Below are 42,269 nucleotides of genomic sequence, written 5' to 3'. Positions count from 1 at the left end.
TTAAGAATTAAGAATTAAGAATTAAGAATTAAGAATTAAGAATTAAGAATTAAGAATTAAGAATTAAGAATTAAGAATTAAGAAAAATAAAATTTTTGGAATTGGGTTTTTCATAATTTACCTGTTTTATTACTAAACTTATAAACAATAAACTCATAAACTTATCACCTCATAAACTCATAATCTCATTTACGCAATATTAGACATAGAAACCACTGGTGGCAAGTATAATGAAGAAGGTATAACCGAAATTGCTGTTTATAAATATGATGGCCATAAAGTGGTCGATCAGTTTATCAGTCTTATAAACCCAGAGCGGGATATTCAGCCCTTTGTGGTAAACCTTACCGGAATCAATAATAACATGTTGCGCAACGCCCCAAAATTTTATGAGGTGGCCAAACGCATTGTTGAAATTACCGAAGATTGTATTTTAGTGGCCCACAATGCTCAATTTGATTACCGGATTTTATGTACAGAATTCGGTCGTTTGGGGTTTGAATTTGTTCGTCCATCGCTTTGTACGGTCGAACTTGCCAAGGATTTAATTCCGGGACAAGAATCTTACAGTTTAGGGAAATTGGTACGCTCGCTTGGTATTCCTGTTGCCGACAGACATCGTGCTTCTGGTGATGCTTTGGCAACCGTGAAATTGTTCCAAATGCTATTGGACAAAGATACTGGCAAAAGCATCATCCAACAATCTATCAGGCTCAATCCAAAACTTCAATTGGAACCCAGGCATCTGGATATTATTGCCGACCTACCCTCGGTAACTGGCGTTTACTACATCCACAAAGCTGATGGCGATATCATTTATATTGGAAAAAGCAAAAACATCAAACAGCGCATCAATCAGCACTTCACAAGTACCAATCATAAATCAAAAAAAATACAGGCACAAGTTACGGCCGTAACTTATGAAGAAACCGGCAGCGAATTGGTAGCGCTTTTAAAGGAAAGCGAAGAAATAAAACGTATAAAACCTGTTTTTAACCGTGCGCTTAGGCGCACCACATTTACACACGCTCTGTATAGTTTTATTGACGCCAACAACTATATAAATTTAAAAATTGATGTGGCAGACGGACGTAAAAAACCCATAACTACGTTTAGCAACAGACAAAGCGGGAAAAGTTTTATTACAAAAGCTGTTGAGGATTACAGGTTATGCCAAAAATTAACGGGATTGTACAAAACAAAAACCAGTTGTTTTAATTACGACATTAAAACCTGCGATGGTGCTTGCATTGAAAAAGAAGCTATCGACACTTACAATAAACGCGTAGAAACCCTTATAGAAAAGTATAGCTATTCCAATAAAAACATGGTTATTATCGACCAAGGACGCGCTATTGATGAACGCAGTGCCATTTTAATAGAAAATGGGGTTTTTAAAGGCCTGGGCTTTTTTAATTTAAACTATCAAATCAATAATCTCGAGGTATTGGAATCAATTATAACCCCCATGCAAAACAATAGAGATACCCAACATATTATTCAAAGTCATATAAGAAGAAATAAACGGGTTAAAGTGATCACTTTTAATTAAAAATTATAAAGCTTAATTTTTAGTACTTTTGAAAGTATGCAAAAACAACAAATCACCAACTGGAAAACAAAACTTCATGACATTATTTATGAGGCAGACACCCCGGCTGGAAAATTGTTTGATGTTGTTTTATTAATTACCATTATAGCCAGTATCGTTCTGGTTATGTTAGAGAGCATAAAAAGTATTGATGCCAAATACCATAATATTCTTAATATTTCAGAATGGATCATAACCATTTTATTCAGTTTGGAATACATTGCTCGCATTATTAGCGTTAAAAAACCCATCCGTTATATTTTTAGTTTTTACGGCATTATCGATTTGCTGTCCACCATCCCAAAATATATTTCGCTTTTATTGGGTGGCATACATGCGCTTGCTGCCTTGCGCGCACTTCGTTTATTGCGTATTTTCAGGATATTGAAACTAGCCCGTTATTTAGGGGCTTCCAATATGTTATTGTCTGCCCTAAAGGCTAGTCGTGCCAAAATTTTGGTGTTTTTATTTGCAGTGCTCATTCTATCCATAATTTTTGGGACACTTATGTATTTAATAGAAGGGGAACCAAGTGGTTTTACAAGCATTCCCATTAGTGTATATTGGTGTATTGTAACCCTTACTACGGTTGGTTTTGGAGACATTGCCCCCGTTACTCCCATTGGTCAATTCATTGCAGCAGTTATCATGATTTTGGGTTACGGCATCATCGCCGTACCAACCGGCATTGTATCGGCAGAATATACGGCCCAAAACAAACCCGGAACACCCGCAAAAAAGGACATCGTTCATCTAAATACACAATCGTGTCCAAATTGTTCTGCTTCAAAACATAAGGATAACGCCGAATTTTGCTATAAATGTGGACACCACTTACACAATGCCTAAATACCTTGTTTCCATAATTGGGCCTACCGCCATCGGTAAAACAGCTTTAAGCATTATGCTGGCCAATTATTTTAAAACAGAAATAATTTCGGCGGACTCCAGACAGTTTTTTAAGGAAATGAGCATTGGTACCGCAGCGCCTTCCAAAGAGGAATTGGCTGCTGCCAAACACCACTTTATCCATCATAAATCCATTCACGACCATTATAGTGTCGGTGCTTTTGAAAAAGATGCCCTTTACTGTTTGGAAAACCTTTTTAAAATACACGATGTTGTCATCATGGTTGGTGGTTCCGGATTGTATGTGGATGCCGTAATATATGGCTTGGACGATTTTCCCGAAGTAGATGCCGATATCCGACAAACTTTAAATACCCAATTAGAAACAAACGGACTCCCCTTTCTTCAAAACCAACTTAAAGAATTGGATGCAGTAGCTTATAACACTATTGCCATTGATAATCCGCATCGCGTTATACGTGCTTTGGAAATTTGTATGGGAACGGGCCAACCGTATTCGTCATTTTTAAATAAGAAAAACATACACCGCAACTTTAAAACCATTTCAATAGGTTTAACTGCCGAAAGGGAAACCATATACCATCGCATCAACCAAAGAGTTGATATGATGATGCAACAAGGCTTGTTGGATGAAGTTAAAAACCTATTCACTTTTAAAGATTTGAATGCCTTAAATACAGTTGGTTATAAAGAACTGTTTAATTATTTAGAAGGTATATGGACGCTTGATTTTGCCATTTCAGAAATTAAAAAAAATTCCAGACGCTTTGCAAAAAGACAACTGACGTGGTTTAAAAAAAATGAAGATACTTTGTGGTTTGATTATTCAACGCATGCTGAAATTATTATTGAAGCTTGTGAAGCCCAAATAAATATCAATTAATACCATAAAAAATATTTTTTTTACCTAATAAAACAAAACTAAAGAATTGTACGTTTGCACTTTAATAATTGTTACTTTTTAAAGTATCTTTATAACCAAATAAATTTTTTATTCATGAACACTTTTTTAAAACGCATTTTAATACTTTTAAGCATCATAGCATTAAGCTTATTTTTATATTCCATTTTTGTTGAAAATATATTTGAAAAACGATTAAGCCCCAAGGACACTGTTGAATTTAAACTCAATGATTTAAAAATGAAAGTGTTTTACAACCGTCCCTACAAAAAAGGAAGGGAAATTTTTGGAGCTTTAGTGCCTTTCAATGAGGTTTGGAGAACGGGTGCCAATGAAGCAACCACTTTTGAAACCAACCAACCGCTTGCTGTTAATGGTACTTCATTACCTGCTGGAAAATACACGTTGTGGACCGTACCAAGAGATACCATGTGGACCGTTATCTTTAACTCAAAACAGTATTCCTGGGGGGTTAATTCTGAAATGAAACCCATGTGGGATCCCAATTACGATGTGGTGGATATTGAAGTCCCTGTAAAAAAACTGCATGCTCCCGTAGAGCAGTTTACCATAGCTTTTGATAATTCTACAGATAGTTTGGCACTTACCATGGCTTGGGACCATGTAAAGATTGCGGTGCCGCTTAATAGATAAGATTTCTGTTAAAAAAACACTTTTCTATTCAGCTTCAATTTAAACAACCTGCGTTTAAACATTTTTTTTAACTTATTTAAAAACCAATTTTATATGTGGAATAGAATTTTTCCAAATCGTTTTAAACTACTTAAAGCGTTCATTCTTATTTTTGTTTCACTTTCTTTTCTATTAAGATGCATTTTTTTATATAAAAGCATTTATGAAACCGACAACTCCCTTTTTACATTGATCAGTACTTTTGCTATAGGGTTGTTTTTTGATATTGGTACGGTCTCTTTTTTTGCAATACCATATATTATTTATTTAGTGGTCATCCCGAAAAAACTTTACGGCACCATTTTCGACCGTGTGGTTACCCATGTAGCATTCGCTCTTGGGCTTCTCATATTTTTATTTTCGTTTTTTGCCGAAATTACCTTTTGGATGGAATTTCACCGTCGTTTTAATTTTATAGCGGTAGATTATTTAATTTATACTTATGAAGTTGTTAAAAACATTAATGAATCTTACCCAATACCATGGTTGCTTGGAGCCATTTTAACGGTTCTTTTTATTTTAATATTCATTACGCACAAAGCTAAAGCGTTTCATTACACCTTTAAAAACCAAACAACCTTTAAAGAAAAACTTTTACCTGCTGCTTTAATAATAGGTATTGCCTTCATATTTGCAGCATTTGTAAATAATGAAAAAGCAGAGCAATTTGAAAACAGATACAACAATGAAATTGCGAAAACAGGCATTTATTCATTTTTTGCGGCTTTTAGAAACAACGAACTTTCCTATACCGATTTTTATAAAACCTTGAGTGAAGAACAGGTTTTCAGTATTTTAAAAAAAGACTATAAATCGCCAAAAGTGACATTTGTTAATCCAAAAGAAAAATCAATTTTAAGAACCGTAAAAAATTCTGACAGCTTAAAACTTCCTCAGCGCCCCAATATCATCCTTATATGTGTTGAAAGCTTAAGCAGTCGGTTTTTAAACTCTTTTGGCAGTGATCTAAACATTACCCCTACTTTGGATTCTTTGGCCAACGAAAGTTTGTTTTTTACCAACATTTATGCCACTGGCACCAGAACCGTAAGAGGCATGGAGGCCATAACCCTGTCCATTCCTCCCACCCCCGGACGCAGTATTGTAAAACGGGAGAACAATGGCGGCTTATTCACTATTGGAGAGGTTTTTAGGGAACAGGGTTATGAAAGAAACTTTTTTTATGGTGGAGACGGTTATTTTGATAATATGAACACTTATTTTGGAGGTAATGGGTTTAATATTGTTGATAGAGGAAGAGGTTTCTTGTTGGATACCAGCATAAAAACAAAACGCACCAATATTGATGATGATGAGGTTACCTTTGAAAATGCTTGGGGTGTTTGTGATGAAGATATTTACAATAAGGTCATAAAAGAAGCGGATAAAGCACAACTTACAGGAACCCCTTTTTTTAATTTTATAATGACCACTTCCAACCACCGCCCCTATACCTACCCTAAAGGAAAAATTGATATTCCATCTGGGACCAGTAGAGAAGGCGGTATTAAATACACCGATTATGCCATCGCAAACTTTTTAAAACAAGCCAAAACAAAACCATGGTACAACAATACTTTATTTGTAATTATGGCAGACCATTGTGCCAGTAGTGCTGGCAGGTGGGCGCTTGATGTGGAAAATTACCATATACCCGCCTTAATTTTCAATGCTGGAATCAAGCCCGAAAAGGTGCATCAGTTTTGCTCGCAAATAGATGTATTCCCAACCATTTTCGATTTGTTGAACTGGGATTATACCACCAACTTATTTGGTAAAAATATTTTAGATATGAAACCTGAAGATGAGCGTGCCTTTATTGGAAATTACCGAAAATTGGGCTTATTGAAATCAGACTCCTTAATGGTACTAAGCGACCAACATAAATCAGATTTCTATAAATGGGAGAGAACAGATAACAGCTTGAAAGAGATACCGGAAAATGCTACGTTTTTAAACAAGACCATTTCTTATTATCAGGCAGCAGATTATCTGTATCGCAATAAGGGTCTTAAAATAAAAAAATAGCTATTGACTCATATTCATTTCATTGTAAATCCCATTGCCGGAAAAGGTAACAACAACATCGGCCTAGATCTTCTGGAAGCATACTTTGATACGAATCTTTATAACATCGTTATAAAAACCGCAGACTATAAAAAACATGCCATTAAACTTACCCAAGAATCCATAAGTGAAAGAGCCGCTATTATTGTAGCGTGTGGTGGCGATGGCACCATTAACGAGGTGGCATCCTGTTTGGTACATACGTCCGTTACACTGGGCATTATCCCCCTTGGTTCCGGAAACGGTTTAGCGTCCCATTTAAATATTCCAAAAAACATTGATAAAGCATTACAACTAATTAAACTGCAACTCACCAAACAAATAGACGTTGGGCTGTTAAACAAAGACTATTTTTTTAGCAATACAGGAATTGGATTTGATGCACAGGTTATAAAAAATTACGAAGCATCCCATGGAAGGACCCTTACCAGCTATATTAAGGCCGCTTTAAAATCGTTAAAAAAATCTGATAAATTAATTGACGTTGAAACTAAATTAAAGGGGCACATTATAAACCACAGGCCTTTTTTAATTTTTATTTCAAACTCAAACGAACTTGGTTATAAGGTAAGTTTAACACCAAAAGCGTCGTTGGAAGATGGTATGTTGGATATTTTGATTGTATCGAAACTTAGCGTTATAAAAATTATTGTATTCATGCTGCTCATGGCCTTGAAACGTCATCATATATTAAAGGAAGTGAGCACCTACCAAACCGAGAACATTAAAATAACCCAAAAAAACAGGCCGTTGTTTCAAATACAAATTGATGGGGAATTCAAAATGATAAAAAGCAGAACCATCGAAATTACCGTGTTGGAAAAAGCTTTAAACGTTATCGCTTAAAACGTTAATTGGCAACAAATCTTCCTATAAGATATTGGGCAAATTTATAAAAAACAACACCCGATATCGCACCAAAAATCAATCCGAAAATTACATCTATCGGATAATGTACGCCCACATAAATTCTGCTATATCCCACCATGGCGCTCCAAAGCACTAAAATAAGTAGCAAGTTTTTATAATAAGGGCGCAACAATAGGCCCACAAAAACAGCTGCTGTCATGGAGTTGGACGAATGCCCCGAAAAGAAACCATACTTGCCACAACGCACCGCAATAAAGCGCATGTGGTCTATCAAGGCAGCTTCGCCACAAGGTCGTGGCCTTTCAAAAAAACGCTTAAAAGCATTCGCCATTTGATCTGTAAAAGCAATCATTAAAGCCGTTAACACCATAATGACCAATAAAGCCTTAATTCCAAACTTCCTATATAGCAAAAACAACAAAATAGCATAAAGTGGCACAAAAGTAATTTCGTGCGTTACTGCCAACCAAAAATTATCCCAGGTTGGCGAGCCTAAATTGTTCAGAAATAAAAATAACTGGGTGTCGTATTCTAAAAGATGTTCTATCATTTCAATTTTATTGGGCGTTACTCTCGTACCTCAAATCAGGCTCTACGCTATATTTTTTTTTTTGCTTTTAATAGCAAAAAAGATGCCGCTTCAAATGCAACGCATTCACGATTTCATTAATATAAAATTAATATCGATGAGTAATCCTTAACGCAGCTACTCTTCATATTTCAATATTTCATTATCATAAAACTCGGTAGCAAGCTTGATCATATTTTCAGTTTCCGCTACCAATTCCTTTTCATCTTCATCGTCAAAATCTTCAAACCATTCCAGGTCATCATCTTCAAGATTGATAATAAATCTAGGAAACTCCGTATGGATCACATAAATAGCATTGGGAAATTCGGTATTGTCGCCGAGGATAAATTTTGGTAGTGCCATTGTTATTGGTTATTGGTTATTGGTTATTGGTTATTGGACAAAATTAACTTTTTTGTTAGATAATTAAACCTAATATATAATAAAACTGCGGCTGTTGTTAAACCAGCAAGCAACCCTAACCAAATGCCAAAACTTCCATAAACATCTTCTTTCCCAAAAAACCAACTTACGGGAAACCCAATGAGCCAATACGAAATAAATGTGATAATGGTTGGTATTTTCACATCTTGCAAACCTCTCAAGGCACCTAAAACAACCACTTGCATACTATCGCTTATCTGAAAAATGGCGGCTGCAATCAATAACTTGGATGCAATACCGACCACTTCGGTATTATCCATTAAATTCTTGGCATCATCAAAATCCACATACAGCTTTGGTAATTGGTTATGAAATGCAAAAAAGATAATGGCAAAACACAATGCTAAAATAATGCCCAGTAAAAATATTGAAAAGGCAATACGGCGCAGCTCCACATAATTTTTTAAGCCCTTTTGATTGCCAACCCTAATCATAGCTGTTACGCTTAACCCAATGGCTACCATAAACGTCATCGAACTTAAATTCAGTGCTATTTGATTGGCCGCTTGCGGATTCTTGCCTAACAATCCACTCAACCAAATGGCAGCCGTAAAAATACCGACCTCAAAAAACATTTGCATGGCACTGGGCGAGCCCAAATTCAGGATTCTTTTAAGCATCAAAGTATCCAAAACAAAAAACTTGATGTTGGTTACAAACGCTTTTGATTTTTCATTTCTTTTAAGCAAAAACCACATGTACCATACCATAATCACTCTTGAAATGAGGGTTCCGTAAGCTGCTCCAACAATGCCCAATTCCGGGAAACCAAATTTTCCAAATATTAGTAAATAGTTAAAAACAACGTTAATAATATTTGCTACAACGGTTGCATACATGGGGTATCGCGTCATGGACAATCCGTCGCTAAACTGCTTAAACCCTTGAAATATAATTAAAGGAATTAATGAAATGGCTACCAAATCCAAATACGGAATGGCCAGCTCAACCACTTCTATGGGTTGCTTCATTAAATACATCAATGGTTTAGCAAAAAATACCAGTAGAAAAAGCAATACTCCCAAAACGGTACATAAAAAAAGCCCATGTTTGTAAGTGGATTTGCCTCTTTCAAAGTTATTTTCAGCATCCGCTTCTGCAATCAAAGGTGTTATGGCGGTTGAAAAACCGATACCCAAAGACATGGCAATAAACATAAAACTATTGCCCAACGACACGGCAGCAAGTTCGGCGGTCCCCAATTGCCCAACCATAATATTATCGACAAAGCCTACAAACGTATGCCCCAACATGCCCAACATGACTGGAGCTGCCAATTGCCAATTATATTTAAACTCTTTGGTATAATCTTTTAATTGCATCGCGCAAAAGTAAGATTTAGGTTTAGTATAAACGAATTTAAAAAAACTCTTTTTGACCCTTAGCTATTAACATTTGTTAATAATTTAAGATAGCTTTCTTAAAATTGGATGTTTTTTTAGCGTAAATTTGTGTGCCTTTAAAATCTACACAACATAGAAACATTTAGCTTTCATTTTATAGGGATTTAAAATTTTTAAGCTAATAGTTTCAATATTAAGGAGGAAATAATTTCCTCCTTCTTTTTATTCCTATGATAATTGATTTTTAGTAGATGCGCGTTATAAATGATTAAGTGTTCTTTTCGCTTCTTCAAATTCCTGCATCATATCCTCGACAATTTTTGACACAGGTTTTATATCATGAATCAAACCTGCTATTTGTCCTATTTCCAGTTCGCCTTCCTCCAAATTGCCTTCAAACATGCCTTTTTTTGCCCGTGCCCTCCCTAACAGTGTTTTAAGTTCCTCAGCACTTGGTGCTTTTTTATAAAGTTCTTGAAGGTCGTTGTAGAATTTATTTTTTATCAAGCGAACCGGTGCCAACTCTTTAAGTGTTAATTGGGTGTCGCCTTCTTTCGCATTAACAACTAATTGCTTAAAAGCATCGTGTGCCGAACTTTCCTCGCTGGCAACAAACCGACTGCCCAATTGCACGCCATCGGCCCCTAAAATCATGGTTGCCAACATCGCTTTTCCCGTAGCGATTCCTCCAGCTGCTATCAGCGGAATATGAATCTGTTCCTTTACCATAGGAATAAGCGTTAAGGTGGTGGTTTCATCACGCCCATTATGGCCTCCCGCCTCAAATCCTTCGGCAACCACCGCATCAACGCCAGCTTCTTGCGCTTTTAAGGCAAACTTTACGCTGCTAACCACATGCACCACGGTAATACCGCGTTCTTTTAACCAATGTGTCCACGTTTTTGGATCGCCTGCGGAAGTGAATACAATCTTAACGCCTTCTTCAACAATAATATCCATAATTTCCTGAAGGTTTGGATATAGCATGGGCACATTGACCCCAAAGGGTTTATCCGTTGCTTTTTTACATTTTTGAATGTGTTTACGCAGAACTTCTGGATACATGGAGCCCGCGCCAATTAAACCCAAAATTCCCGAATTGCTAGCTGCCGAAGCTAATCGCCAACCACTGTTCCAAACCATTCCTGCTTGTACCATGGGGTATTTAATGTTGAATAATTGTGTAATCCTATTATTGGACATTTATTGTTTGATGAGTTTAATGGTTTTTAATTGATTGGAAGATTGGATTTTAACGATATACATCCCGTTGGAAAGCGATGCTATATGGATACTTGGTGTTGAATTTGTTACCATTGTTTGGATAACCAGCTTGCCAAGAACATCAAAAACATACAGTTCAATAGCATTTTGGGAACCTAAGATAAAAAAGATATCACTAGATGCTGGATTTGGATATATTTTAAGTCCAAGATCATTTTCCAATAATTCAACCAAATCCAAACCATTATTAAGGGCCGTTTCTAAATTAGGAATCCCATAGCCCAAAAAGTAATCCGGCGTATTAAATTGTGAAGCCGATTTGCGAACCAATTGCATGATTTGTTCATTATTTAAAGAGGGTAAGGCTTGCCACAAACAAACCACACCTCCAGCCATAATAGGCGAACTAAAGCTGGTGCCATTGGCGGTTGTAATAATATCGTTTTCGGTGATAACAAAACTTGCCTCACCTTGCGCCACCACGTCTGGTTTTTGGGTTGGTTGTATATTGCTTCCTAGCGAACTAAAAGACGCATACGTACCATCTGATTTTACCGCTCCAATACTTAAAACACCCGCAGCATCGGCAGGAGCTCCAACAATAACCCAACCATCATTACCTGAATTTCCAGCAGAATTTACCAATAACATCCCTTTTTCAAAAGCGATGTTGGTGCCTTTGGTAATAAAAGCGGTATTGCCATTCATATCGGCATTGGTGTAGCTATATTTAGGATTATCATAAGTAGTATAGCCCAAAGACGTGTTTATCACATCAACCCCTAAACTATCGGCACGTTCGGCAGCTTCAACCCAATAACTTTCCTCAACAGGATTCTCATTGAGGTCATCTTCCGTTATAAATAAATAATAAGAAGCATCAGGAGCCGTACCCACATATTGATTCTCAACATAACCAGCCATGGTACTTAGCACCAACGTTCCGTGACTACTTGTAGTATTTACAGATACCTCGCTATTTCTGTTTACAAAATTATAACCCCCTTTTAAATTTCCTGCATTGCGCAATCGCTGAAAGGCAGCCATAGTATTTACCTTCGGAAAACCTGCATCCAAAACAGCAACTGTCATGCCTGTACCGGTATAGTTTGCCAAATGCAATTTTTCGCCCTTAAACATTTTAATTTGGTTAGCTGCACTTCCATAATTAAAATTGACTAGGGCATTCGTGAACTTAGATTGCTTTTTTTCTTGAACTTTTTTTGAAGTATTTAAACTTTTATCTGCAAAATCTATACGATTTATAAAAGGAAACGTGGTCTTTAAATTTTTGATATCGGTTTCACTACCTCGCACATGCACCGCATTAAACCATTTTGATTTTGCCTTAACCGTAATTCCGACCGTATTTTTAAGTTGTGTGATGTAAGCTTCGTTCACAGGAACATCGCGTGAATCAATAATAACTCCATGTGCGTTTTTCCTGTTGATGGCTTTTTGGGTTAGTATTGAAATAGGATTTGAAATGGAAGAAGCCACATTCTGTTTATCAGTTAAATACACCCACGCATCTTGTTGTGCAAATAGGTTTGACTGACAATACAGCACTATAAATAACAGTAGGCATTTTTTCATTGGGAAACGATTTAAGTACTTGCAATTTAAGAAATTACTCCCGAACCAACTAATTCGTCGTTTAAGTACCATGCTACAAATTGCCCTTCGGTAATTGCAGATTGAAATGCCTCAAATTCTACGTACAAACCACTATCCACTTTGTGCAAAATGGCTTTTTGAAGTGGTTGGCGGTATCTTATTCTAGCCATCACGGACATGGTTTCGTCCAATTTAAGAGCTAAATCTTCCCGAACCCAATGCAATTCTTCGTTAGTAACAAACAAAGCTTTTTTAAATAAACCCGGATGTTCTTTACCTTGACCTGTATAAATCACATTTTCTTCAACATCGGTATCAATAACGAACAAAGGCTCTAAAGTACCACCCACAGCCAATCCTTTACGCTGCCCTTTTGTAAAATAATGAGCGCCTTGATGCTTTCCGACTATTTTTCCGTCATTAACATGATAATCAATTTTACGCGATAAATATTTTAGCTTGTCTTCTTCTGAAATGAATTCTTTTTGGGTTTCACTAAAAATTTCTTGTTCTTTTGGAATTTCAACTATCACCCCTTCTTTAGGTTTTAGTTGCTGTTGAAGAAAATCGGGCAACTTCACTTTCCCTATAAAACAAAGTCCTTGCGAATCTTTCTTTTGGGCAGTAACCAAATCTTGTTGCATAGCTATTTCACGCACTTGCGGTTTGGTCAACTCCCCAATTGGGAACAACGATTTAGCCAATTGTTCTTGCGATAATTGGCATAAAAAATAGGATTGGTCTTTATTATCATCAACACCCATCAATAATTGATAGATGTTTTTTCCATCTTTTTGGATGGTGCCCTTTCTGCAATAATGACCCGTTGCTACATAATCAGCGCCCAATTCCAATGCCATATCCATAAATACATCAAACTTAATCTCCCTGTTACAAAGCACATCGGGGTTTGGTGTTCTGCCTTTTTCATATTCATGGAACATATAATCTACAATGCGCTCTTTATATTGTTCGCTTAAATCCACCGTTTGAAATGGGATCCCCAATTTTTCTGCGACCAACATGGCATCATTGCTATCATCCAACCAAGGGCATTCGTTGGAAATAGTTACCGAATCGTCATGCCAGTTTTTCATAAACAAGCCAATAACCTCATACCCTTGCTGCTTTAATAAATAAGCTGCAACGCTAGAGTCCACACCACCTGAAAGGCCTATAACAACTCGTTTCATTTCCATCAATTTTGAATGCAAAGATATAAATTTATAACCACCTTAATCAGGGATTTAAGGAATGTTAACATACTTCTCAAAAAATATTGTTTAATTATTTTAACAAAACTTTAAACATTTTACAACGTATTTTGTTTAATAATTATATATATTTGTTAAACAAAAAAACTTTTTATATATGAAAACTTCAAACTTATTAAACAAATTAGTATTCCTTTTCGTAGGATTGGCGTTAATAACATCATGCAAAGACGATGACAACAACACCATGACCCCAGAAACCATTTCTGAAATAGCAGCAGCTACGCCAGATTTAAGTAATTTGGTGGCTGCTTTACAACGTGCCAATTTGGTAGCAACTTTAGATGCACCAGGAACTTACACCGTTTTTGCCCCAACCAATGCTGCATTTAGCGCATTTTTGACAGCGAATAACTTTGCAACGCTTAACGATGTTCCAGTAAATGTGTTGACACAAGTGTTGTTAAACCACGTTATAGCCGAAGAATTACCTGCCGCAAGTTTAACTACGGGGTATAAAAACACGTTGGCAACTTATGCTGCTACCAATTTGAACCTTAGTATGTTCGTAAATACTACTGATGGCGTTAAATTAAACGGCGTATCGAACGTAGTAACTCCAAATATTGAAGCAACCAACGGTATCATCCATGTGGTAGACGCGGTTATTGGCATCCCAACAGTGGTGACTTTTGCAACCGCTGACCCTAATTTTTCAACCTTGGTAAGTGCTTTAACGACCTTAACACCTGCAACGGATTTTGTAACCATATTATCAAATACTTCAAAAGCCTATACGGTTTTTGCGCCTACAAATGCTGCATTTACTGCTTTAGGTACGCCTCCTGCAGAACCCGTATTGACCAAAGTTCTGTTACATCATGTGGTAGAAGGCAATATACAATCGGGAGGTTTAACACCAAACGGTACAACTACCGCACCAAGTTTAGAAGGTGACAATTTAATGATTACATTACCGGGAACGGGAGGAAATATTGCGAATATGACTGACGGTTCAGGAAACTCAAATATTGGAATAATTGCTGTAAACATTCAAGCCGGAAATGGAGTAATGCATGCCATAAACAAAGTGGCTATCCCCAATACAGAGAATTGATTTTTTGTTTAGTTGTTTTTTATAGGCAGTGATTGATAGCTTTATCCCTAAAGATTGTCTATGAAAAAGAAGGCTCCTTAAGCAATTAAGGAGTTTTTTTTATGTATTTAGGTACATAGGTAAAATCTTTTTCTTCAGTAAGTTTTCCGTTTTCATAGTACTTCCAAACGCCGTCTTTTTTTCCATTTTTATACGACCCTTCCGCAACCAATTCACCTTTTGGAGTGTAATATTTTGAAGGGCCGTGCAATTCACCATTCACATAGATAACATCGCTTAACACCACATTTTTATCTGAATATACTACAGAAGCCCCATCCAACTTTCCGTTTTTATAGAACTGTTTTTCAGCTATTTGTCCGTTAGGATAATACACTAAACGTTCACCATTCAAAACGCCCGCATCATTATAATGCTCCAAAGTGAGTAGCTTATCGTTGGTTTTCTGATAGTATTTCCATGCGCCAATATATTTCTTGCCATCCATCTGGCCTTCGCTTATAATTTTTCCTGTGGAAGCAAAAAACTTTACGTACGCCTTATTATTGGCTTCGTTGAATTCTTTGGTAGCCGTCAGTACCGCTTTTTTCTTGATGTTCTTATAGAATTTAAAAACACCCATTTCTTTTCCATGCAGAAACTCACCTTCGTACCTTAAAACATTGGTGCCATCAAAATTTTTTTTCCAGATGCCATGGTTCTTTCCGTTTGTATCCAATTGATTGATTTCTTGTGAAGAAACTAATATGGCAATAAATAAAAATAAGATGGTGTACGTTGTTTTCATGTGTTTATATTTATTGTTTTTTTATCGGTCACATGGTTCTTCCATATAATCATTCGCTTGGGTATCGAGAGTTCGTTATGGAAGTTTCATAGAAAATGATTTTAACAATGATTTCTTTTAATTTCTGAATACCCTATTAACGAAACTATGGGTTTCAAATTGTGTGTAACAAAAATACCCAGAGTAACATGTTTAAATAAAACGGTTTTATATAACTTTTAATAATAAACTTAATTAGTCTGGTTTTTTTGCTTTGTGCAGCGCTGTGTTTTTTTTTTGTGTAACTCGGTGCAACAGCTATACACAAAGATGCACAAAATATTACACGAAGTTTCACGAAGCCCCTTGACTTTTTATAAAAGCCTTTGCAATAAAAAAGCTGCCAGTTAAGGCAGCTTATAAATTATTTTTTCTTTTTTTGTTGCAATTGCTTTTGTTGTTCTGCCTGCTCCATCATTTCTGCCATTTTCTTTTGGAATCGGTTTTCCTTTTTAGGCTTCTTTTTATTCTCTTGAATTTGGGCATGGATTTTATCTTCATCAAGAATATAATTTTTGATCACCAAAATGATTCCTATACTGATTAAGTTTGAAATAAAGTAATACAAACTCAACCCAGAAGCGTAATTATTAAAGAAAAACAACATCAGGATGGGGGAAAAGTACATCATGTACTTCATCATTTTAGACATATCCGGCATCCCTTCTTGCGTTGGTTGCGATGCCATTTGATCGCCCGTGGTTAAACGCATATAGAAGAAAATGGCAATGGAAGCCAATATAGGAAACAAACTCACATGGTCGCCATAAAACGGAATTTTCCATCCTGGAGGAAAATGATAAATGGTATCATACGATGACAAATCCTTTACCCAAAGAAAACTTTTTTGACGTAAATCGAACGCCGATGGGAAAAACTGAAACAAGGCATAAAACACGGGCAGCTGCACCAATGCTGGCAAACAACCTGCCATGGGGCTAGCGCCTGCTTTGTTTTGTAGTGCCAATGTTTCTTGCTGCGCTTTCATTTTATTGTCTTTATGCTTTGCGCGGATGGCATCCAACTCCGGTTTTAGAATTTTCATTTTCGCTTGCGACAAAAACTGCTTGTACTGCACGAACGACATCAATAACTTGATCAAAATAGTCATGACGATGATGGCAATTCCGTAAGGTAAAAACGTGCCTAAAAAAGCAAATAGCGGAATAAAAAGATATCTGTTTATCCACCCAAAAATACCCCAACCCAATGGCACAATTTCATCTAAATTCCTATCGTATTTATTCAATATTTTATAATCACTTGGACCATAATACCAATCCATCGATTTATTGATTTCTCCACCGGCAAGTTCCAAAGGCAATTTTGCGGAAAACGCTTTGGTGTAAACCGTATCAATATCTTCGTTCTGCACTAAGTTTTCAGACTGAAAAGCCCCTATTTTAAAAGGCGCGTCTGCCAATAAGATAGATGTAAAAAAGTGTTGTTTAAAGGCCACATAAGTAACATCTTCGCCAGTATCTTCTGCCAATTTACGTTGCCCTAAATAGTCGTCTTTTCCTCCTTCGTATTCAAAAACCAACTCGGTATATCTGTTTTCATAAGAAATACTCTTAGCATTGCGATAAGTTTTTAAGTTCCAATCCAAATCAATAGGTTGTGAACTGTTGATAACATCTTTCAACCCTTGCGAACGAATGGAAAAACCCATCATATAGTCCCCATCTTTCAATTCGTATCGGTATTCCAAAAACTGAGTGTCCGATACTTTTAGTTTCATTGAAACTATGGTGTTGTTCCCGTTTTTGGTTACCGTGGGTTCAAAATATAAATCCTTGGTATTTAAAATTCGGCTGTCGGTAGTTGCAAAATTTATATTAAAAGACGCATTGTTATCTTTAATGATATATATGGGCCTATCTTTAAAATCGGTGTATTTTTTAAGTTTTACTTCTGAAAGATACCCCCCCTTATTGTTGAATTTTAAAGCCAGCAAATCGCTTTCCACCAGGGTTTCTTCTTTTGAGGCGTTGGCCGCAGAATAAGCAAAAGCACCTAGTTTATTCTTTAAATTTACCAATTGAAGTGAATCGGCAACAGAACCGGCAGCAAAATCATCCGCTGTGGTAACTTTAATTTGTTCTTGCGCTTTGGTTTTGCTCTCTTTTTCAACCTGTTCTTGCTTCGCTTTTTCTTTAGCTTTCAATTCTTCTGGCGTGGGTTGATTTTGCCAAAGCATATACATTAATATTCCAAAAATAAGCACAAAACCTATAATCGAATTAATGTCCAATTTTTTTTCTTCCATGTATTCTCTAAGTTTTAGACTTGACAGCCCCGATATCTATCGGGATTAAAACCTGTCAGGTCTTTTGTCAAGTTATTCTTTATAGCCAAAAAGCTATCCAATTTTAATTTTGTGCCATCTTGACACTTGTTTTCTTTTTTTTGAAATTTAAAGCTGCCTTTACAAATGCCACAAACAAGGGGTGTGGGTTGGCAACCGTACTCTTATATTCTGGGTGGTATTGCACGCCAATAAACCACGGATGCGTTGGTATTTCTATAATTTCAACCAAACCAGTCTCTGGGTTCAAGCCTGTTGCTACCATACCGGCAGCTTCCATTTGGGCTTTGTATTTACCATTAAATTCGTAACGGTGTCTGTGACGCTCTTTAATGCTTTCGGTTTTATAAATATCACGAACCCCACTTCCTAATTTTAAATCGCAGTCCCAAGCCCCCAAACGCATCGTTCCACCTTTATCGGTAATGGTTTTTTGGTCTTGCATTAAATCGATAACAGGATTTTTGGTTTTAGGATTCATTTCGGTAGAATCGGCATCAGGAATACCCAATACATTCCTGGAAAATTCAATTACCGCCATTTGCATGCCCAAACAGATACCAAAAAATGGCACATTGTTTTCGCGTACATATTTTACCGCGTCAATTTTGCCTTCAATACCGCGCTCCCCAAAGCCGGGTGCCACTAAAACACCATCCAAATGTGCTAATTTTAATTTGATGTTATCCGTGCTCAAATATTCTGAATGTACCGATTCTACATTTACTTTTACCTCATTTTCCGCACCTGCATGAATAAAGGCTTCCAAAATGGATTTATAGGAATCTTGCAACTCTACATATTTACCAATCAACCCAATGGTAATTTCAGATTTTGGATTTTTATGGCGCTTTAAAAATTCGTTCCACCTTGTAATGTCCGGGGTCGAACTATTAAGTCCTAATTTTTTCAACACGACTTTATCCAAACCTTCTTCCAACATCATGTTAGGCACATCGTAAATGGTTGATGCATCAATAGATTGAATAACGGCTTCTTCACGAACATTGCAAAACAAGGCCAGTTTTCGGCGTAAATCATAAGGTAGATCGTGTTCCGTTCTACACACCAAAATGTCTGCTTGCACCCCGCTTTCCATTAAAGTTTTTACACTGTGCTGGGTGGGCTTTGTTTTTAATTCGCCCGCAGCAGATAGATAAGGCACTAAAGTTAAATGGATAACAATACCGTTATTCTCGCCTAAATCCCAACGTAATTGACGCACCGCTTCAATATATGGCAACGATTCTATATCGCCCACAGTGCCTCCAATTTCGGTAATGACAATATCGTAATCGCCCGATTTCCCTAATATTTGGACACGTTCCTTTATCTCATCGGTAATATGTGGAACCACTTGCACCGTTTTGCCCAAAAACTCGCCACGACGCTCTTTTTGTATCACACTTTGGTAAATTCTGCCCGTGGTAACGTTATTGGCTTGACTTGTGGGAACGTTTAAGAAACGCTCGTAATGACCTAGATCCAAGTCGGTTTCAGCGCCATCTTCGGTTACATAGCACTCGCCATGTTCGTATGGATTCAACGTTCCTGGATCTACGTTAATGTATGGATCTAATTTTTGAATGGTTACCCGATACCCTTGGGCCTGAAGTAATTTAGCAAGCGATGCCGCAATAATGCCCTTTCCTAGTGATGATGTAACCCCACCGGTTACAAAAATGTATTTTGCTGTAGTTGTCATGTTGCGCTTATAAACGCAGGCAAATTTACAACATTTAAATAGTTATTTTGGGATTGTTTTTTAGATATTTAAAAGGGAGTTGTTAACAATGGTTTTGGGTTAGAAAACTGGGGTGTTTTGGTTATAAAATAAAGATGCTCAAATCAATTCAAAATTTATTAAATTTGAAATATGGTATCAAGTATAGAAATAGAGAACAAAATTAAAGAACTCAAACCTATTCTGTCACAAAAATATTTTGTTGATAAAATTGGGTATTTTGGTTCTTTTTCGCAAAACGAACAGAGAACAGACTCCGATATCGATATTTTGGTATCCTTTAGAAAACCTTTGGGATGGGAATTTTTCGATCTTCATGAACTTTTAGAAAACGAGTTAAAATTAAAGATCGATTTGGTATCAGATAAAGCGCTTAAAGAACAATTGAAAAAAACTATTTTAAATAGTGTGAAGTATTTATGAGCCCAATTAAAAGAGACTTTATTCTTAATACTTACAGAAAATTATCAATTTGAAATATTATTTGTTTCTTGATGAAAGTGGTGACCACGGATTAAAAACAATCGATAAAGTTTTTCCAATTTTTCTTTTATGCGGTATTCTGATTTCAGAAGAAAATTATAAGTTAATCAGAAATGAAATTAATCAAATAAAAACTGAATTTTGGAATAATATGAATGTAATATTTCATTCAAGAGATATCCGAAAATGCAACAATGAATTCCAAATACTTTTTGATTTAGAGACTAAAAACAAGTTCTATGAAGCAATAAATAATTTAGTAGAAAAACATCAATATGATATTATTGCGGCATCAATAAATAAAACTGAATTTATAAAAAAATATGGAAAATTAGAAAATGATGTGTATGAAATATCTCTTTCTTTTATTCTTGAAAGACAGTTTTTTGCTTGGACAACCTTGGTAATTGTAACGAATTAGAAATAATTATTGAAAGAAGAGGAAAAAAGGAGGACATAAAGCTAGCAGAACACATACAAAAAATTAGACAAATTGGAACATATTATGTTGATTCAGAAAGAATTAAAAATTACGGTTTCAAATCCAAATTTAGTTGGAAAAATGAAAACATTAACGGACTTCAACTCTCTGATTTAATTGCTTATCCAATTGCAAGAAGTATATTAAATCCACAAGGAATAAATTTATCATTTGAAAAATTCAAACATAATTCTTGCACAAGAAACGGAAGAGTTTACGGACTTAAGAAATTTCCTTAAAAACAAAAAGGCTGGGAAAACCCAACCTTTTATGCCGACCGGGGACACCCCAATCCTAATATTGTTAACAACGTTTCAGTTGTTTTATGACACAAAAGTAGTGAAAATAAGTAACTAGTGTTGAGTTAGGTATATTATGACGTATTAAATTAAATTTAGTATCTTTGAATAAAAACAATGATACGGTACACTATTAAATTAAGTCAAGAAGAAGTAAACGGGTTGATGGCAATAATCAACAAAGGCTCGCATACCACACAGAAGTTCCGTGCCGCCTACATTCTATTGAACTGCGATGAAGGTGATCATTCTGAAAAGGTAACCAACGAACAGATCAGCAAAGTCCTGAAGGTGGGCATGCGCACCATAGACCGAGTGAAGAAAAAGTTCGTGGAAGAAGGTTTCGAGGCGGTGCTCGAACGCCGCCCAACCACTCGGGTCTATGAAAAGAAAATAGATGGCGATGTGGAGGCGAAACTGGTACAGCTATGTTGCAGCGAGCCGCCCCCGGGCTTTGCGAAATGGTCCTTGAGGTTGTTGGCCGACAGGATGGTCGAGCTGGGATATGTGCCGAGCATCTCCCATGTCTCCGTTGGGGAGGTTTTAAAAAAAACGAACTTAAGCCTTGGAAAGTAAAGGGCTGGGTGATTCCGCCAAAAAGCAACGGAGAGTTCGTCGCGAACATGGAGCGGGTGCTGGATGTTTACAAAAGGCCCTATGATGTAAATAACCCGGTGGTCTGCATGGACGAGTCCCCGAAACAGTTGATCTCGGCGGGCCAGCTTTCCGTTCCAATGAGACCGGGGCAAGAAGCCCGGGTTGATTATGAGTACGTAAGGCACGGCATGGTCAATATATTCATGGCGAACGAACCGTTGAAGGGCAAACGAATGGTAGAGGTAACGGAGTACAAAGCAAAAAAAGACTGGGCGAAATTCATCAAAAAGTTGGCGGACGAGCAATATCCGGAAGCAGACAAAATAACACTTGTGATGGACAACTTCAGCACGCACACGGCTTCCGCCCTTTATGAGACCTTCGAGCCGGAAGAAGCCAAAAGGTTATGGGACAGGTTTGAATTTGTGTTCACGCCCAAACATGGGAGCTGGTTGAACATGGCAGAGATAGAACTGCACGTGCTCAACGGGCAATGCCTTAACAGGCACATCTCCACAATGGATGAAATAAAAAGAGAGATAAATGCGTGGCAGGACAGCAGAAACAAAAAGGAAGGTAAGATCAACTGGCAGTTCACAACTAAAGACTCAAGGATAAAACTAAAAAGACTTTATCCGTCAATTGATTATTAACATAACACTAGACCTAACACAGGATGTGAAAAACATCTAAAGATGTGTTAAATTCAATTTGAATGATATTTTTTATAACACTATTTTAGTCGAATAACTATGCGCTTATAACATCCTACTTTTTATGTACAAACTGTAAAACGAACACCCTCAAAAAAAAACTACCCCTTAGGATACTGCCTCCTGATATTCCTAATCAAATCTTCCAACCCATTTAATTTTAGCTCGTAAACCTGCTTTAGCATGTCGCCTAATTTTCCTTTGGGGAAACCTTTTTGGTTATACCAAACCACGTAATACTCGGGTAAATCTATTAAATAGCGGTCTTTATACTTACCAAAAGGCATTTTGGTATGTGCTAAATCTATCAGGAATTTTTTATCTGGAAGCATGCCGCTAATCTACCGATTTATATTTGGAAAGTTTAGCAAGTTCAATAACAATATATGCTTTCCATTTTGCCTGTTGTTCTGCAATTTGGGAATAATCCGTTTCGGCATCATAAGTATTTTGCTTGGAAGCAAGCTCCTTTTTTATAGTGTTGTGAAGTTTTTTTAATTGACTACCAATAGTGTTAGACACTTTAAGTTGGCTGATACGCTGCCTGAATTTGCGTGCATACAATTCGGTAATATCAAAATGCAACTGTTCGTGTCCCAATACATGTGCATCTACTTCCTTTACTTTATACCACGATTGTTCTGGATAAAAATGGGCATGAACGTTTGATGTAAAACCGATAACCCGCGTGTCGGTCTGCTTTACAGAAAACCCAAAAGTGATACCCGACGCTGTAATGGCTGAGGCGTTTTCTGATTTATTGGGAGTCGCCTTAAAATCGGACCACGAAAGTTTATAGAACTCGTTCCAAGATATGACTGGTTCATCCTGGGCAACAAAAAGAAAACAACATACTATTAGGGCACATTTAATCACAGATTGATATCAAAAACGTTTTATAGACGTAAAACGTGGATTAATAAATCTTATTGCTTTACTTCAACAATGGACAAATCGTCGTATTTTACCAAATAAATGGCGTCGTTGTAGTACCCTCCAAAAAGCTTTTTCTTGTAGGCAAACTTGTTTTCAATATACTCGGTAAGCGGTGCTTTGTTTACCGATGCATACAAATCATCGGCAGTAACCAAACGCAATACGACATCCATGGTTAAATCAAAGCCTTTAATGGCACGTTTGCTTGGTGTTGTATTGTACTGCTTCGTGTAATTTTTCACAAATGAATTGCTTTCCACTTCATTATAAGACTTTGAGGATGTCGCGAAATGCAAATGAAGTTTTGATAGATGCTCGTTATTTACTTGATCGCCTTCAAAAGCTGGATTAAAATTGGTGGTGACCAAAATAATCTCTATGGCCGATGGGTTGTTCTCTGGTTTTTGGATTAAAGAAGCCAAAATACTGGTGGCATTGGATGCAAATCCCTCGTTTTGGGTTTCTAAAAAAACATAGTTTTTACCTGGTTTCAGAGTGGCCCGTATGTCTTCTACATGAACAAAGTTCACATCGCTACCATCTTTGTTCTTACGTGAAAACACCATTTTAGCATTGTTAAACTCCCGCTTAATATCATTGGCAACGGCATTGTTTTTTGTGTCTGAAATGATAACAATGTTTTTGTTTAAAGAATCGGTTTTAACAAAATTTATGATTTTGTCTTTCAATAGATCATCGGAGGATCTAGATTGAAAAACGTTATCGTACAAGGTTAAATTAGTACCAATGGGGCACACAACGGGCACGTTCAAGCCTTTAAGTCCTGATGCCACTTTATCAAACGTTTCAGGGGTTAACGGACCAATAACAGCATCCACATTTTTAAAATTGTTCTCGTTAAGAATTTTAATGACCTCACTTACTTGGTACTTGGTATCATAAACATCCACTTGAAGCGAAACACCCAGTGTTTTTAAAGAATCGAGTGCCATTAAAGCCCCCGAGTAAAAATCAAGCGATGCATCTAAATAAGGGTCTTTCTTAATACATTTTTTAGTGTCTGGTAACGAATCAAAACTCACACGGTTCAACCTAAACGGCAACATGATGGCGATGTGTTTGGTATTGGGATTGATCATTCTACTTTGCAAATTAACCTTAGCCACCGCTCCCTCATCACTGCCCAGTATTTTATTGGTATAAGGTATTTTTAAAACCATGCCTTCCTTTAAACCTGTTTCTTTTAAATCGGGGTTTAAAGCCTCCAATTGGTCCTGTTCCAGTCCTAATTTAAGTTTCAAACGGTAAAATCCTTCCTTTGGAAGCACTTTGTAATAGCTGTATCTTTCATCCACCTCTTTTTCTTCCGAACCACCAATATTTGGCACATACACTTGTTGGCCATCTTGCAAAGTGTCTCCCATACCCGGGTTGAGCGCTTCCAGTTCTGAAACCGTAATGCCAAATTTATATGCTACGCGCCACTTCCCTTCCTTAGGTTTTACTATATAGGTTTTTGTGGCAGATTTGGCTTCTACCTGTATGGTTTTATATACTGGTATTTTCAGTTTATCGCCCTTGTTTAAAGTATTGGCATAAAGAAACGTATTGTGTTTTTTTAATTCTTCCTCGGTAATACCATATTCTTTTGAGATACTGTAAAGCGTTTCTCTTTTACTGGTCCTATGGTCTTTATATCCCACTAATTCCTTAACCATCGTAACCTCTGGCTTTTTTGCTTTTGATAATGGAATGATTAAAATGGTATTGGGTTTTAATTCTTTTTTCGCATCTGGATTTAAGGCATATATATCGGAAATGGTTACTCCGTATTGGTTGGCAATGCCTGTAATAGTTTCACCTTTTTTAACTTGATGCGTACTGAAGTTTTGTGCATTAACGGAAGTGAAACCAAGTACTAAAAACAAAATTGATACTAATAAAAATCTATTCATGTTGTTGTTATCTGCTGGATATAAATATAATAAAACGTCACTAATGTAATTATATACGTTACATTTTGTGTTAAAGATGGTTGTTTTTTTATTAATCTTCTTTTTAGTATTAGCATATTGCGTGCCAAAAAATAAAAGGGATTTGTCTCCTACTGTTCTAAAACTTATTTATTAAAGGTGTTGGGCATTAGCTAATCATTACCTTTTTATTTTTGCTTTGTGGTTTTTGTGTCTTCTTTGTGTATTTTGTGTCATAGTTATTTCACCGAGTTTCACAAAGTTTTACACGGAGTTGCACAAAGTTTTACACGGAGTTGCACAGAGGTTTTTCCGTTTCAAAAAGTGTTTGCACTATCTTATTCTCTTTGAGATTCCTGCTTTCGCAGGAATTCTATTCCCACTCAATAGTTGCCGGTGGTTTTGAACTGATGTCGTAAACCACTCTATTGACGCCTTTTACTTTATTAATAATATCGTTTGATGTTTTTTGAAGGAACGCATAGGGTAAATTTACCCAATCGGCAGTCATACCATCGGTACTCTCCACCGCCCTAAGTGCCACACATTTTTCATAAGTACGCTCATCGCCCATAACGCCAACACTGTTTACAGGCAGCAACATAGCTCCTGCTTGCCACACTTTATCATAAAGTCCCCATTCTTTTAAACCATTAATAAAAATAGCATCCACTTCTTGAAGAATCCGTACTTTTTCGGCAGTGATATCGCCCAAAATCCGAATGCCCAATCCGGGACCTGGAAATGGGTGGCGCCCCAATAGTTCAGGGTCAATGCCCAAAGTAGCGCCCACACGTCTCACTTCATCCTTAAAAATGGCACGCAAAGGCTCTACAATTTTAAGTTTCATAAAATCGGGCAAACCCCCAACGTTGTGGTGGCTTTTTATGGTTGCCGATGGTCCGCCAGTTGCCGAAACGCTTTCAATAACATCTGGATAAATAGTCCCTTGAGCCAACCATTTTACGTCCGTAAGCTGGTGCGCTTCATCATCAAATACTTCAATAAAAGAGTTGCCAATGGCTTTGCGTTTTAACTCTGGGTCTTCAATGCCCGCCAAAGCATCCAAAAAACGTTTGGAAGCATCCACGCCTTTTACGTTAAGCCCCATGCCCTTGTATTGGTTTAATACACTTTCAAATTCGTTTTTACGCAGCAAACCGTTATTCACAAAAATACAATACAGGTTTTTACCAATGGCTTTATTCAATAACACCGCCGCCACGGTAGAATCTACGCCACCAGACAAGCCTAAAACCACTTTATCGTTCCCTACTTTTTCTTTTATGGCATCAACGGTTTCTTCAACAAAAGAATCGGGTGTCCAGTCTTGATGAAGACCTGCAATACTTACCAAAAAGTTTTCCAACACCTGTTTTCCATCAGTTGAATGATAAACTTCTGGATGGAATTGAATGGCGTATGTTTCCTCACCATCAATTCTATAGGCTGCATTGGTTACGTCATGCGTACTTCCTATCAACACCCCATTGGTTGGTAATTCTTTAATGGTATCGCTATGGCTCATCCAAACCTGGCTTCCGGTATGGATATGAGCAAAAAAAGGTTCGTTGCTTTTAATGAACGATAAATTGGCACGTCCATACTCCCTTGTATTTGAAGGTGCCACATTTCCTCCAGAAAAATGCGCTAAATATTGTGCCCCGTAGCACACTGCCAAAAGTGGTTTTTTACCGCGAATTTCAGTTAAATCGGGATGCAAAGCGTGTTCGCCCCTTACAGAAAACGGACTTCCAGAAAGTATAACCGCTTTATACTCGTGGATGTCTGTTGGAATTTTGTTGAACGGATGAATTTCGGAATAAATATTGAGTTCCCTAACTCTACGGGCAATAAGTTGTGTGTATTGCGATCCGAAGTCTAAAATAAGTACCTTGTCATGTTGCATGCGCAAAAATAGGAATGATTTTATAATTACGATTTACGATTTACGATTTTTTGATTAAATTTTATCGCATCGAATCCAAAATCAATTGAATGTCTTTTTTTGTGGTATCTGGATTGATGAAGCAAAAACGGGAAACGGTTTCATAGGTGTTTCCTTGTTTCCATTTGGTTGGAGTTACCAAAGCAAAGCCTTTTTTATGGTTTTCATAGGTCCAATGCGTGTAATCTTCAGGCTTCCACCCTATTCTTCTATATAACACACACGATAAACTTGGTGCTCTAACCAACGCCACATGCGGATTTTCTTCAATTAATTTACCAGCTATCTGTGCCAACTCAATACCCCGTTCAACCGCTTGTTTATAGCGTTTTGTGCCATGCATTGCCAATGAAAACCATAAAGGCAACCCACGAACACGACGTGTTAATTGTATTTGGTAATCGGTTGGATTAAAACCATGTGCGCCTTCATCTTTAAAAATATCCAAATAAGAGCCTTGTTGTGCATGCGCTTTTTTAGCCAGTTCGGGCTTTTTATAGATAACAGCGCCACAATCATAAGGAGAAAACATCCATTTATGCGGGTCGATGGTAATACTGTCGGCTTTTTCAATGCCATTGAACAAATGCCTTACCGAATCGGCCACCAATGCACCACCGCCATAAGCTGCATCCACATGAAACCAGAGGTCTTCTTTTTCGCAAATAGAAGCGATGCCTTCCAAATCATCAATAATACCCGCATTGGTGGTTCCACCTGTTCCCACAACAGCAAATAATCGTTTTCGTTGTTCTTTGGCTAAACCATCAATTGTTTTTTGCAACTCCGTACCCAATAATTTATCTTCCGTGTCCACCAAAAGCACATCGACATCAATCACTTTTGCCATGGCTTTAATGGAAGAATGGGCACCAATGGATGTTATTATAAGTCCTTTTTCACCTTTATAAATGTCATTTTCCCGCCAATGCTCGCGTGCTGTAACCATAGCCGATAAATTGGCTGCGGTTCCGCCACTGGTAAACACCCCAAAAGCACCTACTGGCAAACCTGTTAAAGAAACGATCCATTTCATGGCTTCATTTTCGCAAAAAATACCGCCGGCACCTTCCATCCAATAGGCGCCGTGAATGCAGGAAGCCGATGTTACCAAATCGAACATAATGGCGGCACGGGTAGGCGATGCAGGCACAAATGCCAAATGCCGCGGATGGTCAATGGACACGTTGGCTTTCATTAAATGCTTTTTCCAAAGATTAAAAGCTACTTCGCCACCAATACCTTTTTCGGTAATCGTTTCACCAACTAAAGCTTTAAGTTCTTCTTCGCTTTTAGGCTTTCCTATTTTACTTTTTTTTGAAGATAATCTATCAATAGCATATTTCATGACATCCATAGACATTTCGACCAATTCAATATCTGCCTTATGCATTTTTTAAAATTTGATTTTAGTTCATTCAACCCCTCCGCCTATCGGCACCTCCCCTTAAAAAAAGGGGAGGAATTATTAAGGTGTTTCTTTTTAATGATTTGGGCTTATCATATAATTAAAAATTTAATATTAAAAACGCCCCTTTCAAAGGTTCTAAATTCTTTATGAGTTGCGGTATTAATTGCTCGCCATATTCCAAATAAAACTCCGAAAAATTGGTATTTCGTTCTTGCAGACTTTGGTTGGGGAACAATTCGTTTTGCAGATCGGTCATTCTTGAAATAACGTCAGATAATTTGCGCTTTTGCGCATTGAGCAATCGTTTTTCCAAAGTATCCAAACCTTTTAATTGCTTAACTTCTTGCGCTTTTACTGCTCCCAAAAACGATTTATCGGTTTGCTCCGCTAGTTTATATAAATCATCAAATTGCTTTTTTAAGACCTCTTTTTGTTCTGAAAAATCAATGTTGATGTTTGAAATTTCCCGTACTTTTTGATTGATGAACGCATTGCGCTTTAAAAACAGATCGTCATTTGAAATATGTAACTTTTGAAGCTTTCTATTTTGGCTTTCAGATTGAATCAACACCGAATTTCGTAACAACAAGATCGGGAACGGCACTTCAACTTTATTGAAAAACTGTTTTAATTGAAACCAATAGGCCAATTCTCCGCCACCGCCAATATAGCAAAGGTTTGGTAAAATAACTTCTTGGTACAACGGACGCATAATCACATTGGGTGAAAACCGTTCAGCGTGTTCTAAAACTTCTTTTAGTATCTCTGTTTTAGTCCAAGAAATATCTGTGTTAATTACTTTATACAAATCATCCCGATAGCTATCGGGATCAAGAACAATACGTTCCCTTAAACTTTCATTCAAATAAAATAAATTGATCTCTCTAGGATTTACCTGAATACCATACGCCCCAGAAAGTGCTTCATTGGTTTTGGTAACTGACCCAAAAGATGTTTGATTGCACAATTCGTCTTCCATAAAAGGAATGAATTGTTTTTTTAACACCGCATCTTGGGCATCGATAATAACCAAACCATAGTCTTTAAACAATTCGTTTGCTAAAAACTGGGTGGCGCCCGTTAAATTAGGATGTTTTAAATAGGCGTTTTCAAAAAGTGCTCTTAAATATTCGGCATTGTTGCTTGTTCCCAATTCCTTGGAAAACAAATTAAAAACAGCCTCCAATCCATCGGTTGATAATTCCCCAACGGGGCCATGCGCCTCTTTGTTCCAATGGAACTTTTTCCCTTTAAAGTTAAAATAATTGATTTCCTCAAAATCATGGTCTTCGGTTGCCATCCAATAAATAGGCACGAAATTATATTCTGGGTAGGTCGTTTTTAATTCTTTTGAAAGATTAATGGTCGAAACAATTTTATACAGAAAATAAAGTGGCCCCGTAAATAAATTGAGTTGGTGACCCGTTGTGATGGTGAAGGTGTTTTTGTGCTCTAACGCATCTATATTTTGAATGGTCAATTCCGAAGCTTCAATATGTTGGTATTGTTTTTTTAAACTTTCAACTAAAATAGTTCTCGACTCTAGGTTAAAAGACTGTGCTTTTTCGTCTATCTGCGCTTTGAAATTATCAAGTTTAGGAAATCGGTTGTAAAAAGGTTGCAGTTCGGGTTTTTCATCTAAATAATCACAGATCAGTGTAGAAAAGTATCCTGTTTTTTTAAATGAAATACAATCGGTTGGCATATAAAACGTAAAATTAAAATGTAAAGATACAGTTATTCTGATTTTTGAAACCAAAAAAATTCGTTAAGAATGCTTAGGCACCATAAAAAAGCTTAGCTCCATAGTCTAAATACCTTTGTCTTTTGACGCATCAAACCTTGCTAAAGAAGAACATGCAAGTTTCGCTGCTTTTGTAAGAACTTTAAACGATAAACAATTCATCAAGAAAACACAACAAATATAAAACACTAAAAAACAAGGTTTTATTATTAAATATTCCTTAAAACGCATTGATTTTTAATCGTTTTTCCGTATCTTTTAAAGGCAAAATCTGCTAAAAAAAATATTATGAAAAAAACAGGCTTTTTATTCGTTGCGGCAGTGTGTTTACTAGTTACATTTAGTATCTCTACTTATGCGCAAACCACACATTCGTTTAAGGAACTTAAAGGAAAGGTAGTGGACAGTAAAACCAATGATGCTTTAATATTTGCCGATTTGGTTATCAATACCACCAATATTGGCACTATTACCAATTCCGATGGTGAATTTGCTCTAAAAATACCGGATTCCTTGTTAAAAGAAACTTTAATCGTTACCCATTTAGGGTATCAAAAAAAAGAGTTGGAATTGTCGGCTCTGAACAACAATTCTAAAATCACATTGATACCTGCCATTACGGAATTGAATGAAGTTGAAATTGCTACCTACAAAGATGCTGAAACCCTTTTAAAATTAACATTGAACAATAAAAGTGCTGTTTACAATAATGACAACACGGTTATGACCGCTTTTTATAGGGAAACCATTAAAAAAAGACGGAAAAATGCGTCTTTGTCTGAGGCTGTTGTTCAAATTCATAAAGCACCCTACACCAGTGTGAGAAAGGATGCCATTGAACTTATAAAAGCTAGAAAAAGCACGGATTACAATAGATTGGACACACTTGCCGTAAAGCTGCAAGGGGGGCCGTTTTCCAACTTATATACCGATATTATTAAATATCCTGAATATATATTTACCCCGGAAGACATGCCTTTGTATGAATTCAGTTTTGACCCTTCTACCAAAATAAGTGACAACATGGTGTATGTTATCAATTTTAAGCAAAAGCCTAATGTCAACATTCCCTTATATTACGGAAAACTTTATATAGACTCCAAAACCCTGGCACTTACCAATGCGGTTTATAGCCTAAACGTAGAAAACAAGGAATTATCGAGTCAAATGTACATTCGTAAAAAACCCAGAAAAGTGGATGTTTATCCTACCGAGGCCACTTACCGCGTTAATTACCGCACCAAAAATGGCAAATGGCATTATGCTTACAGCAATATATTATTGACCTTTAAGGTAAATTGGGAAGGAAAACTATTTAACAGTGTTTATACTTTAAATAGCGAAATGGCAATTACTGATTGGACCATAAACAATTCGAATGAAATAGCCAGAACACGGGATAAAATGATAAGGCCCACCACTATTTTGACCGATGAGGCTTCTGGTTTTTCTGACCCTAAGTTTTGGGGCGAGTACAATATTATTGAGCCTGAAAAATCAATAGAATCTGCCATTGAAAAAATACGTAAGCAATTGAAACGAACTTAAATAGTTTCATTTAAACGTCGCCATTGCGTTTTCGCTATGAATCATTTTTCAAGTATTATAATTTTAAGAAAATATAATCTTCACATATGTTCCTTAAAAAAGGAAACCATTTTTAAAGCACAATCATTCAAATTTGTGCTATTAAAATCATGACCTTCCCATGGATACTTTTTATATTGGTTTGCAACCTTATTTTCATTTAGTTTGCCTACCAACCAATTGGATTGGTAAATGGGCACAATAACGTCAATTTCTCCATGAAAAACAATAGTTGGCTTAGTGTTGGAATCTATCCAATACCAAGGGCTTGCTTCTGAATAGGCTGTGGTATTTTCCGCATTTAAAGGAAACCCCATAAATTGGGTAAATACAGGTGCCATGGTTTTGTTCCACTCATAATCCTTTATTTGTGCTGGTCCTGCCATATCTGCAACACATTTTACATCATTGTCAGTATTAAAATGGTAAGTGTACAGCAATGCTAAATGCGCTCCTGCGCTATGCCCAACAAGAGCGAAATTGTTAGAAATTTGATATTCGTTTTTTTTACTTCTTAAAAACTGTAAAGCTTTTTGAATATCGTTTATTTGTGTAGGATGATGATTGGAATTAGGCAAAGCTAAACGGTAATTTATATTCACAATGGCAGCTCCGGGCCAATGGGCTTTTAACCTTTTCACTAAAGGATTTAGATCTCCTTTGTTACCAACAGACCAACCGCCACCGTGAATAACCATGATGACTTTTGTTATATCGACCTGTCTATTTTCTGGTAAATACACATCCATTTTTTGAAGATCATCGGTGCCATAAGGTTCATCCAATTTTTCTAAATATGTTAACGGCGGATTGATTTTTGGGGCAGCATCTTCGGTGCACGAAGCCAAAAACAAAAATAGCAATATTAAAAAAATCTGGTTTTTCATAGTTTATTTTTTACTAATGTATTACATAAACTTTTATTTTAAGTAAAATAAATTCATTTAAGTTTGAAAATCAGATAAATACAAAATCAAAATAGTTTGGTCTGACCTTTATCGTCATCACTTTTAGAATCGGAAGCCTTTGCATTTTTGGTATCAACATGGGTATTTTCATCCGAATTTAAAGACACATCTTCTTCATCAATCACTTCCAAATCCTCCGCGTGCACTTCTTCAGGTGCTTCATAAGGAAGCGGTTCCAACAAATTTATTTGATTTACTTTATCTTTGGTCAATTGGTTTCCTAAAGCGGTAATGCCTTTTACGGAAATGAACTCCTCTAAATTTACAAGCAAGTTATCTTTTCGTTCCTTACCACGTTCTTTGGTAAACTCAACTTCCGCCATGGGAATCCAATCGGTTGACACGATTTCCAAATGTGATTTTTCATGACTGGTGATAAAGCTTTCTTCCTTATTTTCGTTTTCAATAACAAAGCGCTTTACAAAATATTTTTCCTTTTCACCATCAAAATAAATGGCTGAAATGGGTTTTTTAGGAATCCATTTTTCCATCACTATCATATCATTATCAAAATGCGTGGTAATTTCCGGTATGATGGTTTTTACCATTCCTTTTTGATTGATGATGAGTATGCGGTCTTCACCTCGAAACTCGCCAACCAACTCGCCCCTGCCATCTACATTCAAACGTTGTACCGCATCATCAAACCAAATTTTACGTGGTTTTAAAGTAGAAATTCCTTTCTCCTTCAACTCCACTTTTTTAATGGAATATTTGGTTACCAGATTCCCTTTGGAATTTCGACCTTTTATTATTGTATCGGCAAAATCGATATCCCATTTCAGTTTTTTAATACTTCCTGCTTGTCGAAGCAGTATGGTTACTACCTCTGCCTCTCCATTGGGATTTGCCGAAAAATACAAAACTACCGATCCTTTGCTGCCATTGGTTAAATCGTACTCCTTATCGCGGGTTATACTGGTTACGGCAAACCGTTTTATATACGATGGCCCGCTCTTACCATCACGGTAAATCATGTTGTAAATGGTTCGGTTATCCTTTTTATCGAAAACCTCCACATTAATGATGTCTTTACCGATAAAGGTTTTGGAATCTACTTTGGTTATCATCATTTTACCTTCTTTGGTAAACACGATAATATCGTCTATATCGCTACAATCGCAAACGTATTCGTCTTTTCGCAAAGATGTACCAACAAAGCCTTCTTCCCTATTTACATACAGTTTGGTGTTTCTAATAACCACTTTGGTAGCATCTACATCATCAAAAGTGCGGATTTCTGTTTTTCGTTCACGTCCTGAGCCATAGTCCTTTTTAAGTCTTGTAAAAAAGGTGATGGCATATTCTATAAGATGTAATAAATGGTGTTTTACTTCAGCAATTTGATCTTCTAGAGCATCAATTTTTTGTTGTGCTTTATCAATATCAAATTTCGAAATACGTTTAATCCTAATTTCGGTCAAACGCTCAATATCTTCTACGGTAATGGCGCGTTTTAAATGTTGAATGTATGGTTTCAAGCCTTTATCAATCGCGCTAATAACCCCTTCCCAAGTTTCTTCTTCCTCAATATCGCGATAGATTCTATTCTCAATAAAAATACGTTCCAAACTTGCAAAGTGCCATTGCTCTTCAAACTCATCCAACCGTATTTCAAGTTCCTGTTTTAAAAGCTGAACAGTATTGTCGGTAGAGCGACGTAACATTTCGGTAACCCCAACAAAAAGCGGTTTGTTGTCTTCAATAACACAACCCAATGGTGAGATGGACGACTCACAACTTGTAAAAGCATACAGCGCATCGATGGTTTTATCGGGTGACAACCCTGAAGGTAGATGAATTAGAATTTCAACCTCGGCAGCGGTGTTGTCCTCAATCTTTTTAATCTTAATTTTACCTTTTTCATTGGCTTTCAAAACCGAATCGATAAGCGACGAGGTGGTCGTTCCAAACGGAATTTCGGTAATCACCAAGGTGTTTTTATCCAGTTGCGATATTTTGGCACGCACACGTACACGTCCCCCTCGCAAACCATCATTATAATTGGAAAAATCGGCAATACCAGCAGTGGGGAAATCGGGTAAAATAAGAAAGCGTTTTCCTTGCAAATGTTTTATGGAAGCATCAATAAGTTCTATAAAATTATGCGGTAATATTTTTGTTGATAAACCAACCGCAATCCCTTCGCCACCTTGTGCCAACAACAACGGAAACATAACCGGTAAGTTAACGGGTTCCTTTCTACGCCCATCATAAGATGCTTGCCATTCGGTTATTTTAGGATTGTAAACAACATCCAACGCAAACTTTGACAAGCGCGCTTCTATGTAACGAGACGCAGCGGCACTATCGCCAGTAAGAATGTTTCCCCAGTTTCCTTGGGTATCAATCAACAAATCTTTCTGCCCAATTTGTACCATGGCATCGGCAATACTGGCGTCGCCATGTGGATGGTACTGCATGGTATGGCCAACAATATTGGCAACTTTACTGTAACGGCCATCATCCAAATCCTTCATGGAATGCATAATACGGCGTTGCACGGGTTTAAAACCGTCCTCAATAGCAGGAACAGCACGTTCTAATATAACGTACGATGCGTAATCTAAAAACCAATCCTTATACATTCCCGTAATGCGGGTAATGGTTTCTTTTGGCTCTTGTTGTCCGTTAATTAAATCGTCACCTTCTTCAATCATTAATTACTTATGTTTTTTTTGTAGCTTGGTGATAATATGTTGCCCTTTTGTTTGATTTTTTTTCAAGTGTTCGCTGCTTTTAGGTTCTAATAAAAATGAATAACTGCGCTTCACTTTTTTATCATTATTGTATAACATAATCGTGTTATTTGGTTTTTAATATATTCAGTTTTTTTATTTAGTACATGGCAAAAATAATCTTATATCATAAAAATAACTATTAAAGTTGACCCCTCCACCTATCGGCATACCGAAATAAATTCGGTACAGGCTCTCCCCTTGAAAAAAAGGGGAGGAATTATTTAAGGAGCTTTTTTTAATAATTCGATGTCAAGCAACGCATGAAGTTTATTTACCGCAAATTCGCAAATTTTTTCTTTAAAATTTATATTTTATTAATAGTTGATGAATAAATTTGCGCAAATTCCGCTTGAAGCGGTCTATCCACAATCAAAATTAATTAAAAAATTTGCGGATATGCGGTTGTTTTTTCTCATACGTTTGCCCTCAGTTCGATGTTAATAAATTTTTGTCATTTACTTAATTTTTTCTGTTTTAATTGAATTTTTCTTCTTCAATCAAATCCATTTCCACTTTCAGATTATCGATGATGAATTCTTGACGTGTTGGCGTGTTTTTGCCCATGTAGAATGACAGTAAATCTTCAATGGACATATTATCATCCAACATAACCGGATCCAATCGAATGTTTTCACCAATAAAATGTACAAATTCATCAGGGGAAATTTCCCCAAGTCCTTTAAATCGGGTGATTTCGGGTTTTGGTTTTAACTTTTCTATGGCATTTCTTCGCTCTTCTTCAGAATAGCAATAAATGGTTTCCTTTTTATTTCGGACACGGAACAAAGGCGTTTGCAAAATATACAAATGCCCTTCTTTTATCACTTCTGGGAAAAATTGAAGAAAAAATGTGATCAGCAACAACCTGATATGCATCCCATCCACATCGGCATCGGTAGCAATAACCACGTTATTATAGCGCAAGTCCTCTAATGTTTCTTCAATATTTAAAGCGGCTTGCAATAAGTTGAATTCTTCGTTTTCGTAAACAATTTTCTTGCTCAACCCATAACAATTCAATGGTTTTCCTTTTAAACTGAAAACCGCTTGGGTGTTTACATCGCGTGATTTGGTGATGCTACCGGAAGCCGAATCGCCCTCGGTAATAAATAGGGTGGATTCCAAACTCCGATCGTTTTTGGTATCGCCAAAATGTACCCTGCAATCGCGTAATTTTTTATTGTGGAGACTGGCGGATTTTGCACGGTCTTTAGCTAATTTCCGAATGCCGGAAAGTTCTTTACGTTCGCGTTCTGCCTGAAGAATTTTACGTTGGATCTTTTCAGCCGTATCGGGGTTTTTGTGCAAATAATTGTCTAAGTAAGTCTTTAAAAAATCGTTGATATAGGTTCTTACGGTCGGCAACTCGCCACCCATATCGGTAGAACCCAATTTGGTTTTGGTCTGACTTTCAAAAACGGGTTCCATCACTTTAATGGCAACGGCGCTTACAATGGATTTTCTAATGTCCGATGGGTCGTAATTCTTACCATAAAACTCACGAATGGTTTTAACGAGTGCTTCCCTAAACGCATTCAAATGCGACCCTCCTTGTGTGGTATTCTGTCCGTTTACAAAAGAGTGGTACTCTTCGCTATATTGTGTTTTACTGTGTGTAATGGCTACTTCAATGTCTTCTCCCCGCAAATGGATAATGGGGTAAGTTCTATCAGATTCGTTGATGTTTTCTGACAATAAATCTTTCAGGCCGTGTTCGCTAAAATACTTTTCACCATTAAAAACGATGGTTAAACCTGGGTTTAGGTACACATAATTTTTAAGCATTTTAACAATGTACTCGTTTCTATACTTGTAGTTTTTGAAAATAGTATCATCGGGTACAAACGACACTTTGGTTCCTTTTCGGCGTGTTGAATCGTCCAATAAATCCTGGTTGATTAAATTACCTTGCTCAAATTCTGCGGAAGCGGATTTATTATCACGATTGGATTCCACTCTAAAGAATGATGACAAGGCATTGACCGCCTTAGTACCAACGCCATTTAAACCTACCGATTTTTTAAAGGCTTTGGAATCGTACTTTCCTCCGGTGTTCATTTTGGAAACGACGTCCACCACTTTTCCAAGAGGAATGCCCCGACCGAAATCGCGCACACTTACCTTATTCCCTTGAATGGATATTTCGATGGTTTTCCCAGCGCCCATCACGTACTCGTCAATGGAGTTGTCCAACACCTCTTTTAGCAGAATGTAGATACCATCATCTGGAGATGACCCATCACCCAGCTTGCCAATATACATCCCTGGCCGCATTCTTATATGCTCTTTCCAGTCTAATGAACGTATATTGTCTTCAGTGTAATTGGTTATTTCTGCCATGGAATGTCGTAGGATTTTGTGATTGGACGCTAATATAATACAACCCTTTAAAAAAAGAAACTGCCTTTACACAAAGTAATTAACAATATGGTTAAACAATCTATTGTTTTTATTTGCTATTCTTATATATGAAGGACTTCGCATTCTTTTTTAAATTTTTATTTGGTTAGGATTTTGTCGATTTGAAAAAAATGAAAGTATTTGAATGGAGTTCTGGTACTCTCGATAATACAACGTATTGAATTTTTTAATGACAACTCCTCTCACACCATTTAATTCAGACATTGGAAAAAGATAAGGATTTTGTGAAATTAATCTAAGTGTTCTATCAAGCTCGGAAGAAAGCTTTTTTAGTTCACGTTCAGTAAAATATAATTCCAAATATTGGTATGTTTCATATAATTCCTTTAGAGCGTGATCTGTCCAAAGAATTTTATAACCACTTTCCATATATTTTTTTTGCTTCAGAGTGAGGTTTCAAATTTCCATTATCTGCATCTTTAAGTCCTAATTCTATGGATTCTTTTTCAGCATCAGATATCTTATCCCACCAATCTTCATTTTCAGTATTTCTTAATTCCATGATTTTTTTAATTATAGAACTATCTTCTAGTGTTGTCAACCATTGAATTAAGTCAATTTTAGCATTTTGAATATTTATTTCCATATTTCAAATTTAGCTTATTTTTCATTTATACGCAAGTTCGTTAAAACAAGACCCTAGATGTTATTGTTCTTAAGTTCTACTCAGTAAGCATCTCATCTAAATAGTATATTTTTATGAAATTGCTGACTAATTCTTCTTTTTTAAAGACACTAGCAAGATACCAAAAATTACCACCAACGCACCAAATAATTGCAATAAAGTAAGCACTTCATTTAAAAAAATTCCAGCCAAAATAATGGTTGAAATAGGGCCGAAACCAGCTATGACGGCAAAATTTGAGGAATTGATGCGATTTATGGATTCGGACACCAAAAAGGATGGAATAACAGTAGCAAAAATAGCGATTAAAAACCCTAACAGATACACTTCCCAATGCAGGTTAAAAATATCAACTTTTGAAAATAAGCCGAAATGGACAAATACAGCAAAACATGAAACTATCATGACATACGACGTGAATTTTACCACGCCAAATTTTGGTATGAGCCAACCGCTGCCCACTATATACGATGCATAGGCGATGGCACAAAGCAGAATGAAAAGTCCACCAATATAGGTGTCGTTTCCAGAGATAACAACCTCGCCCCAAAAGGTAATCACAATACCAATGTACGTTAAAAAAATAGCCAGTGCTTGTGTTGGATTGATGGGTTTTTTAAAAAACAACCTATTGAAAACAATGATGATGGTGGGATATAAAAACAAGATGATGCGCTCTAAACTCGCTTTGATGTAAACCAAGCCAACAAAATCGAAATAACTTGCTAAATAATAGCCAACCACACCAAAAACCAGCAGCCAATAGTAATCGCTTTTTACCACCACTTGTGGGTTTTGCTTTCTACTATAAATAAGAGCTATAGCCACATAAAAAGGAAATGAAAACAGCATGCGCAATAACAAAAGGGTCAAGGCATCCACTTGGTATTGATATGCCAGTTTTACCATAACGGCTTTAGAGGAAAATAGGACAATGCCCAAAATCCCTATTAAAATACCAGAAATAAACTTGTTTTTTGATTGCATGGGGCGAATATAAACAGGCGAAAACTTGTAAGTATTTTAAAACCGGAGCGAATTACGATGTCCAGATAAAAATATTAAACAACTTGTTTTCAAAGCCATATTCAAAATCACATTAAATTGATTCCGCAAGCTCCTTTAAATAACTATTTCTTGTTTGCAGAAGATTCCTCATATACTTTTTCAAGAATAGCCAGTTAGCTAATTTTCCTAAAGTTCCATACGGTAATTCAAAATAAAAAACATCGGTCATGACTGTTTTCTTATCATTTCTTTTGAAATGATGCTCGTGTCGAAAAGATTTGAACGCTCCAGAAACCATTTCGTCCACAAAATAATTTGGATATTCATATTCCGTGATTTTGGAAGTTAAATGTTGAACTAACCCAAAATGATTGGCTTCCCACGTAACCGTTTCGCTTAATTCAATTAAACCTGAAGTTCTTCCGGCAATGGCAATTTTACCTGAACCCCTTAATGACTCTTGATGGATATCAATATTTCTAGCAATATTAAAGCAGGATTTTATGTCTGCTTTGATAACGGTATCGATTTTAATTTGAGGCATCATAAATTATATTTTGAAAATATTAACAGTAAAATACAATTTCAAAAATATAAATTTACTTACAATTATTTGTCTTAACCGCTAAAAATTATATAAAAAAAATTAAAAATGTGCTTTTTATCGATAAACTAAGTATGTGCCAAGTAGCACATCCTTAAACATTAAAAAGGAAATGCATAATATCGCCATCTTTAACGATATAGCTTTTTCCTTCAACGCGCATTTTACCGGCTTCTTTTACTTTGGCCTCACTACCAAAAGAAACGTAGTCGTCATAGGCAATCACTTCGGCTCTAATAAACCCTTTTTCAAAATCGGTATGGATCACGCCGGCCGCTTGGGGTGCGGTGGCACCTATATCAATGGTCCATGCACGCACTTCCTTAACCCCTGCGGTAAAATAGGTTTGTTGTTTTAACAGCTTATATGCAGAGCGTATCAATTTCGCTGAACCTGGTTCGTCCAATCCTATATCCTGTAAAAACAGTTGGCGTTCCTCGTAATCGTCCAATTCATTAATATCAGCTTCTGTTCCAATTGCCAATACCAAAACTTCTGCATTTTCATCTTTTACAGCTTCTTTCACCAAGTCCACATAGTTGTTTCCTGAAACAGCAGACCCTTCATCTACATTGCATACATACATCACAGGTTTTTCGGTAATAAATTGCGATGGTTTTACAAAATCCTCATAATCATCTTCACTAAACTCTAAAGCTCTAATTGAAATTCCAGCTTCTAAATTTTCTTTTATTTTCAATAAAACCGCTTCTTCTTTCTGTGCTTCTTTATTACCTGTTTTAGCGGCACGTTTTACTTTTTCAAGCTTTTTGTCAACGGTTTCCAAGTCTTTTAGCTGTAGTTCCATATCGATGGTTTCCTTATCCCGAATGGGGTTTACATGCCCATCAACATGTATAATATTGTCGTTATCAAAACAGCGCAACACATGTAAAATAGCATCGGTTTCCCTAATATTTGCCAAAAACTGATTGCCCAAACCTTCGCCTTTACTGGCGCCTTTTACCAAGCCTGCAATATCAACAATCTCTACGGTTGCGGGTTGCACGCGAACCGGCTTTACCAATTTTTCCAACATTTCCAATCGCGAGTCCGGCACATTTACCACACCAATATTGGGTTCGATGGTACAAAACGGAAAGTTGGCACTTTGCGCTTTGGCATTGGACAAACAATTGAATAAGGTCGATTTCCCTACGTTTGGCAATCCTACAATACCTGCTTTCATTCCTATCCCCGACCCTTTCCTAAGGAAAGGGAGTCTTTATGGGTCATTATTAAATTAATATTTATTTTTTTCATTCCGCAAAAGCGGAATTCTATGATTTGCGAGTGCAAATGTAGTTAATTCATTAATTATTTTAAGTATATGGCTTAACATATCTATTCATTTATATTTGTAACAAATGCATCAATAAATCGTCTGCCTTTTTAGAAACCATCCTTTATGATTAAATCATTTATATTTTTTTTATTTTTTCTATGTAGCACTTTAGGTTTTTCGCAACATATCACTGCTAAAATCATAGACAAAAACACTAAAAGCCCCATCCCGTTCGCAACCATAAAAACGGGCGAATACAGTGGCGTGATTTCCAATGAAGAAGGCTATTTTAATTTGCATACTGAAGATGGGAATTTGTATAACATTACCATTTCCTGCATGGGCTACAAAAGCAAAACACTTAATGTGGATGCCATAAAAACAGCTAATTTCGTTATTGCCTTAGAAGAATCGGTCAATCAATTAAGGGAAGTTTACATCAGTAACAAAAAGCTGGATGCCGATGCCATTATAGCCAAAGTACGTTCAAAAATCAATGAGAATTACGATTTTATCCTTACCAAATACAACATTTTTTATCGTGCTACCGATTATGCCGATTTTAAAAGTCTGGATTTTGAAATTGAAAAAGCATCGCACGTTAGCAGCAAGAATATCAACAAAGCGAATTACAGTTTAGACTCGCTGTCCAAACACATAATTGCTAGTAAAATCATTCAGTTTTCAGATTTTAAAGGAGAACTTTTTCAATTGGATAAAGACAGCAGCAAATTGGTAGTTGCCAAAGCCACCAAACTCATCGACCACAAAAAGGATTTTTCTATTGATAAAGTACAGGAGAAAGCCCAAGCATTGATGCTTAAATATTTGGATACCACCAAAACATACAAAGTGAAAACGGGCATTTTTAAAGTGGAAGATTCGCTGTCCTTAACCGATGGGGCTTTTAAAAAAGCTAAAGAAAAAGAAAACAAAATTTCCAATTTAAAACAACAAACACATTCCCTAATAAAAAATTCCCAGTTTTATGATGGGTCGTTACTATAGGGTGTACGACAAATTTCCCATTATGCAGCATTTTGACATAATTTGACGATTCTGTTCCATTTTTTGCTTTTATGAA

General features: G+C 36.6%; 36 protein-coding genes. 13 read left to right on the top strand and 23 right to left on the bottom strand.

Going from position 1 to position 42,269, the window contains the following annotated elements; all coding sequences use genetic code 11:
- Positions 1–187: 187 nt before the first annotated feature.
- From ACU1LP_RS13630 to ACU1LP_RS13605, 6 genes are all read left to right on the top strand, one after another.
- Positions 188–1,552: an exonuclease domain-containing protein gene (locus ACU1LP_RS13630; protein WP_445734745.1), complete on the top strand. Its 1,365-nt coding sequence runs from the start codon at positions 188–190 to the stop codon at positions 1,550–1,552.
- A gap of 36 nt (positions 1,553–1,588) precedes the next feature.
- Complete coding sequence (locus tag ACU1LP_RS13625; RefSeq protein WP_445734743.1) at positions 1,589–2,440, top strand: ion transporter; 852 nt, start codon at positions 1,589–1,591, stop codon at positions 2,438–2,440.
- Positions 2,433–3,344, top strand: a complete 912-nt coding sequence (miaA, locus tag ACU1LP_RS13620; protein ID WP_445734744.1) for a tRNA (adenosine(37)-N6)-dimethylallyltransferase MiaA — start codon at positions 2,433–2,435, stop codon at positions 3,342–3,344. Before ACU1LP_RS13625 ends, miaA begins: the two co-directional genes overlap by 8 nt.
- A gap of 114 nt (positions 3,345–3,458) precedes the next feature.
- Positions 3,459–4,016 (top strand): DUF2911 domain-containing protein, encoded by a 558-nt coding sequence (locus ACU1LP_RS13615; RefSeq protein WP_445732762.1) that lies wholly within the window; start codon positions 3,459–3,461, stop codon positions 4,014–4,016.
- A gap of 93 nt (positions 4,017–4,109) precedes the next feature.
- Positions 4,110–6,083, top strand: a complete 1,974-nt coding sequence (locus ACU1LP_RS13610) for an LTA synthase family protein (protein ID WP_445736517.1) — start codon at positions 4,110–4,112, stop codon at positions 6,081–6,083.
- A gap of 3 nt (positions 6,084–6,086) precedes the next feature.
- Positions 6,087–6,968: a diacylglycerol/lipid kinase family protein gene (locus tag ACU1LP_RS13605; RefSeq protein ID WP_445736516.1), complete on the top strand. Its 882-nt coding sequence runs from the start codon at positions 6,087–6,089 to the stop codon at positions 6,966–6,968.
- A 4-nt stretch (positions 6,969–6,972) separates the two neighbouring features.
- Here the strand turns inward: ACU1LP_RS13605 and ACU1LP_RS13600 are convergent, their stop codons facing one another.
- From ACU1LP_RS13600 to mnmA, 6 genes are all read right to left on the bottom strand, one after another.
- Positions 6,973–7,542, bottom strand: coding sequence for a phosphatase PAP2 family protein (locus ACU1LP_RS13600; protein WP_445736515.1), 570 nt, complete (start codon positions 7,540–7,542; stop codon positions 6,973–6,975).
- 156 nt (positions 7,543–7,698) lie between these two features.
- A complete protein-coding gene (locus ACU1LP_RS13595) occupies positions 7,699–7,926 on the bottom strand; it encodes a hypothetical protein (RefSeq protein ID WP_445736514.1) in 228 nt (75 codons plus the stop codon).
- A 23-nt stretch (positions 7,927–7,949) separates the two neighbouring features.
- Positions 7,950–9,329: an MATE family efflux transporter gene (locus tag ACU1LP_RS13590; protein ID WP_445736513.1), complete on the bottom strand. Its 1,380-nt coding sequence runs from the start codon at positions 9,327–9,329 to the stop codon at positions 7,950–7,952.
- A gap of 279 nt (positions 9,330–9,608) precedes the next feature.
- Positions 9,609–10,553 (bottom strand): NAD(P)H-dependent flavin oxidoreductase, encoded by a 945-nt coding sequence (locus tag ACU1LP_RS13585; protein ID WP_445736512.1) that lies wholly within the window; start codon positions 10,551–10,553, stop codon positions 9,609–9,611.
- Complete coding sequence (locus ACU1LP_RS13580; RefSeq protein ID WP_445736511.1) at positions 10,554–12,170, bottom strand: S8 family serine peptidase; 1,617 nt, start codon at positions 12,168–12,170, stop codon at positions 10,554–10,556.
- Between the two features lie 26 nt (positions 12,171–12,196).
- Positions 12,197–13,384 carry a tRNA 2-thiouridine(34) synthase MnmA gene (gene mnmA, locus ACU1LP_RS13575; RefSeq protein ID WP_445736510.1) on the bottom strand — a complete coding sequence of 396 codons (1,188 nt, stop codon included), beginning with the start codon at positions 13,382–13,384 and terminating at the stop codon, positions 12,197–12,199.
- 178 nt (positions 13,385–13,562) lie between these two features.
- Between mnmA and ACU1LP_RS13570 the strand changes: the two genes are divergently transcribed.
- Positions 13,563–14,522: a fasciclin domain-containing protein gene (locus ACU1LP_RS13570; protein ID WP_445736509.1), complete on the top strand. Its 960-nt coding sequence runs from the start codon at positions 13,563–13,565 to the stop codon at positions 14,520–14,522.
- Between the two features lie 85 nt (positions 14,523–14,607).
- Here ACU1LP_RS13570 and ACU1LP_RS13565 read toward each other — a convergent pair whose 3' ends face one another.
- The 3 genes from ACU1LP_RS13565 to ACU1LP_RS13555 all read right to left on the bottom strand — a co-directional run bounded on the left by ACU1LP_RS13565 (position 14,608) and on the right by ACU1LP_RS13555 (position 19,361).
- Positions 14,608–15,309, bottom strand: coding sequence for a toxin-antitoxin system YwqK family antitoxin (locus ACU1LP_RS13565; protein ID WP_445736508.1), 702 nt, complete (start codon positions 15,307–15,309; stop codon positions 14,608–14,610).
- 403 nt (positions 15,310–15,712) lie between these two features.
- Entirely contained in the window at positions 15,713–17,617 is a 1,905-nt protein-coding gene (gene yidC, locus ACU1LP_RS13560) for a membrane protein insertase YidC (RefSeq protein ID WP_445736507.1), read from the bottom strand.
- Positions 17,618–17,720: 103 nt separating this feature from the next.
- A complete protein-coding gene (locus tag ACU1LP_RS13555; RefSeq protein ID WP_445736506.1) occupies positions 17,721–19,361 on the bottom strand; it encodes a CTP synthase in 1,641 nt (546 codons plus the stop codon).
- Between the two features lie 171 nt (positions 19,362–19,532).
- On the opposite strand from ACU1LP_RS13555, the gene ACU1LP_RS13550 reads away from it, so the two are divergent.
- The 4 genes from ACU1LP_RS13550 (at position 19,533) to ACU1LP_RS13535 (ending at position 21,913) form a co-directional block, all read left to right on the top strand.
- Positions 19,533–19,823: a nucleotidyltransferase family protein gene (locus ACU1LP_RS13550; RefSeq protein ID WP_445736505.1), complete on the top strand. Its 291-nt coding sequence runs from the start codon at positions 19,533–19,535 to the stop codon at positions 19,821–19,823.
- 49 nt (positions 19,824–19,872) lie between these two features.
- Positions 19,873–20,304, top strand: a complete 432-nt coding sequence (locus tag ACU1LP_RS13545) for a DUF3800 domain-containing protein (RefSeq protein WP_445732706.1) — start codon at positions 19,873–19,875, stop codon at positions 20,302–20,304.
- The gene (locus ACU1LP_RS13540) at positions 20,274–20,603 is read left to right on the top strand and encodes a DUF3800 domain-containing protein (protein ID WP_445736504.1); all 330 of its coding nucleotides are present in this window, start codon (positions 20,274–20,276) and stop codon (positions 20,601–20,603) included. The genes ACU1LP_RS13545 and ACU1LP_RS13540 overlap by 31 nt, the downstream gene beginning before the upstream one ends.
- Before the next feature lie 177 nt (positions 20,604–20,780).
- Positions 20,781–21,913, top strand: a protein-coding gene (locus tag ACU1LP_RS13535; protein ID WP_445736503.1) for an IS630 family transposase whose coding sequence is annotated in 2 segments (ribosomal slippage) — positions 20,781–21,204 and positions 21,204–21,913 — 1,134 coding nt in all. Because the reading frame shifts where the segments join, the coding sequence is not laid out codon by codon here.
- Between the two features lie 161 nt (positions 21,914–22,074).
- Here ACU1LP_RS13535 and ACU1LP_RS13530 read toward each other — a convergent pair.
- The 6 genes from ACU1LP_RS13530 to bshC form a co-directional block, all read right to left on the bottom strand.
- Positions 22,075–22,305 (bottom strand): DUF3820 family protein, encoded by a 231-nt coding sequence (locus ACU1LP_RS13530; RefSeq protein WP_445732707.1) that lies wholly within the window; start codon positions 22,303–22,305, stop codon positions 22,075–22,077.
- Positions 22,306–22,309: 4 nt separating this feature from the next.
- Complete coding sequence (locus tag ACU1LP_RS13525; RefSeq protein WP_445736502.1) at positions 22,310–22,849, bottom strand: DUF922 domain-containing protein; 540 nt, start codon at positions 22,847–22,849, stop codon at positions 22,310–22,312.
- 50 nt (positions 22,850–22,899) lie between these two features.
- The gene (locus ACU1LP_RS13520; RefSeq protein WP_445732709.1) at positions 22,900–24,825 is read right to left on the bottom strand and encodes a LysM peptidoglycan-binding domain-containing protein; all 1,926 of its coding nucleotides are present in this window, start codon (positions 24,823–24,825) and stop codon (positions 22,900–22,902) included.
- A 391-nt stretch (positions 24,826–25,216) separates the two neighbouring features.
- Positions 25,217–26,752, bottom strand: coding sequence for a glutamine-hydrolyzing GMP synthase (gene guaA, locus ACU1LP_RS13515; RefSeq protein WP_445732710.1), 1,536 nt, complete (start codon positions 26,750–26,752; stop codon positions 25,217–25,219).
- 61 nt (positions 26,753–26,813) lie between these two features.
- On the bottom strand, positions 26,814–28,184 hold the full coding sequence (locus tag ACU1LP_RS13510) for a pyridoxal phosphate-dependent decarboxylase family protein (RefSeq protein WP_445736501.1): 1,371 nt from the start codon (positions 28,182–28,184) through the stop codon (positions 26,814–26,816).
- Between the two features lie 115 nt (positions 28,185–28,299).
- Positions 28,300–29,907 carry a bacillithiol biosynthesis cysteine-adding enzyme BshC gene (gene bshC / locus ACU1LP_RS13505; RefSeq protein ID WP_445736500.1) on the bottom strand — a complete coding sequence of 536 codons (1,608 nt, stop codon included), beginning with the start codon at positions 29,905–29,907 and terminating at the stop codon, positions 28,300–28,302.
- Positions 29,908–30,234: 327 nt separating this feature from the next.
- On the opposite strand from bshC, the gene ACU1LP_RS13500 reads away from it, so the two are divergent.
- Positions 30,235–31,494, top strand: a complete 1,260-nt coding sequence (locus ACU1LP_RS13500; protein WP_445736499.1) for a carboxypeptidase-like regulatory domain-containing protein — start codon at positions 30,235–30,237, stop codon at positions 31,492–31,494.
- An 80-nt stretch (positions 31,495–31,574) separates the two neighbouring features.
- On the opposite strand, the gene ACU1LP_RS13495 is transcribed toward ACU1LP_RS13500, so the two are convergent.
- The 8 genes from ACU1LP_RS13495 to ychF form a co-directional block, all read right to left on the bottom strand.
- Positions 31,575–32,420: an alpha/beta hydrolase fold domain-containing protein gene (locus tag ACU1LP_RS13495; protein WP_445736498.1), complete on the bottom strand. Its 846-nt coding sequence runs from the start codon at positions 32,418–32,420 to the stop codon at positions 31,575–31,577.
- Between the two features lie 86 nt (positions 32,421–32,506).
- Positions 32,507–35,161 (bottom strand): DNA gyrase/topoisomerase IV subunit A, encoded by a 2,655-nt coding sequence (locus tag ACU1LP_RS13490; protein WP_445736497.1) that lies wholly within the window; start codon positions 35,159–35,161, stop codon positions 32,507–32,509.
- A gap of 555 nt (positions 35,162–35,716) precedes the next feature.
- Complete coding sequence (locus tag ACU1LP_RS13485; protein ID WP_445736496.1) at positions 35,717–37,582, bottom strand: DNA topoisomerase IV subunit B; 1,866 nt, start codon at positions 37,580–37,582, stop codon at positions 35,717–35,719.
- 150 nt (positions 37,583–37,732) lie between these two features.
- The gene (locus tag ACU1LP_RS13480; RefSeq protein ID WP_445736495.1) at positions 37,733–38,032 is read right to left on the bottom strand and encodes a type II toxin-antitoxin system RelE/ParE family toxin; all 300 of its coding nucleotides are present in this window, start codon (positions 38,030–38,032) and stop codon (positions 37,733–37,735) included.
- Positions 38,016–38,249: a hypothetical protein gene (locus tag ACU1LP_RS13475; RefSeq protein WP_445736494.1), complete on the bottom strand. Its 234-nt coding sequence runs from the start codon at positions 38,247–38,249 to the stop codon at positions 38,016–38,018. Before ACU1LP_RS13475 ends, ACU1LP_RS13480 begins: the two co-directional genes overlap by 17 nt.
- Before the next feature lie 126 nt (positions 38,250–38,375).
- Positions 38,376–39,275: a DMT family transporter gene (locus ACU1LP_RS13470; protein WP_445736493.1), complete on the bottom strand. Its 900-nt coding sequence runs from the start codon at positions 39,273–39,275 to the stop codon at positions 38,376–38,378.
- Positions 39,276–39,387: 112 nt separating this feature from the next.
- Positions 39,388–39,843, bottom strand: coding sequence for an SRPBCC family protein (locus ACU1LP_RS13465; protein ID WP_445735147.1), 456 nt, complete (start codon positions 39,841–39,843; stop codon positions 39,388–39,390).
- Positions 39,844–39,994: 151 nt separating this feature from the next.
- On the bottom strand, positions 39,995–41,089 hold the full coding sequence (ychF, locus tag ACU1LP_RS13460) for a redox-regulated ATPase YchF (RefSeq protein ID WP_445736492.1): 1,095 nt from the start codon (positions 41,087–41,089) through the stop codon (positions 39,995–39,997).
- A gap of 219 nt (positions 41,090–41,308) precedes the next feature.
- Here ychF and ACU1LP_RS13455 point away from each other — a divergent pair, with 219 nt between their 5' ends.
- A complete protein-coding gene (locus ACU1LP_RS13455) occupies positions 41,309–42,193 on the top strand; it encodes a carboxypeptidase-like regulatory domain-containing protein (protein WP_445736491.1) in 885 nt (294 codons plus the stop codon).
- Positions 42,194–42,269 lie beyond the last annotated feature (76 nt).

Source organism: Mariniflexile sp. (assembly GCF_052728615.1).
This window is presented reverse-complemented; position numbering and strand designations above follow the sequence as displayed.

Excerpts from the sequence above, each read along its gene's own strand:
- ACU1LP_RS13490 (WP_445736497.1), bottom strand. The coding sequence starts at position 35,161 with ATGATTGAAGAAGGTGACGATTTAATTAACGGACAACAAGAGCCAAAA.
- ACU1LP_RS13480 (WP_445736495.1), bottom strand. The coding sequence starts at position 38,032 with ATGGAAAGTGGTTATAAAATTCTTTGGACAGATCACGCTCTAAAGGAA.
- ACU1LP_RS13455 (WP_445736491.1), top strand. The coding sequence starts at position 41,309 with ATGATTAAATCATTTATATTTTTTTTATTTTTTCTATGTAGCACTTTA.
- ACU1LP_RS13615 (WP_445732762.1), top strand. The coding sequence starts at position 3,459 with ATGAACACTTTTTTAAAACGCATTTTAATACTTTTAAGCATCATAGCA.
- mnmA (WP_445736510.1), bottom strand. The coding sequence starts at position 13,384 with ATGAAACGAGTTGTTATAGGCCTTTCAGGTGGTGTGGACTCTAGCGTT.
- ACU1LP_RS13585 (WP_445736512.1), bottom strand. The coding sequence starts at position 10,553 with ATGTCCAATAATAGGATTACACAATTATTCAACATTAAATACCCCATG.
- ACU1LP_RS13625 (WP_445734743.1), top strand. The coding sequence starts at position 1,589 with ATGCAAAAACAACAAATCACCAACTGGAAAACAAAACTTCATGACATT.
- ACU1LP_RS13595 (WP_445736514.1), bottom strand. The coding sequence starts at position 7,926 with ATGGCACTACCAAAATTTATCCTCGGCGACAATACCGAATTTCCCAAT.
- ACU1LP_RS13565 (WP_445736508.1), bottom strand. The coding sequence starts at position 15,309 with ATGAAAACAACGTACACCATCTTATTTTTATTTATTGCCATATTAGTT.
- ACU1LP_RS13555 (WP_445736506.1), bottom strand. The coding sequence starts at position 19,361 with ATGACAACTACAGCAAAATACATTTTTGTAACCGGTGGGGTTACATCA.
- ACU1LP_RS13475 (WP_445736494.1), bottom strand. The coding sequence starts at position 38,249 with ATGGAAATAAATATTCAAAATGCTAAAATTGACTTAATTCAATGGTTG.
- ACU1LP_RS13530 (WP_445732707.1), bottom strand. The coding sequence starts at position 22,305 with ATGCTTCCAGATAAAAAATTCCTGATAGATTTAGCACATACCAAAATG.
- ACU1LP_RS13510 (WP_445736501.1), bottom strand. The coding sequence starts at position 28,184 with ATGCATAAGGCAGATATTGAATTGGTCGAAATGTCTATGGATGTCATG.
- ACU1LP_RS13495 (WP_445736498.1), bottom strand. The coding sequence starts at position 32,420 with ATGAAAAACCAGATTTTTTTAATATTGCTATTTTTGTTTTTGGCTTCG.
- miaA (WP_445734744.1), top strand. The coding sequence starts at position 2,433 with ATGCCTAAATACCTTGTTTCCATAATTGGGCCTACCGCCATCGGTAAA.
- ychF (WP_445736492.1), bottom strand. The coding sequence starts at position 41,089 with ATGAAAGCAGGTATTGTAGGATTGCCAAACGTAGGGAAATCGACCTTA.
- ACU1LP_RS13570 (WP_445736509.1), top strand. The coding sequence starts at position 13,563 with ATGAAAACTTCAAACTTATTAAACAAATTAGTATTCCTTTTCGTAGGA.
- ACU1LP_RS13610 (WP_445736517.1), top strand. The coding sequence starts at position 4,110 with ATGTGGAATAGAATTTTTCCAAATCGTTTTAAACTACTTAAAGCGTTC.
- ACU1LP_RS13520 (WP_445732709.1), bottom strand. The coding sequence starts at position 24,825 with ATGAATAGATTTTTATTAGTATCAATTTTGTTTTTAGTACTTGGTTTC.
- ACU1LP_RS13550 (WP_445736505.1), top strand. The coding sequence starts at position 19,533 with ATGGTATCAAGTATAGAAATAGAGAACAAAATTAAAGAACTCAAACCT.
- ACU1LP_RS13600 (WP_445736515.1), bottom strand. The coding sequence starts at position 7,542 with ATGATAGAACATCTTTTAGAATACGACACCCAGTTATTTTTATTTCTG.
- ACU1LP_RS13465 (WP_445735147.1), bottom strand. The coding sequence starts at position 39,843 with ATGATGCCTCAAATTAAAATCGATACCGTTATCAAAGCAGACATAAAA.
- ACU1LP_RS13470 (WP_445736493.1), bottom strand. The coding sequence starts at position 39,275 with ATGCAATCAAAAAACAAGTTTATTTCTGGTATTTTAATAGGGATTTTG.
- ACU1LP_RS13500 (WP_445736499.1), top strand. The coding sequence starts at position 30,235 with ATGAAAAAAACAGGCTTTTTATTCGTTGCGGCAGTGTGTTTACTAGTT.
- ACU1LP_RS13580 (WP_445736511.1), bottom strand. The coding sequence starts at position 12,170 with ATGAAAAAATGCCTACTGTTATTTATAGTGCTGTATTGTCAGTCAAAC.
- ACU1LP_RS13590 (WP_445736513.1), bottom strand. The coding sequence starts at position 9,329 with ATGCAATTAAAAGATTATACCAAAGAGTTTAAATATAATTGGCAATTG.
- guaA (WP_445732710.1), bottom strand. The coding sequence starts at position 26,752 with ATGCAACATGACAAGGTACTTATTTTAGACTTCGGATCGCAATACACA.
- bshC (WP_445736500.1), bottom strand. The coding sequence starts at position 29,907 with ATGCCAACCGATTGTATTTCATTTAAAAAAACAGGATACTTTTCTACA.
- ACU1LP_RS13485 (WP_445736496.1), bottom strand. The coding sequence starts at position 37,582 with ATGGCAGAAATAACCAATTACACTGAAGACAATATACGTTCATTAGAC.
- yidC (WP_445736507.1), bottom strand. The coding sequence starts at position 17,617 with ATGGAAGAAAAAAAATTGGACATTAATTCGATTATAGGTTTTGTGCTT.